Annotated in this window: 53 protein-coding genes (2 of these 53 running past the window's edge); 24 read left to right on the top strand and 29 right to left on the bottom strand. The window is 53.7% G+C overall.

Annotated elements, in window-relative coordinates; translation table 11 throughout:
• Together idnR and HV311_RS22195 are read left to right on the top strand one after the other, a co-directional pair.
• Positions 1-516 carry the 3' portion of a DNA-binding transcriptional regulator IdnR gene (gene idnR, locus HV311_RS22190; RefSeq protein WP_016151508.1) on the top strand. It extends 483 nt beyond the left edge of the window, so only the last 516 of its 999 coding nucleotides appear in the window; its start codon lies beyond the left edge, outside the window; its stop codon occupies positions 514-516.
• Positions 517-595: 79 nt separating this feature from the next.
• Positions 596-2098 carry a helicase HerA-like C-terminal domain-containing protein gene (locus tag HV311_RS22195; protein WP_046275851.1) on the top strand — a complete coding sequence of 501 codons (1503 nt, stop codon included), beginning with the start codon at positions 596-598 and terminating at the stop codon, positions 2096-2098.
• A gap of 39 nt (positions 2099-2137) precedes the next feature.
• Here the strand turns inward: HV311_RS22195 and lptG are convergent, their stop codons facing one another.
• The 3 genes from lptG to HV311_RS27895 form a co-directional block, all read right to left on the bottom strand.
• Positions 2138-3220, bottom strand: coding sequence for an LPS export ABC transporter permease LptG (gene lptG / locus HV311_RS22200; RefSeq protein ID WP_008786067.1), 1083 nt, complete (start codon positions 3218-3220; stop codon positions 2138-2140).
• Positions 3220-4320, bottom strand: coding sequence for an LPS export ABC transporter permease LptF (gene lptF, locus HV311_RS22205; RefSeq protein ID WP_016151506.1), 1101 nt, complete (start codon positions 4318-4320; stop codon positions 3220-3222). Before lptF ends, lptG begins: the two co-directional genes overlap by 1 nt.
• A gap of 62 nt (positions 4321-4382) precedes the next feature.
• Positions 4383-4433, bottom strand: a complete 51-nt coding sequence (locus HV311_RS27895; protein WP_212723231.1) for a hypothetical protein — start codon at positions 4431-4433, stop codon at positions 4383-4385.
• Between the two features lie 153 nt (positions 4434-4586).
• Here HV311_RS27895 and pepA point away from each other — a divergent pair, with 153 nt between their 5' ends.
• From pepA to HV311_RS22225, 4 genes are all read left to right on the top strand, one after another.
• Entirely contained in the window at positions 4587-6098 is a 1512-nt protein-coding gene (gene pepA / locus HV311_RS22210) for a leucyl aminopeptidase (protein WP_003025870.1), read from the top strand.
• A 110-nt stretch (positions 6099-6208) separates the two neighbouring features.
• Positions 6209-6652, top strand: coding sequence for a DNA polymerase III subunit chi (gene holC / locus HV311_RS22215; protein ID WP_016151505.1), 444 nt, complete (start codon positions 6209-6211; stop codon positions 6650-6652).
• On the top strand, positions 6652-9507 hold the full coding sequence (locus tag HV311_RS22220) for a valine--tRNA ligase (protein WP_016151504.1): 2856 nt from the start codon (positions 6652-6654) through the stop codon (positions 9505-9507). Before holC ends, HV311_RS22220 begins: the two co-directional genes overlap by 1 nt.
• Positions 9508-9667: 160 nt before the next feature.
• Complete coding sequence (locus HV311_RS22225) at positions 9668-10171, top strand: GNAT family N-acetyltransferase (RefSeq protein WP_003025856.1); 504 nt, start codon at positions 9668-9670, stop codon at positions 10169-10171.
• A gap of 26 nt (positions 10172-10197) precedes the next feature.
• On the opposite strand, the gene HV311_RS22230 is transcribed toward HV311_RS22225, so the two are convergent.
• From HV311_RS22230 to rraB, 3 genes are all read right to left on the bottom strand, one after another.
• A complete protein-coding gene (locus tag HV311_RS22230) occupies positions 10198-11028 on the bottom strand; it encodes a topoisomerase II (RefSeq protein ID WP_191220480.1) in 831 nt (276 codons plus the stop codon).
• A gap of 165 nt (positions 11029-11193) precedes the next feature.
• Positions 11194-11952, bottom strand: a complete 759-nt coding sequence (miaE, locus tag HV311_RS22235) for a tRNA isopentenyl-2-thiomethyl-A-37 hydroxylase MiaE (RefSeq protein WP_019078254.1) — start codon at positions 11950-11952, stop codon at positions 11194-11196.
• 51 nt (positions 11953-12003) lie between these two features.
• On the bottom strand, positions 12004-12429 hold the full coding sequence (rraB, locus tag HV311_RS22240; RefSeq protein ID WP_016151501.1) for a ribonuclease E inhibitor RraB: 426 nt from the start codon (positions 12427-12429) through the stop codon (positions 12004-12006).
• A 98-nt stretch (positions 12430-12527) separates the two neighbouring features.
• On the opposite strand from rraB, the gene argL reads away from it, so the two are divergent.
• Positions 12528-12623, top strand: a complete 96-nt coding sequence (gene argL / locus HV311_RS28340) for a putative translational regulatory protein ArgL (RefSeq protein WP_370916541.1) — start codon at positions 12528-12530, stop codon at positions 12621-12623.
• On the top strand, positions 12593-13600 hold the full coding sequence (gene argF, locus HV311_RS22245; protein WP_016155574.1) for an ornithine carbamoyltransferase: 1008 nt from the start codon (positions 12593-12595) through the stop codon (positions 13598-13600). The genes argL and argF (HV311_RS22245) overlap by 31 nt, the downstream gene beginning before the upstream one ends.
• A gap of 99 nt (positions 13601-13699) precedes the next feature.
• Here argF (HV311_RS22245) and HV311_RS22250 read toward each other — a convergent pair whose 3' ends face one another.
• Complete coding sequence (locus tag HV311_RS22250; RefSeq protein ID WP_016151499.1) at positions 13700-14152, bottom strand: YhcH/YjgK/YiaL family protein; 453 nt, start codon at positions 14150-14152, stop codon at positions 13700-13702.
• 673 nt (positions 14153-14825) lie between these two features.
• Between HV311_RS22250 and arcA the strand changes: the two genes are divergently transcribed.
• The 5 genes from arcA to HV311_RS22275 all read left to right on the top strand — a co-directional run bounded on the left by arcA (position 14826) and on the right by HV311_RS22275 (position 20131).
• Positions 14826-16046 carry an arginine deiminase gene (arcA, locus tag HV311_RS22255; RefSeq protein ID WP_019078252.1) on the top strand — a complete coding sequence of 407 codons (1221 nt, stop codon included), beginning with the start codon at positions 14826-14828 and terminating at the stop codon, positions 16044-16046.
• 9 nt (positions 16047-16055) lie between these two features.
• A complete protein-coding gene (arcC, locus tag HV311_RS22260; RefSeq protein WP_049268893.1) occupies positions 16056-16988 on the top strand; it encodes a carbamate kinase in 933 nt (310 codons plus the stop codon).
• A gap of 55 nt (positions 16989-17043) precedes the next feature.
• Positions 17044-18048 carry an ornithine carbamoyltransferase gene (argF, locus tag HV311_RS22265; protein WP_016151495.1) on the top strand — a complete coding sequence of 335 codons (1005 nt, stop codon included), beginning with the start codon at positions 17044-17046 and terminating at the stop codon, positions 18046-18048.
• 55 nt (positions 18049-18103) lie between these two features.
• A complete protein-coding gene (locus HV311_RS22270) occupies positions 18104-19507 on the top strand; it encodes a YfcC family protein (protein WP_046275812.1) in 1404 nt (467 codons plus the stop codon).
• A gap of 144 nt (positions 19508-19651) precedes the next feature.
• A complete protein-coding gene (locus HV311_RS22275; protein ID WP_047499901.1) occupies positions 19652-20131 on the top strand; it encodes an arginine repressor in 480 nt (159 codons plus the stop codon).
• Here the strand turns inward: HV311_RS22275 and HV311_RS22280 are convergent.
• Positions 20128-20250 (bottom strand): hypothetical protein, encoded by a 123-nt coding sequence (locus HV311_RS22280; RefSeq protein ID WP_085951096.1) that lies wholly within the window; start codon positions 20248-20250, stop codon positions 20128-20130. The two genes, HV311_RS22275 and HV311_RS22280, sit on opposite strands and share 4 nt — an antisense overlap.
• On the opposite strand from HV311_RS22280, the gene pyrL reads away from it, so the two are divergent.
• The 4 genes from pyrL to ridA all read left to right on the top strand — a co-directional run bounded on the left by pyrL (position 20230) and on the right by ridA (position 22241).
• Positions 20230-20331, top strand: coding sequence for a pyr operon leader peptide (pyrL, locus tag HV311_RS22285; RefSeq protein WP_003025819.1), 102 nt, complete (start codon positions 20230-20232; stop codon positions 20329-20331). The genes HV311_RS22280 and pyrL overlap by 21 nt on opposite strands.
• Before the next feature lie 36 nt (positions 20332-20367).
• Positions 20368-21303, top strand: coding sequence for an aspartate carbamoyltransferase (pyrB, locus tag HV311_RS22295; protein WP_191220481.1), 936 nt, complete (start codon positions 20368-20370; stop codon positions 21301-21303).
• A 13-nt stretch (positions 21304-21316) separates the two neighbouring features.
• A complete protein-coding gene (pyrI, locus tag HV311_RS22300) occupies positions 21317-21778 on the top strand; it encodes an aspartate carbamoyltransferase regulatory subunit (RefSeq protein WP_016151492.1) in 462 nt (153 codons plus the stop codon).
• Between the two features lie 76 nt (positions 21779-21854).
• Positions 21855-22241, top strand: a complete 387-nt coding sequence (gene ridA, locus HV311_RS22305; protein ID WP_016151491.1) for a 2-iminobutanoate/2-iminopropanoate deaminase — start codon at positions 21855-21857, stop codon at positions 22239-22241.
• A 61-nt stretch (positions 22242-22302) separates the two neighbouring features.
• On the opposite strand, the gene HV311_RS22310 is transcribed toward ridA, so the two are convergent.
• From HV311_RS22310 to mgtL, 3 genes are all read right to left on the bottom strand, one after another.
• Positions 22303-27993, bottom strand: a complete 5691-nt coding sequence (locus HV311_RS22310; RefSeq protein WP_191221224.1) for a BigA/YdbA N-terminal beta-barrel domain-containing protein — start codon at positions 27991-27993, stop codon at positions 22303-22305.
• A gap of 558 nt (positions 27994-28551) precedes the next feature.
• Positions 28552-31260, bottom strand: coding sequence for a magnesium-translocating P-type ATPase (gene mgtA, locus HV311_RS22315; RefSeq protein ID WP_191220482.1), 2709 nt, complete (start codon positions 31258-31260; stop codon positions 28552-28554).
• Between the two features lie 144 nt (positions 31261-31404).
• Positions 31405-31458 carry a mgtA regulatory leader peptide MgtL gene (mgtL, locus tag HV311_RS28345; protein WP_219816547.1) on the bottom strand — a complete coding sequence of 18 codons (54 nt, stop codon included), beginning with the start codon at positions 31456-31458 and terminating at the stop codon, positions 31405-31407.
• Positions 31459-31649: 191 nt separating this feature from the next.
• Here mgtL and treR point away from each other — a divergent pair, with 191 nt between their 5' ends.
• From treR to nrdG, 5 genes are all read left to right on the top strand, one after another.
• Entirely contained in the window at positions 31650-32597 is a 948-nt protein-coding gene (gene treR, locus HV311_RS22320; protein ID WP_016155565.1) for a trehalose operon repressor TreR, read from the top strand.
• A 157-nt stretch (positions 32598-32754) separates the two neighbouring features.
• The gene (gene treB / locus HV311_RS22325) at positions 32755-34173 is read left to right on the top strand and encodes a PTS trehalose transporter subunit IIBC (protein WP_016155564.1); all 1419 of its coding nucleotides are present in this window, start codon (positions 32755-32757) and stop codon (positions 34171-34173) included.
• A gap of 49 nt (positions 34174-34222) precedes the next feature.
• On the top strand, positions 34223-35875 hold the full coding sequence (gene treC, locus HV311_RS22330) for an alpha,alpha-phosphotrehalase (RefSeq protein WP_191220483.1): 1653 nt from the start codon (positions 34223-34225) through the stop codon (positions 35873-35875).
• Between the two features lie 409 nt (positions 35876-36284).
• A complete protein-coding gene (gene nrdD, locus HV311_RS22335) occupies positions 36285-38423 on the top strand; it encodes an anaerobic ribonucleoside-triphosphate reductase (RefSeq protein ID WP_016151477.1) in 2139 nt (712 codons plus the stop codon).
• 175 nt (positions 38424-38598) lie between these two features.
• Positions 38599-39063, top strand: coding sequence for an anaerobic ribonucleoside-triphosphate reductase-activating protein (gene nrdG / locus HV311_RS22340; protein ID WP_191220484.1), 465 nt, complete (start codon positions 38599-38601; stop codon positions 39061-39063).
• A gap of 32 nt (positions 39064-39095) precedes the next feature.
• Here the strand turns inward: nrdG and HV311_RS22345 are convergent, their stop codons facing one another.
• From HV311_RS22345 to pmbA, 11 genes are all read right to left on the bottom strand, one after another.
• Positions 39096-41009: a BglG family transcription antiterminator gene (locus HV311_RS22345; RefSeq protein WP_049270643.1), complete on the bottom strand. Its 1914-nt coding sequence runs from the start codon at positions 41007-41009 to the stop codon at positions 39096-39098.
• A gap of 21 nt (positions 41010-41030) precedes the next feature.
• Positions 41031-41771 carry a 2-dehydro-3-deoxy-phosphogluconate aldolase gene (gene dagF / locus HV311_RS22350; RefSeq protein WP_191220485.1) on the bottom strand — a complete coding sequence of 247 codons (741 nt, stop codon included), beginning with the start codon at positions 41769-41771 and terminating at the stop codon, positions 41031-41033.
• Complete coding sequence (locus HV311_RS22355; RefSeq protein WP_053389029.1) at positions 41768-42886, bottom strand: DgaE family pyridoxal phosphate-dependent ammonia lyase; 1119 nt, start codon at positions 42884-42886, stop codon at positions 41768-41770. Before HV311_RS22355 ends, dagF begins: the two co-directional genes overlap by 4 nt.
• Positions 42870-44003: an amidohydrolase/deacetylase family metallohydrolase gene (locus HV311_RS22360; RefSeq protein ID WP_191220486.1), complete on the bottom strand. Its 1134-nt coding sequence runs from the start codon at positions 44001-44003 to the stop codon at positions 42870-42872. The genes HV311_RS22355 and HV311_RS22360 overlap by 17 nt, the downstream gene beginning before the upstream one ends.
• A gap of 58 nt (positions 44004-44061) precedes the next feature.
• Complete coding sequence (locus HV311_RS22365; protein ID WP_003830379.1) at positions 44062-44706, bottom strand: DUF4310 family protein; 645 nt, start codon at positions 44704-44706, stop codon at positions 44062-44064.
• 11 nt (positions 44707-44717) lie between these two features.
• Complete coding sequence (locus HV311_RS22370) at positions 44718-45494, bottom strand: DUF4311 domain-containing protein (RefSeq protein ID WP_005134210.1); 777 nt, start codon at positions 45492-45494, stop codon at positions 44718-44720.
• 22 nt (positions 45495-45516) lie between these two features.
• On the bottom strand, positions 45517-45816 hold the full coding sequence (locus HV311_RS22375; protein ID WP_016151468.1) for a DUF4312 family protein: 300 nt from the start codon (positions 45814-45816) through the stop codon (positions 45517-45519).
• Between the two features lie 2 nt (positions 45817-45818).
• Entirely contained in the window at positions 45819-46181 is a 363-nt protein-coding gene (locus HV311_RS22380; protein WP_003830384.1) for an SFCGS family glycine-rich protein, read from the bottom strand.
• A 10-nt stretch (positions 46182-46191) separates the two neighbouring features.
• Entirely contained in the window at positions 46192-46500 is a 309-nt protein-coding gene (locus HV311_RS22385; protein WP_016151467.1) for a PRD domain-containing protein, read from the bottom strand.
• Between the two features lie 330 nt (positions 46501-46830).
• On the bottom strand, positions 46831-47217 hold the full coding sequence (gene cybC, locus HV311_RS22390; RefSeq protein WP_191220487.1) for a cytochrome b562: 387 nt from the start codon (positions 47215-47217) through the stop codon (positions 46831-46833).
• Positions 47218-47264: 47 nt separating this feature from the next.
• The gene (gene pmbA / locus HV311_RS22395) at positions 47265-48617 is read right to left on the bottom strand and encodes a metalloprotease PmbA (RefSeq protein WP_047358563.1); all 1353 of its coding nucleotides are present in this window, start codon (positions 48615-48617) and stop codon (positions 47265-47267) included.
• A 95-nt stretch (positions 48618-48712) separates the two neighbouring features.
• On the opposite strand from pmbA, the gene yjgA reads away from it, so the two are divergent.
• Positions 48713-49264, top strand: coding sequence for a ribosome biogenesis factor YjgA (gene yjgA, locus HV311_RS22400; RefSeq protein WP_016151465.1), 552 nt, complete (start codon positions 48713-48715; stop codon positions 49262-49264).
• A gap of 63 nt (positions 49265-49327) precedes the next feature.
• On the opposite strand, the gene HV311_RS22405 is transcribed toward yjgA, so the two are convergent.
• The 5 genes from HV311_RS22405 to mpl form a co-directional block, all read right to left on the bottom strand.
• Positions 49328-50644, bottom strand: coding sequence for a PTS sugar transporter subunit IIC (locus tag HV311_RS22405; protein ID WP_191220488.1), 1317 nt, complete (start codon positions 50642-50644; stop codon positions 49328-49330).
• Positions 50645-50650: 6 nt separating this feature from the next.
• A complete protein-coding gene (locus tag HV311_RS22410; protein ID WP_191220489.1) occupies positions 50651-51340 on the bottom strand; it encodes a 6-phosphogluconolactonase in 690 nt (229 codons plus the stop codon).
• Between the two features lie 16 nt (positions 51341-51356).
• Entirely contained in the window at positions 51357-52679 is a 1323-nt protein-coding gene (locus HV311_RS22415; protein ID WP_181598636.1) for a 6-phospho-beta-glucosidase, read from the bottom strand.
• A complete protein-coding gene (locus HV311_RS22420; RefSeq protein ID WP_046275824.1) occupies positions 52679-53431 on the bottom strand; it encodes a MurR/RpiR family transcriptional regulator in 753 nt (250 codons plus the stop codon). Before HV311_RS22420 ends, HV311_RS22415 begins: the two co-directional genes overlap by 1 nt.
• Before the next feature lie 286 nt (positions 53432-53717).
• A complete protein-coding gene (mpl, locus tag HV311_RS22425; RefSeq protein ID WP_191220490.1) occupies positions 53718-55094 on the bottom strand; it encodes a UDP-N-acetylmuramate:L-alanyl-gamma-D-glutamyl-meso-diaminopimelate ligase in 1377 nt (458 codons plus the stop codon).
• 175 nt (positions 55095-55269) lie between these two features.
• Between mpl and fbp the strand changes: the two genes are divergently transcribed.
• On the top strand, positions 55270-56268 hold the full coding sequence (gene fbp / locus HV311_RS22430) for a class 1 fructose-bisphosphatase (protein WP_016151459.1): 999 nt from the start codon (positions 55270-55272) through the stop codon (positions 56266-56268).
• A gap of 52 nt (positions 56269-56320) precedes the next feature.
• Here the strand turns inward: fbp and HV311_RS22435 are convergent, their stop codons facing one another.
• Positions 56321-57433 carry a methyl-accepting chemotaxis protein gene (locus tag HV311_RS22435; RefSeq protein ID WP_191220491.1) on the bottom strand — a complete coding sequence of 371 codons (1113 nt, stop codon included), beginning with the start codon at positions 57431-57433 and terminating at the stop codon, positions 56321-56323.
• Positions 57434-57536: 103 nt separating this feature from the next.
• On the bottom strand, positions 57537-57671 hold the final stretch of the coding sequence (gene yjfF / locus HV311_RS22440; protein ID WP_016151457.1) for a galactofuranose ABC transporter, permease protein YjfF. The gene runs 867 nt beyond the window's last position; 135 of the gene's 1002 nt are visible here — the last part of the coding sequence; its start codon lies off the right edge, out of view — the gene reads right to left on this strand; its stop codon occupies positions 57537-57539.

The following is a 57671-nucleotide window of genomic DNA, read 5'->3' on the forward strand; positions in this document are numbered from 1 at the left end:
TTCGATAACCGTCAGGCGGCGTTTGATATGGTCAGCACCATGCTGGATAAACGCCAGCGGCGCAAAATCCTCTATCTCGGTTCGAAAGACGACGTCCGCGATGAACAGCGCTATCGCGGCTATTGCGATGCCATGACGCGCCGGGATCTGGTGCCGCTGCGCGTCAATCCGCGTTCTATTTCGTCCATCCATCTCGGCACTCAGATGATGCGGGACGCGCTCGCCGCGCATCCGGATTTAGACGGCGTTTTTTGCACCAACGACGATATTGCGATGGGCGCGCTGCTGCTGTGCCGCGAGCGCGATCTGGCCGTTCCGGAACAGATCTCGATTGCCGGTTTCCACGGGCTGGAAATGGGCAGGCAGATGATCCCAAGCCTCGCCAGCGTGATCACCCCGCGTTTTGACATTGGCCGCATGGCAGCGCAGATGTTGCTGAGCAAAATCAAGAACAACGACCATAACCACAACACCGTGGATTTGGGGTACCAGATTTATCACGGCAATACGCTTTAAGTCATTTTCTCTGACCATCGCATACTCTCTTTGATGGACATTGCCTATACTCCAGGCAAGATAAATGGAGGAAATCTCAATGAGCACACCCCTGCTAATTGCCCGCACGCCGGACACCGAACTGTTTTTACTGCCAGGCATGGCCAACCGTCACGGACTGATTACCGGCGCGACCGGGACCGGTAAAACCGTCACGCTACAGAAGCTGGCCGAATCGCTGTCTGAAATTGGCGTACCGGTATTTATGGCCGATGTGAAAGGCGACTTAACCGGCGTGGCCGAGGAAGGGCAGGCCTCTGAAAAGCTGCTCGCCCGCCTGAAAAATATCGGCATTACCGACTGGCAACCGCATGCTAATCCGGTCACGGTGTGGGATATCTTCGGCGAAAAAGGCCACCCCGTGCGGGCCACGGTATCTGACCTCGGCCCGCTGCTGCTGGCCCGTTTGTTGAACCTCAACGACGTGCAGTCCGGCGTGCTGGATATTATCTTCCGCATTGCTGATGACCAGGGTCTGCTGCTGCTCGATTTCAAAGACCTGCGAGCCATTACCCAGTACATCGGCGATAACGCCAAATCCTTCCAGAATCAGTATGGCAATATCAGCAGCGCCTCGGTCGGGGCAATTCAGCGTGGACTGCTGTCGCTGGAGCAACAGGGGGCGGCGCACTTCTTTGGCGAACCGATGCTGGACATCAAAGACTGGATGCGAACTGACGCCAGCGGCAAAGGGATGATCAACATCCTCAGCGCAGAGAAGCTCTACCAGATGCCCAAACTGTACGCCGCCAGCCTGCTGTGGATGCTCTCAGAACTGTACGAACAGCTGCCGGAAGCAGGCGATCTGGAGAAGCCAAAACTGGTGTTCTTCTTCGATGAAGCTCACCTGCTGTTCAACGACGCTCCGCAGGTGCTGCTGGATAAAATCGAACAGGTGATCCGCCTGATTCGCTCGAAAGGGGTCGGCGTGTGGTTCGTCTCGCAAAACCCGTCAGATATTCCGGACAACGTGCTCGGTCAGTTGGGGAACCGCGTGCAGCACGCCCTGCGCGCGTTCACACCGAAGGACCAGAAAGCGGTGAAAACCGCCGCGCAAACCATGCGCGCCAACCCGGCATTTGATACCGAAAAAGCCATTCAGGAACTGGGAACCGGCGAGGCGCTGGTGTCGTTTCTGGACGCCAAAGGCAGCCCGTCGGTGGTTGAACGAGCAATGGTGATTGCGCCGTGCTCGCGGATGGGACCAGTGACGGATGACGAGCGTAACGGGCTGATTAATCACTCCTCGCTGTACGGTAAATATGAAGAACAGATCGACCGCGAGTCCGCCTATGAGCGTTTACAGCAAGGCGTGCAGGCCAGCACCGAGCAGCAAAATACACCTCCCGCCAACGGTAAAGCGATCGATGTGGACGGCGGTATTCTCGGTGGATTGAAGGATATTCTGTTTGGCAGCACCGGACCGCGCGGCGGCAAGCGCGATGGCGTGGTACAGAGCGTGGCGAAGAGCGCGGCGCGACAGGTCACCAATCAGATAATCCGCGGCATGTTGGGGAGTTTGATGGGCGGGAGAAAACGCTAGCAAGAAGGCGCCCCTCCCGCACAGCGGGAGGGGCGAATATCAGGACTTACGCAGCATCAGCCACAGGCTTATCAGGAAGAAGCTGGCGCTTGGCAGCAACGCGCCGATAATCGGCGGAATGCCGTACACCAGCGTCAGCGGGCCAAAGATTTGGTCCAGCACATAGAACACAAAGCCGAAGCTAATCCCTGTCACCACGCGCACGCCCATCGGGACGCTACGCAGCGGACCAAAGATAAACGACAGCGCCATCAGCATCATTACCGCCACAGACAGCGGCTGGAAGACTTTGCTCCACATATTGAGCTGGTAGCGTCCGGCGTCCTGGCCGCTCGACTTCAGGTACTTCACGTAGTTATGCAGACCACTAATCGAGAGCGCATCAGGATCCAACGCCACGACGCCGAGCTTGTCGGGTGTAAGGTTGGTTTTCCAGGTGCCGCTCACCGTCTGCGAGCCGGTGATTTGCTTCGGATCGGTCAGGTTGGATTCATCCACCTGCGACAAACGCCAGACCTTCTGCTCCGGGTCAAACGTCGCGCTTGCGGCATAACGGACGGACTGCAAACGGCGCTTGTCGTTAAAGGAGTAGATGCTAATTCCGCCTAACTCGGCGTCACCTTTCACCCGCTCAATGTAGACAAAGCTGTCGCCATCTTTCGCCCACAAACCTTGCTGGGTAGAGAGCAGCGAGCCGCCGTACATCTGCTGCGCGCGGTAGTTACGCGCCATCTGTTCGCCCTGCGGCGCCACCCATTCGCCGATGGCCATCGTCAGCAACACCAGCGGAATCGCGGTTTTCATCACCGACAACGCCACCTGCATACGGGTAAAGCCAGAAGCCTGCATGACCACCAGTTCACTGCGCTGCGCCAGCATGCCCAGCCCCAGCAAAGCACCCAGCAGCGCCGCCATCGGGAAGAAGATCTGGATATCTTTCGGCGCGCTGAGCAGGGTATACAGCCCGGCGCCCATCGCATCGTAGCTCCCCTGCCCGGCTTTTTTCAGCTGGTCGACAAACTTGATGATCCCGGAGAGCGACACCAGCATGAACAACGTCATCATGATGGTGGTGAAAATGGTTTTACCGATATAGCGGTCAAGTACACCAAAAGGCTGCATTATACCGCTCCTTTACGCATAAAACGGGCACGTAAGCGGCGCATCGGCACCGTATCCCAGAGGTTAAGCACAATCGCCAGCGCCAGATACGCCAGGTTAACCGTCCACATCCAGAACACCGGATCCAGCTTACCTTTGCCGCCGTTCGACTTCAGCGATGTCTGAACCAGGAAGAACAGCAAATAAAGCAGCATTGCTGGCAGCATGGACAGTACGCGACCCTGACGCGGGTTCACCACGCTCAGCGGTACAACCATCAGCGCCATCATAAATACGGTGAATACTAACGTGATACGCCAGGTCAGCTCCGCACGGGCGCGATCGGTGTCGGTCGTCCATAGCGTACGCATGGTCATCTGGTCGGTATCGTTTGGATCCAGCGCCACGGCCTGATGACCGATAATCGCCTGATAATTCTGGAAGTCGGTAATGCGGAAATCGCGCAGCAGCGCGGTCCCTTCAAAACGCGTCCCCTGGTTCAGCGTCACGACCTGAGAGCCATCGCGCAATTGGGTAAGATGACCGGAGTCCGCTACCACCACCGAAGGACGGGCGTTACCTTTCGGGCGGATTTGCGCGAGGAACACATCGTTGAAGTTACTGCCGTCAACGCTTTCGATAAACAGCACCGAGCCGCCGTTAGTCGCCTGCTGGAATTGCCCCTGAGCAAGCGCCGCCATACCGGGGTTCGCTTTCGCCTCCGCCAGGACTTCGTCCTGATGTCTGGAGGACCACGGTCCGGCCCACATCACGTTGACCGCCGCAATAATACTGGTAAACAGCGCCAGCACCATCGCCGCTTTTACTAAGACAGCCTTGCTCAGCCCGCAGGCGTGCATGACCGTAATTTCACTTTCGGTATACAGTTTGCCCAGCGTCATCAGCAGCCCGAGGAACAGGCTTAATGGCAAGATAAGTTGCGCCATTTCTGGCACGCCCAGCCCCAGCAGCGAGAGCACCAGATTCGCCGGGATATCACCGTCAACCGCCGCACCAAGGATCCTGACTAACTTTTGACAAAAGAAGATCAAAAGCAGGATGAATAGGATCGCAAGTTGGCTTTTGAGCGTTTCCCGAACCAGATATCTTATGATTATCACTTTAAATACGCCCGTAAAAACCCGTCTTTTGCCGGAATTTAGCTTGTTTCATGGCTTAAACGTCATTTATTCTCTTGAGTCGTCGAAATCGTCGCTAAGATCATTATACTCAACGGATCCACCTCTCAGAAATTGTTCTGACGTGCCAATGCCGTAATAACGTTAAGATTAACACGAAGTCACCGCAACAGCGGGTATGAGTTACGAAAGCTTGCAATTCTATCCGTAGCCACCGCCGTTGTCTTTAAGATTCAGGAGCGTAGTGCATGGAGTTCAGTGTAAAAAGCGGTAGCCCGGAGAAACAGCGGAGTGCGTGCATCGTCGTGGGTGTCTTTGAACCACGCCGTCTCTCTCCGATTGCAGAGCAGCTCGACAAGATCAGCGACGGGTACATCAGCGCACTGCTGCGTCGTGGCGAACTGGAAGGCAAACCAGGTCAAACCCTGTTGCTGCACCATGTTCCTAACGTTCTGTCTGAGCGAATTCTCCTCATTGGTTGTGGCAAAGAGCGCGAGCTTGATGAGCGCCAGTACAAGCAGGTCATTCAGAAAACCATCAATACGCTGAATGATACTGGCTCAATGGAAGCCGTCTGCTTCCTGACTGAGCTGCACGTCAAAGGGCGCAATAACTACTGGAAAGTGCGTCAGGCCGTTGAGACAGCACAGGAAACGCTGTACAGCTTTGATCAACTGAAGACCAACAAAAGCGAGCCGCGTCGTCCGCTGCGTAAAATGGTCTTCAACGTACCGACCCGCCGGGAACTAACCAGCGGTGAGCGTGCGATCCAGCACGGTCTGGCGATCGCCGCCGGCATTAAAGCGGCAAAAGATCTCGGCAACATGCCGCCGAACATCTGTAACGCCGCTTACCTTGCTTCTCAGGCGCGCCAGCTGGCAGACAGCTACAGCAAAAATGTTGTAACCCGCGTGATCGGCGAGCAGCAGATGAAAGAGCTGGGCATGCACTCTTATCTGGCCGTCGGTCACGGCTCGCAGAATGAGTCGCTGATGTCGGTCATCGAGTACAAAGGCAATCCGTCCGAAGACGCGCGTCCGATCGTGCTGGTCGGTAAAGGGTTAACCTTTGACTCTGGCGGTATCTCCATCAAACCTGCCGAAGGCATGGATGAGATGAAATACGACATGTGCGGCGCGGCAGCGGTATATGGCGTGATGCGCATGGTGGCCGAGCTTCAGCTGCCAATCAACGTCGTCGGCGTGCTGGCAGGCTGCGAAAACATGCCAGGTGGCCGCGCGTATCGCCCAGGCGACGTGCTGACCACCATGTCTGGTCAGACCGTTGAAGTACTCAATACCGATGCCGAAGGCCGTCTGGTCCTGTGCGACGTATTAACCTACGTCGAGCGCTTTGAGCCAGAAGCGGTGATTGACGTCGCAACCCTGACCGGCGCGTGCGTGATTGCGCTGGGCCATCACATCACCGGACTGATGTCGAACCACAACCCGCTGGCGCATGAGCTGATCGGTGCGTCCGAACAGGCTGGCGACCGCGCGTGGCGTTTACCTCTGGGTGATGAGTACCAGGAGCAGCTAGAGTCCAACTTTGCGGATATGGCGAACATCGGCGGACGTCCTGGCGGCGCCATTACCGCGGGCTGCTTCCTGTCACGCTTTACCCGTAAGTACAACTGGGCGCACCTCGATATCGCCGGTACCGCATGGCGTTCAGGGAAAGCCAAAGGCGCAACCGGTCGTCCGGTGGCGCTGCTGTCGCAGTTCCTGCTCAATCGTGCCGGTTTTAACGGCGAAGAGTAAGGCGGTAAGCACAAGCAATAAGACCCGTAGGCCGGATAAGCGCAACGCCATCCGGCCTACGGTTGTGCATCATGGCAACGCATTTAAATTCACCAGAAGAAGCCCCATATATGAGAAACGCAACTTTCTATCTTCTGGACAATGACACGCAACACGATGGCTTAAGCGCCGTCGAGCAGTTGGTGTGTGAAATTGCCGCAGAACGTTGGCGTGCTGGCAAGCGCGTGCTGATCGCCTGCGAAAACGAAAAGCAGGCTCTTCGACTGGATGAAGCCCTGTGGGCAAGACCGGCAGAAAGCTTTGTTCCGCATAATCTGGCAGGTGAAGGCCCCAGAGGCGGCGCACCGGTAGAGATTGCCTGGCCGGAGAAACGCAACAGCAGCCCGCGCGACCTGCTTATCAGTTTGCGCGTTGGCTTTGCAGATTTTGCCACCGCTTTCACAGAAGTGATAGACTTCGTTCCTTACGAAGATTCTTTGAAACAATCGGCACGCGATCGCTACAAAGCTTACCGCGTGGCTGGTTTTAACCTGAATACGGCAACCTGGAAATAATGGAAAAGACATACAACCCACAAGATATCGAACAGCCGCTTTACGAGCACTGGGAAAAGCAGGGCTATTTCAAACCTAACGGCGATGAAAGCAAAGAGTCCTTCTGCATCATGATCCCGCCGCCGAACGTCACCGGCAGTTTGCATATGGGTCATGCTTTCCAGCAAACCATCATGGATACCATGATCCGCTACCAGCGCATGCAGGGTAAAAACACCCTGTGGCAGGCCGGTACCGATCACGCGGGTATCGCAACCCAGATGGTGGTTGAGCGTAAGATTGCCGCTGAAGAAGGTAAAACCCGCCACGACTACGGTCGCGAAGCGTTTATCGACAAAATCTGGCAGTGGAAAGCGGAATCCGGCGGCACCATCACCCGCCAGATGCGCCGTCTCGGCAACTCCGTTGACTGGGAGCGCGAGCGCTTCACTATGGACGAAGGTCTTTCCAATGCCGTGAAAGAAGTCTTCGTTCGCCTGTACAAAGAAGACCTGATTTACCGTGGCAAGCGCCTGGTGAACTGGGACCCGAAACTGCGCACCGCAATTTCCGACCTGGAAGTGGAAAACCGCGAGTCGAAAGGCTCAATGTGGCACATCCGCTATCCGCTGGCTGACGGCGCGAAAACCGCTGATGGTAAAGATTACCTGGTCGTCGCCACCACCCGTCCGGAAACCGTACTGGGCGATACCGGCGTGGCCGTCAACCCGGAAGATCCGCGTTATAAAGATCTGATTGGCAAGTTTGTTGTTCTGCCGCTGGTTAACCGCCGCATTCCCATCGTCGGCGATGAACACGCTGATATGGAAAAAGGCACCGGCTGCGTGAAGATCACCCCGGCGCACGACTTTAACGACTACGAAGTCGGGAAACGTCACGGCCTGCCGATGATCAATATTCTGACCTTTGACGGCGACATCCGTGAAACCGCGGAAGTGTACGACACCAAAGGCGAAGAGTCCGACGTTTATTCCAATGAAATCCCGGCTGAGTTCCAGAAGCTGGAGCGCTTTGCCGCGCGTAAAGCGGTGGTTGCCGCCGTTGATGCGCTGGGCCTGCTGGAAGAAATTAAACCGCACGACCTGACCGTGCCTTACGGCGACCGTGGCGGCGTGGTTATTGAACCGATGCTGACCGACCAGTGGTACGTCCGTGCCGACGTGCTGGCGAAACCGGCGGTTGAAGCGGTTGAGAACGGCGACATTCAGTTCGTACCGAAGCAGTACGAAAACATGTACTTCTCCTGGATGCGCGATATTCAGGACTGGTGTATTTCCCGTCAGCTGTGGTGGGGTCACCGTATCCCGGCATGGTATGACAACGACGGCAACGTCTACGTTGGCCGTACCGAAGACGAAGTACGTCAGGAAAACAACCTCGGTGCCGACGTTCAGCTTCGCCAGGACGAAGACGTTCTCGATACCTGGTTCTCCTCCGCACTGTGGACCTTCTCTACCCTGGGCTGGCCGGAAAACACCGACGCGCTGCGTCAGTTCCACCCAACCAGCGTGATGGTTTCCGGTTTCGACATCATCTTCTTCTGGATTGCCCGCATGATCATGATGACCATGCACTTCATCAAAGATGAAAACGGCAAGCCGCAGGTGCCGTTTAAGACCGTCTACATGACCGGTCTGATCCGCGACGACGAAGGCCAGAAGATGTCCAAATCCAAGGGCAACGTCATTGACCCGCTGGATATGGTCGACGGTATCTCCCTGGCAGAACTGCTGGAGAAACGTACCGGCAACATGATGCAGCCGCAGCTGGCCGAGAAGATTGCCAAGCGTACCGAGAAGCAGTTCCCGGACGGCATCGAGCCGCACGGCACCGACGCACTGCGCTTCACCCTGGCGGCGCTGGCCTCTACCGGTCGCGACATCAACTGGGATATGAAGCGTCTGGAAGGTTATCGTAACTTCTGTAACAAGCTGTGGAACGCCAGCCGCTTCGTGCTGATGAACACCGAAGACCAGGATTGCGGCTTCAACGGCGGCGAAATGACCCTGTCGCTGGCGGATCGCTGGATCCTTGCTGAATTCAACCAGACCATCAAAGCGTACCGCGAAGCGCTGGACAACTTCCGCTTCGACATCGCCGCGGGCATTCTGTACGAATTCACCTGGAACCAGTTCTGCGACTGGTATCTGGAGCTGACCAAGCCGGTAATGAACGGCGGTTCCGAATCTGAACTGCGCGGCACCCGCAATACGCTGGTCACCGTTCTGGAAGGTCTGCTGCGCCTGGCACATCCGATCATCCCGTTCATCACCGAGACCATCTGGCAGCGCGTGAAGGTGATTTCCGGTATTACCGCCGACACCATCATGCTGCAGCCGTTCCCGGAATATAACGCCGCACAGGTTGATGAAGCCGCGCTGGCTGATACCGAATGGCTGAAACAGGCGATCGTTGCCGTACGTAACATCCGTGCGGAAATGAACATCGCCCCAGGTAAACCGCTCGAACTGCTGCTGCGCGGTTGCAGCGCTGATGCGATGCGCCGTGTCAACGATAACCGCAGCTTCCTGCTGAACCTGGCGCGTCTGGAAAGCATCACCGTGCTGCCAGCCGATGACAAAGGTCCGGTCTCCGTGACCAAAATCATCGACGGCGCCGAGTTGCTGATCCCGATGGCTGGCCTCATCAATAAAGAAGATGAGCTGGCGCGTCTGGCGAAAGAAGTGGCGAAAATCGAAGGTGAGATTGCCCGTATCGAAGGCAAACTTTCCAACGAAGGTTTCGTTGCTCGCGCACCGGAAGCTGTTATCGCCAAAGAGCGTGAGAAGCTGGACGGTTATGCGGAAGCGAAAGCGAAGCTGATTGAGCAGCAGGCGGTCATCGCCGCGCTGTAAAGCTGTTTGTCGGATAAGCGTATCGCATCCAACACCGCAGACGATAAAAGCCTCTGACGCATATGCTCAGAGGCTTTTTGTTGAATTATCCTCGCTTGCGCTTCCCCTTACCGCAGTGGTATTAACTGCATATGTCTCACTTTTATGTCATGAGTTCGCTATGAGTGCCATTACCTCCGTCGCGGCGACGCTGCGTCGAATTTCTGCCGATGATAACGCCGCAATTGCCCGCGTGATCCGCAAAGTTTCCGCTGAATACGGGCTTACTGCCGATAAGGGCTATACCGTTGCCGACCCTAATCTGGATGAACTATTCCAGGTTTACAGCCAGCCGGGCGCGGCCTACTGGGTGGTTGAGCAAAACGGTGAAGTCGTGGGCGGCGGCGGCGTTGCGCCGTTAGGATGTAGCGAACCGGACATTTGCGAACTGCAAAAAATGTACTTCCTGTCGAGCGCTCGCGGTCAGGGGCTGGCGAAAAAGCTGGCGCTGATGGCCCTCGAACATGCCCGTGAGCAGGGTTTCAAACAGTGCTATCTGGAGACCACGGCGTTTCTGACCGAGGCAATCCGCCTGTATGAACATTTAGGGTTTGAGCATATCAGCGAAGCGCTGGGCTGTACCGGGCACGTAGATTGCGAAGTGCGGATGTTAAAGCCCCTCTGACTTCAGCCGGAGAGGCAATGGTTGTGTTACTGCATTTCGGCGGAGAGCATCAGCCGAATGACGCCAGCCGCGCGAGCGGTTGGCAGCTTCAGCACCTGTGACCATAAATCCTGCACCATTTCACAGGCGACTTTCTCTTTGCCCACACCTTTACTCGGATCAGCCATAATCTGGATATCCGGTCCAAAGCGCTGTACCAATCCCGGGCCGATGGATTGCAGATCCTGAAGCGCCAGCTGTTTCTCTTGCGCCGTAACCGTATGTTTGTTCGGGCCATAAGCCGCGTGCATCATACTCATGTCGCTGGCCATACGACGATTCATCAGCTCCCGCGGAATAATACGCACCGGGTTAATCCCGCCTTTCACCGCCGGGAACAGAAAGCGAAAACACTCGTCATCGCCCACTTTTGCCACCGCAGCAATCTGCTCGAGGTTAATTTTCATATACTCAATCACATTGGCATCGGGTGCCTGCTGCAAACGCGCCATCTGTACCTGCAGGATTTGCGGCTGAATAGCGTCGATAATCTGTTGTTCGCTTTTCCCAGCTTCTTTCAGTTGCGTTGCCTGGTTGAGGATGTTCTGCCATAACGCGGGTTCCTGCTCTTTAAGTACCTGATAAACAGGCATTGCCAGCATCGCACTTTCAAATTTCTGCGCATCCGTCAGCCCATAATCAGGGCTTTCGCGCGGGATCAGGTAGTGCACATCAAACAGATTCCACGCGACAATCGCTACCACAAAAACCACCGCGCCGGAGATCTTTCCCAGCCAGCCTTTTTTGCGAAACATGCCAACGACGATAGCAATCACCGCCCCGATATAACCCGCCAACAATACGTGTGCCCAGTTCATTAACCATCCTTATGCAAAACAGTCTCTGTTGCGGGGATATATTTCCCCTTCGTGTGTTTTGATTATTACGGCAGCAGCGAGCGATTTCCAGCCACCAGATTTTGCTAATGGAAACAGGAAAGGTAAAACCGCGCGACGATTAGCGCCGCGCGTCAGAGAAGGGAGTCAGGCTGGCACGCCGCTGTGGAAGCGGAATTCATCGTCGGGAGAAGTAATCAATGCGGCTTCTACTTCGCCAAAGAACCGCACCCGACTACTGATATCGTCGGCAGAAACCTGCTGTGCCAGCGCCAGATAGTCCTGATAGTGCCGCGCCTCGGATCGCAGCAGAGAAAGATAAAATGCCTGTAAATCGTCATCCAAATACGGCGCCAGCGCGGCGAACCGTTCACAAGAACGCGCCTCAATGTAAGCCCCGCAAATCAGTTTGTCGATTAGCGTTAATGGCTCGTGGGTTCGCACCTCTTTGAGCATGCCTTTGGCATAACGGCTGGCGGTAATTTTGACGTAGGGAATGTTGCGGCTCATCATCGCCTCACGCACCTGCCAGAAGTGGTGCAGCTCTTCTTTGATCAGCAAAACCATGCTGTCGATCAGCTTGCGCCCCCACGGGTCGTCAGTTTGCGGCATTACGCTTTTGCTTATCTGTTTATTCAGCGCGATAAAATCCGGTTCATCCCCTTCTCTGAAAGCATACGCTTCATAGGGTTTCAGCCAGTCCAGTAGCGCCTGAGATCCCTGTTTATCTGCAACATACTTACGCACCAGCAGCATGGCCGTTTGCGCCGCTTTCAGCTCGCAGACGAGATGATCCGTCAGTAACAGAGGGAGATTCGCCGGGGCTCGCGCTTTATCAAGCCAGGCCTGGGGCGTTTTACAGTGCAGGAAGTTGTGGATCGGGGAGAGTATTTGCAGGTAATCCATACGTTATCCTTGGCCTACGGCAGCAGACGCTACCGTAGGTCAGCAGATGACTTAGTGACGCACGCCGTCATCATCTTCGTCGACGAGGTCTTCATCGTCGCCGTCTTCACCTTCTTCGCCGTTCGGGTCTTCAAAATAGGTGCCCCAACCGTCGTATTCCACATCAAATTTTTCAGCCAGGTTCATCAGTTGCTCAACCTGAGCGTCGATCAACTCGGCATTCAGAGCACATTCGCTCAGGATGTCACAGCAAATAACCGTGTCGCCCTCTTCCACTTCCAGCTCTTCCGGCTCGGTCACTTCATAACCCAGCTTGAAGGCTTCTACTGCCGCTTTTTCCAGGGTTTCAAAGTCGTCCGCGGAAAGGTGATGCTCGATGGTGTACAGCGCGTCTGGATCGCTGCCATCTTCGAGTAACTCTTCAATAATCAAGCGCGTTTCTTCACGCTGTTCTTCCAGTAGTTCCGGGTTTGCCATGGCTCATTCCTCATAATGTCCTGCCGATACTCTTATTGTCACATACCGCTGTCATTGCCTCCACCTTTCCAGGAAAGATTTGTTAAACAAGGTTGCAAATGAATAAACATCCATATAAATTGAATTTTAATTCAATAAATGGCCTAAGCCATGTGAGGGAACTATGTCTGCGTTTTATCAGAAACATTTTTTGAAACTGCTTGATTTCACCTCTGCTGAACTCACGTCACTGCTCCAGCTCGCCGCGCAGCTCAAGACGGATAAGAAAAACGGTACCGAGGTCGCTAAACTCACCGGTAAAAACATCGCGCTCATCTTCGAAAAAGACTCAACCCGCACCCGTTGCTCTTTCGAAGTTGCCGCATACGATCAGGGCGCGCGCGTGACGTATCTCGGGCCGAGCGGCAGCCAGATTGGTCATAAAGAGTCGATCAAAGACACCGCCCGCGTACTCGGTCGTATGTACGACGGTATTCAGTATCGGGGCCACGGTCAGGAAATTGTCGAGACGCTGGCGGAATATGCCGGAGTTCCGGTTTGGAACGGATTAACCAACGAATTTCACCCCACCCAGTTGCTGGCGGATTTACTCACGATGCAGGAACACCTGCCGGGTAAAGCGTTTAATGAGATGGTGCTGGTCTACACCGGCGATGCCCGCAACAATATGGGCAATTCCATGCTGGAAGCCGCTGCGTTAACCGGACTGGATCTGCGTCTGGTCGCGCCCCAGGCCTGCTGGCCGGAGGAAAGCCTCGTTGCGGAGTGTAAAGCGCTGGCACAGAAAAACGGCGGCAATATAACGCTAACCGAAGATGTCGCCACGGGCGTGAAAGGCGCGGACTTCATCTATACCGACGTCTGGGTATCGATGGGCGAAGCGAAAGAGAAATGGGCCGAACGTATTGCGCAGTTGCGTAAGTACCAGGTTAATAGCGCGATGATGGCGTTGACCGGCAATCCGCAGGTGAAATTCCTGCACTGCCTGCCCGCGTTCCATGACGATCAAACCACGCTTGGCAAACAAATGGCGCAGGAATATGGTCTGCACGGCGGCATGGAAGTGACCGACGAGGTGTTTGAGTCACCCGCCAGTATCGTATTTGATCAGGCGGAAAACCGAATGCACACCATCAAAGCGGTGATGGTCGCGACGCTTTCCAAATCATAGCATTGCGTGATTGAATTGCCGGATGGCGATGCTGACGCACCCTATCCGGCCTACCATCGTACTTCCGTAGGCCGGGTAAGTCGCCCCCGGCAAACCGGTTTATGCTACCCGCATTTTCACCACGGCTTTGCGTACCAGCGCCGGAGCGCCGACCGCGCACAGCGGTTTATGCACTTCGCCCGGATAAAAGACGACGAAGTCACCTTCGTTCAGCACCACCGTTTTCTCCTGTTCGCCTTCCGGCAGGAAGGCGATATCTTTATCCGCCAGCCAGTCAGTTTCCGGTGCGCCCGCAGGCTGCGTGCTGAAAGTCATGCCTTCCTGACCTTTGAGCAGGATCTGAATATCCAGATAGCGAGCGTGATATTCGGCGCGGCGCTGCGCAAACGGCTCCGTCATATCTTCAGCAATCAGATAGAACAGACGTTCGCCGTCGATGTCGTGTTTACCCTTTTCCGTCGCATCCGTTACGTGCGCTTTAATGTGCTCAATCGCCTGACGCAGCTCTTCCGGCAGCCAGGCATCCAGGTTGTGAATATTGCCGACAATCATTTCAAACCCCTTAATTAAAACATCGTTTCATTTTAGTTGTTATACGAAAAAACGGTCTGCCATACCACTGCTATTTGCCGATATTTTGCGTCAACGCATGTTTATCGCTGATGATGTTAAATAATTGCTAATAGCCAGCAACAGGTTATGCATAAACTCTGCATAACTTTCGTCTCATACTTTTCAACTCAGTCACTAACTCACTGTTATAGAAAGCTTTGTTAGAAAAACCAGCAATCGATCACAGTTTACGTCTCCTTCGTTATCTTTCTTCATCGTCATATTTATTTTGAAATAAACCTTACAGCACAAATAATAAAATAATAGATTCGCATAAAAATTCATTAAATATAGAAAAACATATAAAAATCAACGCACTATTTAATTTATTAAATATTTAGATATGTACATAAAATTAACACAGTTAAATAACAAGACATATTCCTGCGTAGTAATTCAATTATTCATGTTTTTATTTTTTAAATTCTCAGAGCCATCTCATAAATTAAACAACAAATGCCAAACATCGACCTGACTGTGAAATGAATCACGTTTCTATATCAGATAAGATCTAAATATAGATTCTGAAATCAGCTGAAAAATCATGACTGCAATAAACATTATTTGCAGGCACCTCCTCTTTATTTTTTAAAATCATATTAAAGGAATAATGATGGAAAAGCATTATGTCGGGTCTGAAATCGGTCAATTACGTAGCGTAATGCTACATCGCCCTAACCTCAGCCTAAAAAGGCTGACGCCGTCAAATTGCCAGGAACTGCTTTTTGATGATGTTCTTTCGGTAGAACGTGCAGGAGAAGAGCATGACATTTTCGCCAACACGTTACGTCAACAGGGAATTGAGGTTCTGTTACTCACTGATTTATTGACACAAACTCTGGATATCCCCGATGCCAAAAGCTGGCTACTGGATACACAAATTTCTGATTATCGCCTTGGCCCCGCTTTCGCCACGGATATTCGCGCCTGGCTTGCAGATATGCAGCACCGGGAGCTCGCCCGACATTTAAGCGGTGGGCTGACATACGGAGAAATTCCTGCCTCAATCAAAAATATGGTGGTCGATACTCACGATATTAATGACTTTATTATGAAGCCATTACCAAACCACTTATTTACCCGCGACACCTCATGCTGGATATATAACGGCGTATCCATTAATCCGATGGCAAAAACTGCACGTCAACGAGAAACTAATAACTTGCGGGCGATTTACCGTTGGCATCCACAATTTGCCGATGGTGAGTTTATTAAATATTTCGGCGATGAAAATATTAATTATGACCACGCCACATTAGAAGGTGGAGATGTGCTGGTCATTGGTCGCGGCGCAGTTCTCATCGGTATGTCGGAACGTACCACGCCGCAGGGCATTGAGTTCCTTGCTCAGTCGCTATTTAAGCATCGCCAGGCAGAACGCGTTATCGCAGTCGAACTGCCGAAACATCGCTCCTGTATGCACCTTGATACCGTCATGACCCACATCGATATCGATACCTTCTCCGTCTACCCGGAAGTGGTGCGCCCGGATGTCCAGTGCTGGACCCTGACACCAGACGGGCGCGGCGGCCTGAAACGCACCCAGGAAAGTACGCTGGTACATGCCCTCGAAAAAGCACTTGGCCTCGACCAGATCAATCTGATCACCACCGGTGGAGACGCCTTCGAAGCTGAACGCGAACAGTGGAATGACGCGAACAATGTTCTGACGCTGCGCCCCGGGGTTGTGGTGGGCTACGAACGCAACATCTGGACCAACGAGAAATACGACAAAGCTGGCATCACTGTTTTACCCATTCCTGGCGACGAACTGGGACGTGGGCGCGGCGGTGCGCGCTGCATGAGTTGCCCGCTGGAACGCGACGGTATTTAAGGAGACGTTATGGAAAACAAACCTACCCTGGTTGTGGCGCTGGGCGGCAATGCACTACTCAAACGTGGCGAACCGCTGGAAGCCGACATCCAACGCAAGAATATTGAGCTGGCGGCAAGAACTCTCGCTCAGCTCACGCAGCAGTGGCGCGTAATTCTGGTACACGGCAATGGCCCGCAGGTTGGACTTTTGGCGTTACAAAACAGTGCGTATGCCAACGTCACCCCCTACCCGCTCGATATTCTCGGCGCAGAAAGTCAGGGAATGATTGGCTATATGCTGCAACAGGCCCTGAAAAACCAGCTCCCACAGCGTGAAATTAGTGTCCTGCTGACTCAGGTTGAAGTCGATGCCCACGATCCGGCCTTCAGCAATCCCACCAAATATATCGGGCCGATTTATGACGAACCCCAGGCCCACGCGTTACAGGCGGAAAAAGGCTGGGTTTTCAAAGCCGATGGTAAAGCATTCCGCCGTGTTGTGCCCTCTCCACAACCCAAACGTATCGTGGAAAGTGACGCCATTCGCACACTGATCGCCCGCGATCATCTGGTTATCTGCAACGGCGGTGGCGGCGTACCGGTGGTGGAAAAAGCCGATGGCTACCACGGTATTGAAGCGGTGATCGACAAAGATCTCTCCGCCGCCCTGCTCGCCAAACAAATCCACGCCGATGCGCTGCTGATCCTGACCGATGCCGATGCGGTGTATCTCGACTGGGGCAAACCTACCCAGCGCCCGCTGGCCCAGGTTACGCCGAAACAGCTCGGCGAAATGCAATTCGACGCCGGTTCAATGGGCCCCAAAGTCACCGCCTGCGCGGAATTTGTCTCTCACTGTCACGGGATTGCTGGCATCGGCTCGTTGGCTGACGGTTCGGCCATTCTCGCCGGTGACAAAGGCACGCTAATTCGGCGCGAAGCCACTGATGTTAACGCTTAAGGCTTTTTTTGCTGGGTAAAGCGAAGCCTTATCCAGCCTACATAAGGATATTTTCATGACTGTTAACCTGAAAAATCGCAATTTTCTCAAATTGCTGGACTACACCCCAACGGAAATCCAGTACCTGATCGATCTGTCTATCGAGTTAAAAACGGCAAAAAAAGCCGGACGCGAAAGGCAAACGCTGGTTGGTAAAAATATCGCGCTAATCTTCGAAAAAACGTCAACTCGCACCCGCTGCGCCTTTGAAGTCGGCGCTTTCGATCAGGGCGCACAGGTGACCTACCTTGGCCCAAGCGGCTCGCAGATTGGTCATAAAGAGTCGATGAAAGATACCGCCCGCGTGTTAGGCCGCATGTATGACGGTATTGAATACCGCGGCTACGGCCAGGAGATCGTGGAAGAACTGGGTCAGTTCGCTGGTGTGCCGGTCTGGAACGGGCTGACGAATGAATTCCACCCTACGCAGATCCTCGCGGATCTGATGACCATGCTGGAACACGCCCCGGGTAAAACCTTACCCGAACTGAGCTTCGCTTACCTTGGTGACGCCCGCAATAACATGGGCAATTCGCTGATGGTCGGCGCGGCGAAAATGGGGATGGATATTCGTCTGGTCGCACCGAAATCCTTCTGGCCGGACGAGGCGCTGGTTGCCGAATGCCGTGAAATCGCCAGCGTGACGGGCGCGCGCATTACGCTCACAGAGGATGTTGAGGAAGGCGTTTACGACGTGGACTTTCTCTACACCGATGTCTGGGTTTCGATGGGGGAACCCAAAGAGGCGTGGGCAGAACGCGTCAGCCTGATGACGCCTTATCAAATTAACCAGCAGGTCATCGATGCGACCGGCAATCCCAATGTGAAATTCATGCACTGCCTGCCCGCCTTCCATAACGAGCACACCAAAGTGGGCCGTGAAATCGAAGCGGCTTACGGCCTGAAAGGGCTTGAAGTCACGGAGGAGGTATTTGAGTCAGCGCATTCCATCGTCTTCGACGAAGCAGAAAACCGGATGCATACCATTAAAGCGGTCATGGTAGCGACACTCGGCGACTAACCCCAGCGGGCATGTGTCGCCTGGCGGCATATGCCCAAGCTATCCGGAGAACATCATGGGCAAATTCAAATTTCCCAGCGCGTATACCATCCTGTTTATTCTCATTGCGCTCGTCGCCGTTATGACCTGGATTGTCCCTGCCGGGAAATACCAGATGGCGATGAATGCCACCCTGGGCAAAGAAGTGCCGGTTGCCGGTACCTATACCCCAACAGAGGCGCATCCACAAGGTTTAACGGCTGTACTGCTGGCTCCGATTGACGGGCTTTATAACCACGAAACCTACACCGCAGGCGCGATTGATGTGGCGTTGTTTGTCCTGATTATTGGCGGGTTTCTCGGCGTGGTAAACAAAACGGGCGCCATCGACGCAGGAATCGAACGCGTGACGGTCAGGCTGAACGGCAAAGAAGAGTGGATGATCCCCATCCTGATGGGACTTTTCGCCGCCGGAGGCACGATTTACGGCATGGCGGAAGAATCACTCCCTTTCTACACCTTATTGGTTCCGGTCATGATGGCTGCGCGCTTTGATCCACTGGTTGCTGCTGCAACCGTTTTGCTTGGCGCAGGCATCGGCACCCTCGGTTCAACAATCAACCCTTTCGCAACAGTTATCGCCGCTAACGCCGCCGGGATCCCCTTCACCCAGGGAATGCTGATGCGCATTCTGCTACTGGTCGTCGGCTATGTAATCTGTGTGGTATGGGTCATGCGCTATGCACGGAAAGTTCGCAGCCATCCTGAGCTTTCCATCGTGGCCGATAAAATGGAGGAAAACCGTGCCCATTTTCTCGGTAGTCGCGCCAATACCAATCTTGAATTCACGGCTACGCGTAAGTGGATCCTGCTGATATTCGCCGCCGCCTTTGCTGTGATGATTTATGGCGTCGCGGTGCTCGGCTGGTGGATGGCTGAAATATCTGGGGTTTTTCTGGCATCTGCGATTATCGTCGGCGTGATTGCCCGCATGAGTGAAGAAGCATTCACCAGTACCTTCATTGACGGGGCTCGGGATCTGCTCGGCGTGGCGCTGATTATCGGCATTGCGCGCGGTATCGTCGTGGTGATGGACAACGGCATGATCACCCACACCATTTTGCACAGCGCCGAAAATTTAGTCTCCGGTCTGTCCACCACCATTTTCATCAATGTGACTTACTGGCTGGAAGTCTTGCTCTCCTTCCTGGTCCCTTCCTCGTCTGGCCTGGCGGTGCTCACGATGCCCATTATGGCCCCGCTGGCTGACTTCGCCCATGTGCAAAGGGATCTGGTCGTCACCGCGTATCAATCCGCTTCCGGCATTGTGAATCTGATTACCCCCACCTCAGCGGTTGTGATGGGAGGGTTGGCCATCGCTCGTGTTCCTTATGTGCGCTACCTGAAATGGGTCGCACCACTGCTGCTAATTCTGACGGTACTGAACATGGTTGTTCTGAGTATCGGCGCGATGCTGTAGTCCTGTTGGCCGTCGGATCCCGACGGCTTTTTTGAGCGCGCTCTCGTTTTTCTGCACAACCGCCCGTTTGAGCCGTTATTGATACTGCAAATGTGGTGAATTTCGCCATCGCATTGATACAAATGATAAATTTAGGGTGTTTTTATGAAGGAATTCGATGATTACTCGACCAAAGAGCAGAAACAGTTGGCGATTTGTCAGCGCCTGATTAGCGAAAAAAGCTACCTGTCTCAGGAAGCGCTTCGCCGCGATCTACAACACCATGGTTTCACCGGGATTAGCCAGTCAACGGTATCTCGTCTGCTGAAACTGCTCGGTGCTATAAAAATAAGAAATACAAAAGGGCAAAAAATTTATTCTGTAAATCCGCAATCACGACCCGCGCCTGATGCAGCCCGATCGATTGCTGAAATGGTGGTCAGCGTGGAACACAATAGCGAGTTTATCCTCATCCACACGGCGGCTGGCTATGGTCGCGCCGTAGCCAGAATCCTCGATTATCACGCGTTGCCAGAAATTCTCGGCGTCATTGCCGGTAGCAGTATTGTCTGGGTCGCGCCGCGGGTGGTACAGCGAACGGGCCTGATCCATAAGCAGATTAATTATCTATTCAAAATGAATTAAAATTCATAAGAACCGTTTGCGATGAATAAATAGTGCATTTTTCGCTTGATCCCATAACGGAGCTGAGTATAATCGCGGACAATTTGCCGGGAGGATGTATGGTTCAGTGTGTACGACATTTTGTCTTACCGCGTCTGAAAAAGGACGCTGGCCTGCCGTTTTTCTTTCCGTTGATCACCCATTCCGAGCCCCTCAATTGAGGGGCTTTTTTTTTGCCCAGGCGTCAGGAGATAAACATGGCTAACCCGCTCTATCAAAAACACATCATTTCCATAAACGACCTCAGCCGCGATGACCTTAATCTGGTCCTCGCGACGACGGCGAAATTAAAAGCTAACCCGCAGCCCGAGCTGTTAAAACATAAGGTCATCGCCAGTTGCTTCTTTGAAGCGTCAACCCGCACCCGTTTATCTTTTGAAACCTCCATGCACCGTCTGGGCGCCAGCGTGGTGGGTTTCTCTGACAGCAGCAACACGTCGCTTGGCAAAAAAGGCGAAACTCTGGCCGACACCATTTCCGTCATCAGCACCTATGTCGACGCCATCGTGATGCGTCATCCGCAGGAAGGTGCCGCGCGTTTGGCAACCGAGTTCTCCGGTAACGTGCCGGTACTGAACGCCGGCGACGGTTCCAACCAGCATCCCACCCAAACGCTGCTGGATCTGTTTACCATTCAGGAAACGCAGGGTCGCCTGGACAATCTGCAAATCGCCATGGTGGGTGACCTGAAATATGGCCGCACCGTCCACTCCCTGACCCAGGCGCTGGCAAAGTTCGAAGGTAACCGCTTCTACTTCATCGCCCCGGACGCGCTGGCCATGCCGCAATACATTCTGGATATGCTGAATGAAAAAGGTATCGCCTGGAGCCTGCATGGCACTATCGAAGAGGTAATGGCGGAGGTCGATATCCTCTACATGACCCGCGTACAAAAAGAGCGTCTGGACCCGTCCGAATACGCCAACGTGAAAGCACAGTTTGTTCTGCGTGCCAGCGATCTGAACGGTGCCAGAGCGAACATGAAGGTGCTGCATCCGCTGCCGCGCATCGATGAAATCACCACCGACGTCGACAAGACGCCGCACGCCTGGTATTTCCAGCAGGCTGGCAACGGCATCTTCGCCCGCCAGGCGTTACTGGCACTGGTACTGAATAGCGAACTGGCACTGTAAGGGAGAAAAAGAGATGACACACGATAACAAACTGCAGGTTGAAGCCATCAAACGTGGCACCGTAATTGACCATATTCCCGCACAGGTTGGTTTTAAGCTGCTGACGTTGTTCAAACTGACTGAAACCGACCAGCGTATCACCATCGGCCTGAACCTGCCGTCTGGCGAAATGGGCCGTAAAGACCTGATTAAAATCGAAAATACGTTCCTGACCGACGAGCAGGTAAACCAGCTCTCCCTATACGCTCCGCAGGCAACGGTAAACCGCATTGACGATTATGACGTGGTGGGTAAATCACGTCCGAGCCTGCCTGAACGTATCGATAACGTGCTGGTTTGCCCGAACAGCAACTGCATCAGCCATGCTGAACCAGTATCGTCCAGTTTTTCAGTGAAAAAGCGCGCTGACGACATCGCACTCAAATGCAAATACTGTGAAAAAGAGTTTTCGCATTATGTGGTGCTGGCCAACTAATTGGTGTTGGTAATGATTTCCCGGCTCCCTATAATGGCCGGGAACATTCTATTACCGCTGTAATTCAGGAGAAATCATGAGCAAGACTATCGCGACGGAAAATGCACCAGCAGCAATCGGCCCATACGTTCAGGGCGTTGACCTGGGTAGCATGGTAATCACTTCCGGTCAGATCCCGGTCGATCCGAAAACCGGTGCCGTATCGGAAGACGTGTCCGCTCAGGCGCGTCAGTCGCTGGAAAACGTACAAGCTATCGTTGAAGCAGCAGGCCTGAAAGTGGGCGACATCGTAAAAACTACCGTCTTCGTTAAAGACCTGAACGATTTCGCAACCGTAAACGCGACCTACGAAGCGTTCTTCACCGAGCACAACGCCACCTTCCCGGCGCGTTCTTGCGTGGAAGTTGCCCGTCTGCCGAAAGACGTGAAAATCGAGATTGAAGCGATCGCCGTTCGTCGCTAAGCGTAAAAAAAACCGCCGGAAATCACTCCGGCGGTTCTGTTTTTACTCACTCAGGCTGTTATCAGAAATTGTGTTTAATATTCAGCATAAAGCCCTTGTCGCTGATGTTGTCCTCTTTCCAGTGGAAAGCGTCCAGCCCGGCGCTGGTGTTACCGGCGTTATACTTCACACCCACCTGTGCCATGCTGTTGATGCTGCCACCTTTCTGACCGTCGTCAACGTTGAAGCTCTGACCTGCCGCCCCCTGCAGGGCCGCTTTTTTGCCAGTACTGACGTAGCTCAGGTTCGGGCCGCCTTCCAGCGTCGCCGTTGCTGCCCAACCATCCTTACCGGCATAGCTCAGCTTCATACCCACCACTGAATCAACCGCCGTTTCCGTGCTGCTGTTCATGTTCAGGTTAAAGTCGCCAGCACCGCGCTCCTGATAACCGTCTTCCATGGTGTGACGCAGTTTCAGACCAGCATATGGCACAACATCCAGCCCTTCGCTGACGGCGAAGGTTTTACGACCCTCGGTACGCAGCTCCAGGTACTGCTGACGGCTGTCCGCCAGCGCCTGTTTGTTGACATCACCGTAGTTAATGCCGCGTTTGCTGTCGAGCTGATGTACGTCGTAACGCAGGGCGTTGTTCCAGGAGAGACCTTCCTCACCGAGCGGCATGGCGTGCTCCAGACCCAGGAACTGGCTGTAACCGCCGGTGATACCGTCGCTGCCGGAAGAGACATTGCCTTTACCGTCCAGACGGGCAATACCGTACTCCATGGTCAGCGACTGATTATCGCCAAAGCCCAGTTTCTGACGCAGAGCCATCATGTCGTACTGCGTGTCTTTACCCAGTTCGGCACGCTGGTCGCCTTTCGCCACCAGGTTAAACGACAGACCGTTACCCAGTTCCGGCGCGGCATCCGCCAGCATATCGAAGCGGTTGCTGAGTCTGCGGGCGTCGCGGGAGACGTTCACAGCCTTGTTGCCGCTGATTTGCTTCATCGCCTTCGTCACGTCGGCAGAGGTTTTCAGGTTCAGGCTGCTGAACAGCTCGTTGTTGGTGTACGCGGCATCCAGCGCGCCGGCAACACCGCTGACGCTGCTGTCGGTCACCACATCGGTGTAGGCGTTTTTGGTCATGGTGACGTCCACGTTGCCGTTCGCGTCTTTCTGACCCTGCGCGCTCCACACCACGCTTTCAGAGGTGATGTTTTCCACGCCTTCCACATCAGCCCCGGTAAAGACGTTGTCGAAGGTCTGAGTCGTGGCAGCCGTACCTGCGGTGAAACCGGTATCCACGCTGACAGAATCCAGTGCCAGGGCGTTATTACCCGCATTAAGCGTACCGACAGAGCCGCTGGCGCTGGTACCCAACACATAACCACTCACACGCTGAACAGAAGCGGGGGCAGAATTGCTGTCAGTTGGCGCAGAACCCATATGCGTATCATCTGACGACATTGCGCCGCCGTTCAGATTAATGGTGCCGCTGTTATGGATAGTGCCTGTGCCATCGTTGTAAAACGCCTGACCGTTGTCGGCATTAATATTGATGGTGCCATCGTTGTACGCAACACCGCCCTTATACACCGCCATACCGACCAGCGGTTTAGTCTCATCATAGAACTCGTTTTTTTCGAGATTAATGGTGCCCTGGTTAATAATCGTGTTACTAGCGCCAGATACAGCCATGCCTGCACCCGCATTATAAATAGTGATGGTGGCATCCTTGTAGTTAACTGCCGAACCACCGGAGCCGGTACCCGCTAAACTTCCCGCCCCCATACCAATGGCAAAATCAACTGCCCTTGTAGAGGATACGCCAGCGCCAATCACAGTTGTGTCATTTGCATCTTTCCAGAGTCCATCCGCAGTAATCGTTCCGTAGTTACTCGCTTTTGACGAATGGGCGTGCATTGCTTCACCGCGACCATATAAAGCCAGCGTGCCGTTGTTAATAGATTCGCTTCCGTCAATCCCATCCATAAGGTTTATGGCATAGCTGCTGCTGTTGAACAAATAACTAGCCGACCCAGTACTAGTCTGCACACTGTTCTGAGCGCGCACATATCCAGTGATATCTCCGTTATTCACACCATGTGACTTACCCGTGGACATCATGCCGAATGTCGGTTCTCCGTCCTTACTTGATAAAGCCATTTTTCTGTCAAGAGTCACGGAACCGTCATTCGTAAAGGATGAAGCCCCCTCCATGAAAGTTAAATTCATGTCGCGTAGGTTGATCGTTCCTTTATTGGTCGCCGTACCGCCACTTCCCAGCGTGACCAGATCATTATCGCCAGCACGCCAATAAGTATTCATACTTTCGATGTTGGTAGTGACAGTGGCATCTTCACTAATTTCAAGATAACCCTGATTGGTTACGTTAAATATGCTTTCAAAAGTTGTCGCGTAGTTACCATTGATGGATGAGTCACCATGCAGGTAAAGCGATGATTTACCGTTAACGGTCACTACTGAGCCTTTACTGTTGCCAATAGCACTACGCTCTGTCCCGGGAATTTGATTGACTTCACCGGTAAGCTCAACCCCCCCCAACAGATCGACACGGTTATTGTCACCGCTGACAACTACCCCACGAATGGCTTCTACGGTACCATCGCGTTTCTGGCTAACATGATCAAACGACTCAGTATCTACAATGACCTGAAGATGCCCGTCCAGCACCACCGTGTTACCGCTACCGCTGACGTTAATCCCGGTCGATGGAGTAACGAAATAGTCCATCGCCTGTGGGGATTTCTGGTCTTTATCCACCACCATATCGCCTTTCAGCGTCACCGTATTGGCTTCGCCGGAAACGTTAACCCCGGTAGCCTTATTACCAGTGATGCTCATCTCTTTAGAGGCCAGGTTAATGGTGTTTGATTTACCCGTCACGTCCAGACCGGTGGAGAAATCACCCACCACCATTTTACCGTTCTGGTTAATGGTGTTGTTATTACCGGCAACATCCACCCCGGTACTCGGTTTGGTACTGTCGGTACTGCCTACCGTCATTTCCCCTGCGTTGTTCAGGGTGTTGCCGTCACCGCTGACTTTTTCCCCCGTCGCACCGTCAATGACTTTGCTGGCGCCATCGTTATTAATGGTGTTGTTATTACCCGCGACGTCAGTACCGGTCGAGCCTTCCCCTTCTGCGGTGGTGGTGCCTTTGTTGTCAATGGTGTTGCCGCCACCGTCCACGCTGGTGCCGGTGCCGCCAGCAGTTGCGCTGGTATCACCTTCGTTGTTGATTTTGTTGCCGTCGCCGGTTACGTCAGTACCGGTGGAGCCAGTCCCATCAGCCGTAGTTTGACCTTTGTTGTCGATGGTGTTGTTGTTGCCGTCAACGTCAGTGCCGGTCGCACCGTTGGCGGCACTGGTATCACCTTCGTTGTTAATGGTGTTGCCATCACCAGTGACATCCGTTCCGGTAGAACCAGCGCCATCTGCCGTAGTTTTACCTTTGTTGTCGATGGTGTTGTCGTTGCCGTCCACGCTGGTGCCGGTGCCGCCATTGGCTGCGCTGGTGTCGCCTTCGTTAATGATTTTGTTGCCGTTACCGTCTACATCCGTACCGGTAGAGCCTGCGCCATCGGCAGTGTTGTTACCTTTATTGTCGATGGTGTTGCCGTCGCCGTCAGCTTTAGTGCCGGTACCGCCGCCAGTGGCGCTGTTGTCACCGGTGTTGTTAATGTCGTTGCCGTCGCCGTCAGCTTTGGTGCCAGTGGAGCCTTCACCGTCGGCAGTGTTTTTGCCGTTGTTGTTGATGTCGTTGTTGTCGCCGGTCACGTCAGTGCCCGTACCACCATTGGTGCCGCTGTTGTCGCCACCGTTGTTAATGGTGTTGCCGTTACCGTCTACATCCGTACCGGTAGAGCCTGCGCCATCGGCAGTGTTGTTACCCTTGTTGTCGATGGTGTTGCCGTCGCCGTTCACATCGGTGCCGGTACCGCCGTTGGTGGCGCTGCTCTCGCCGCCGTTATTGATGGAGTTACCGTCGCCGTCAGCTTTGGTGCCGGTGGAGCCTTCACCGTCGGCAGTGTTTTTGCCGTTGTTGTTGATGTCGTTGTTGTCGCCGGTCACGTCAGTGCCAGTACCGCCGCCAGTGGCGCTGTTATCACCGGTGTTGTTAATGTCGTTGCCGTCGCCGGTCACGTCAGTACCGGTGGAGCCTGCACCGTCGGCAGTGTTTTTACCGCCGTTGTTGATGGTGTTGTCGTTGCCGTCCACGCCGGTGCCGGTACCGCCGTTGGTGCCGCTGTTATCACCGGTGTTGTTGATGTCGTTGCCGTCGCCGGTCACGTCTGTACCGGTGGAGCCTGCACCGTCGGCGGTGTTGTTGCCACCGTTATCAACTGTGTTGCCGTTGCCGTCCACGTCTGTGCCGGTGCCGCCGTTGGTGGCGCCGTTGTCACCGGTGTTGTTGATGTCGTTGCCGTTGCCGGTCACGTCAGTACCGGTGGAGCCTTCACCGTCTGCGGTGTTTTTGCCGCCGTTGTTGATGGTGTTGTCGTTGCCGTCCACGCCGGTGCCGGTACCGCCGTTGGTGCCGCTGTTATCACCGGTGTTGTTGATGTCGTTGCCGTCGCCAGTCACGTCAGTACCGGTAGAGCCTGCACCGTCGGCGGTGTTGTTGCCGCCGTTATCAACTGTGTTGCCGTTGCCGTCAACGTCTGTGCCGGTGCCGCCGTTGGTGGCGCCGTTATCGCCGGTGTTGTTGATGTCGTTGCCGTCGCCGGTGACGTCTGTACCGGTGGAGCCTTCACCGTCTGCGGTATTTTTGCCGCCGTTGTTGATGGTGTTGTCGTTGCCGTCCACGTCGGTGCCGGTACCACCGTTGGTGCCGCTGTTATCACCGGTGTTGTTGATGGTGTTGCCGTCGCCGTTAACATCGGTACCATTGGAGCCTTCACCGTCTGCGGTGTTGTTGCCGCCGTTGTTGATGGTGTTGCCGTTGCCGTCCACGTCGGTGCCGGTGCCGCCGCCAGTAGCGCCGGTATCGCCATTCACATTAACATCGTTATCATCACCGTTGATAATCGTCCCGGTATCGCCCGGGCCGCCTGCGGTGGAGCCGCCATCAACCGTTTTCTGCTGCCCGTCGCCGTCAATAACCGTGGTGTCTGCGCTCGCCAGGGTAAGCTCTCCTGCGCGGTTGTACGACCAGAACAGGTTGTTACTGCCGTACGTTCCCTGCATCACCAGCGCATTGCCCATCACGTTTAGGCTGGTCACGGTCAGGGTTTTGCCGTCCGGCGCGGTCAGCAGGTAGCCGTCGCCCTGCTTGGTAATGGCGAAGGTGGTATTGGTATAAGTGACGCCGTTCACCACCAGCGAGGCAAAGGTCAGGGTTTTCGCGCCCCGGTCAAGGGTAACGCCATTGTCATAAACGGAGGGGGGGGTATCAGGTGTAACGGGGTCCACCGGATCGACAGGTGTTACCGGGTCCACAGGCGTTACTGGATCAACAGGCAACCCGGAGGACGAATGGCTGCTGCCGCCGCCGCCGCCGCTCGCCGCGATACCCACCGTGGCGGCCACAGCAGCGATACCGCCCACCGCCCATGCCCAGCCCTGCTCTAAAACGCTTTCCGTGGCTTTCTGGCACTCCGGCGACAGTTTGGCCAGCTCAGCCTGAGAAAGGCTGCTGATATTTTCGGGACACTGCTTTTTTTTGTCTTCGTTGTTGTTAAGATCGGCGGCAAATGTATTACCGCTTAATGCCAGGGCAATACAAAATGAAATAGCTTTCCTTTGCATAATGTGAGTCTCTCTGATGTGAGCGAAATGATATAGATAAAACAACATAGCTACGAAACACGCCGCCGCAGATTCTCCGAATCTGTGCAACAGCGGCACCATATAAATAAATTTATATAGAAGCGAGTATATCCAAAGACATATTTCATAACAACGAATCACCGTCATGAATATATACCTCAACACATTGTTTTTATTAGAATTGATAAAAATAAGAATAAAGGAATCATTAAAAAAAACATAAAATACAACATGTTGCAACCATAGATTTTTATGTAAATTTTTTAATTCTCGATATTTTACGGAATGAATGGAGGGGGAGTGCTAAGGCATATCTTATAAATTATAATTTTTAATGTATGAATATTAAAAAACAATATTCTACGTGAATTTATTCACTTATCATTCACATTTATCGAATTAATTATCTTTTAACAGAAATAATAATACGCATGAATTTTCTGCGGCGCGAATCATCGGGCGATACCGATATTCCTCCTGCGCCAGGTTACAGCTGCGTTGGCTTTTTAAGGGACCAACGCAGCCGATATCTTGTGCTTACTGCCAGCCGTAGCGGCGGCTATAAAAACCTTTCACGAGCTGGGTTAACGTCATGTAGCCCGCCAGAATCGCAATCAGCCACGGGAAGTAGCTCAGCGGCAGCGCCTGCAATTGCAGATAGTTGGCCAGCGGCGAGAACGGTAATGCAATGCCTACCACCATGACCACCAGCGTCATCAGCATCAGCGGCCATGCGGCGCGGCTTTGGATGAACGGCACGCGGCGGGTACGGATCATATGCACAATCAGCGTTTGCGACAGCAGGCCTACCACGAACCAGCCAGACTGGAACAACGTCTGATGTTCTGGCGTATTCGCATGGAAGACGAACCACATCAGGCAAAATGTCAGAATGTCGAAGATCGAGCTGATCGGTCCAAAGAAGATCATAAAGCGCCCCAACTCGCTGGGATTCCAGCGCTGCGGCTTTTTGATCTGCTCTTCGTCGACGTTATCAAACGGAATCGCCACCTGGGATACATCGTACAGCAGGTTCTGAATCAGTAAGTGCAGCGGCAACATCGGCAGGAACGGTAAGAAGGCGCTCGCCACCAGCACGCTAAACACATTACCGAAGTTAGAACTGGCCGTCATTTTGATATACTTCAGCATGTTAGAAAAAGTACGGCGTCCTTCGATCACCCCTTCTTCCAGCACCATCAGACTCTTTTCCAGCAGGATGATATCAGCCGCTTCACGCGCAATATCAACCGCGCCGTCAACGGAGATACCAATGTCCGCCGCGCGCAGCGCCGGGGCATCGTTAATGCCATCCCCCATAAAGCCAACCACATGACCTTCGCGCTTGAGCAGCGTGACAATGCGCTCTTTGTGCATCGGCGTCAGACGAGCAAACAGCGTGGCGCGCTGGGCCAGCGTTGCCAGCTCATCGTCGCTTAACCCTTCAATGTTGCTACCGATAACCACATCGCCCGCATCCAGCCCCACTTCGTGACACACTTTCGCCGCCACCAGCTCGCTATCGCCAGTCAGGATTTTCACCGTAATACCGCTGGCTTTCAGGGCTTTGAGCGCTGGCGCGGTGGTCTCTTTCGGCGGATCGAGGAACGCAATATAGCCTTCGAGGATCAGATCTGATTCATCAATACGCTGGTAATCGCCCTCACGCGCTGGCAGGTATTTCGTCGCCACTGCTACCACGCGCAGCCCCTGGCGATTCAGCGTATCCGTGACGCGCTTCACCCGACGCAGCATGTTGTCATCTAACGGGACAACCTCACCGCTGTAGCGCACCTGGGTGCAGACGCTGAGGATCTCCTGCAGCGCGCCTTTGCACACCAGCTGATGCACATCGGTTTCTTCAGCGACCACCACCGACATGCGGCGGCGTTCGAAGTCAAACGGGATCTCATCAATTTTCTGCCAGCGGGTAGAGAGCTGGCGGGCTGATTCTTCGTCCACACCTTCCAGCACTGCCGTATCCAGCAGATTCTTCAACCCGGTCTGGTAATGGCTGTTCAGCCACGCAGAATGCAGGACGTGCTCGCTGGGTTTACCAGATATATCTGTATGATTCTCAAGTACAATTTTGTCTTGTGTCAGGGTACCCGTTTTATCAGTACACAGGATATCCATCGCGCCAAAGTTCTGAATGGCGTCGAGGTGTTTGACGATGACCTTTTGTTTTGACAGCTTCACCGCCCCGCGCGCCAGCGTCGAGGTGACGATCATCGGCAGCATTTCCGGGGTCAGCCCCACCGCGACAGACAGGGCAAACAGCGCCGCTTCCCACCAGTCGCCTTTGGTATAGCCGTTGATGATGAGCACAATCGGCGCCATCACCAGCATAAAACGGATCAGCAGCATGCTGACGCGACTGATCCCTTTCTGGAAAGCATTCTGCTCGCTTTCCTGCTCGCTGACGCGGCCCGCCAGTTGCCCGAACCAGGTATTGGCTCCGGTCGCAATCACGATGGCCTGCGCCGTGCCGCTCACCACGTTGGTGCCCATAAAGCACAGGGTATCGCATTCGAGCGGGTTGCTTTGCTGCGGGTCGCGGCTGGTTGCGACTTTCTCCACCGGCAGCGATTCACCGGTCAGCGAAGCCTGGGCCACGAACAGGTCACGAGCCTGCACCACACGCAGATCGGCCGGGATCATATCCCCTGCCGCCAGCTTAATAATATCGCCGGGAACTAACTGGTCGATCGGCAGTTCAACCCAGCCGTTCTCTCCTTTCTCGTTGATAACGCGCAGCACCGTAGCGGTGTTACTGACCATCGCTTTCAGCGCATCTGCCGCTTTGGTGGAACGCGCCTCCTGCACAAAATTCAGCAGCGTAGAGATGACGACCATCAGAGCAATGACGCCAGCGGCAAACAGATCTTCGGTGGCATAGGAAATCGCACCGAGGATGGTCAACAAAATATTAAACGGGTTACGGTAGCAGACCCACAGATGCACCCACCACGGCGACGGCTTCTGCGCCGGCAGTTGGTTCTCACCATGTAATTCGCGAGCGTTTTCCACTTCTGCGGCGTTTAATCCTTCCGGGTGCGCGCCAAACGTTTTCCACAGCGCGGCTTCGTCCATCAGCGCCATTTTCAGACAATGTTCGCTCAGCGATGGTGGGATCGGCGTGCTGGCAACGGTCTGGGCATTAGGCAACGGATCGCGATGCACCAAACGATGTGGTAAATGGCGGTTTAGCCGGGCAAATAGCTGGCGAGTAATATTTTTGAACATAGGCAGTCCCTCTGCGCCAGTCTCAACAGGCGCAGTAAATCCTTCAGGCGTGGCAAAGCCTTACCTGATGGCAATATTAAAATCACAACAGGGACGTCAGAACGTCACTGTCTTACTGCTCCGGTAAGACAGTGAAAGACAGGCTTACCGGAAAGGGGTGTTTCTCCATCTCGGGAGAGGGGTGGGATCGGGATCCATATAGCCTCCGGTAAGTGAATGATTTGCGCTGCGGATTATACGCAGAAAACCATAAGGTTTGTGGCAATTATGGCAGTATGATAAACCATGGAAACTAAACCAAACGTATACCAGACTTTGCCCATTGCGCTGCGCTTGAGTAAAGTTATTCTCTATTTGGCATAACTTCACACGCAACTCGGGAAAACAGGATGCAAAACCGGCTGACAATTAAAGACATCGCCCGCTTAAGCGGTGTGGGAAAATCAACCGTTTCCCGTGTGCTTAACAATGAAAGCGGCGTGAGCGAACGCACCCGCGAACGCGTTGAAGCGGTGATGAATCAGCACGGTTTTTCCCCTTCCCGCTCCGCTCGCGCCATGCGTGGACAAAGTGACAAGGTGGTGGCGATCATCGTCACGCGTCTGGACTCGCTTTCTGAAAATCTCGCCGTGCAAACCATGCTGCCCGCCTTTTATGAGCAGGGTTACGACCCGATCATGATGGAAAGCCAGTTCTCGCCCGAGCTGGTTGAAGAGCATCTCGGCATGCTCAGACGCCGCAATATTGACGGTGTGGTGCTGTTTGGTTTTACCGGCATAAGTGAATCCATGCTCGCCTCCTGGCAGGATTCGCTGGTGCTGCTGGCAAGAGATGCCAAAGGCTTTGCCTCCGTCTGCTATGACGATGAAGGCGCCATTCGCACCCTGATGCAGCGTTTATACGATCGCGAGCATCGCCATATCAGCTTTCTTGGCGTTCCCCATAGCGACGTGACCACCGGTAAGCGCCGCCATGAAGCCTACCTGGCGTTCTGTAAGAAACACAAACTGCATCCTGTAGCCGCGCTACCGGGTCTTGCCATGAAGCAGGGTTATGAGCAGGCCGCCAACGTCATCACCCCGGAAACCACTGCCTTAGTCTGCGCGACGGATACCCTCGCCCTTGGTGTCAGCAAATATCTGCAAGAGCAGCGAATTGAGAATCTACAGCTGGCGAGCGTGGGCAGTACGCCGCTGATGAAATTCCTCCATCCGGAAATTATCACCGTCGATCCAGGATATGCCGAAGCCGGACGACAAGCGGCCTCGCAGCTGATCGAGCAGATCAACGGCCGTAGCGAACTACGACAAATCGTTATTCCTTCCACCCTCTCCTGATCGCTTTCTGAGCGTTAATTTGTGATCTTCGCTGCGTTTCGGGAACGTTCCCATTTTTAAAAAATCATCGACGATATACTCTGGCCACAGCAACGAGAGAGTTGCCAGATGGCGATGCTAAAACGTCTTATCCGGCCTACGGGGAACACACATCATCATGAGCAAAATAAAACAAGCAGACATCGACCGGCTGATTGAGCTGGTAGGCGGGCGCGACAATATCGCCACGGTAAGTCACTGCATTACTCGCCTGCGTTTTGTGCTGAATCAGCCTGCGAATGCCAGGCCAAAAGAGATTGAACAGTTGCCGATGGTCAAAGGCTGCTTCACCAACGCCGGGCAGTTTCAGGTGGTGATTGGTACCGAAGTGGGCGATTACTACAAAGCGCTGCTGGCGACAACCGGTCAGGCCAGCGCCGACAAAGAGCAGGCGAAAAAAGCCGCGCGGCAGAATATGAAATGGCACGAACAGCTGATTTCTCATTTTGCGGAGATCTTCTTCCCGCTGCTGCCAGCGCTGATTAGCGGCGGCTTGATCTTGGGGTTCCGTAATGTGATTGGCGATCTGCCCATGAGCAACGGGCAGACGCTGGCGCAGATGCATCCTTCGCTGAAAACCCTTTACGACTTCCTGTGGCTAATTGGCGAAGCGATCTTCTTCTATCTGCCGGTCGGGATCTGCTGGTCAGCAGTGAAGAAAATGGGCGGAACGCCGATCCTCGGTATTGTGCTGGGCGTGACCCTGGTTTCACCGCAGCTAATGAACGCCTATCTACTCGGTCAACAGGTACCGGAAGTGTGGAACTTCGGCCTGTTCAGCATTGAGAAAGTGGGCTATCAGGCACAGGTTATTCCGGCACTGCTGGCCGGTCTGGCGCTCGGGTTTATTGAAACACGCATGAAACGCATCGTCCCGGATTATCTGTATCTGGTGATCGTCCCGGTGTGCTCGTTGATCCTCGCGGTATTCCTCGCGCACGCCTTTATTGGTCCGTTTGGCCGCATGATCGGCGACGGTGTCGCGTTTGCGGTCCGTCACCTGCTGACCGGCAGCTTTGCCCCGATTGGCGCGGCGCTGTTCGGCTTCCTGTATGCCCCGCTGGTGATAACCGGCGTGCATCAGACCACGCTGGCTATCGACATGCAGATGATTCAGAGCATGGGCGGTACGCCGGTATGGCCGCTGATCGCACTGTCGAATATCGCTCAGGCCTCTGCGGTAGTCGGGATCATCATCTCCAGTCGCAAACACAATGAACGTGAAATCTCCGTTCCTGCCGCGATCTCCGCCTATCTCGGGGTCACTGAACCGGCCATGTACGGGATCAACCTGAAATACCGCTTCCCGATGCTGTGCGCGATGATCGGTTCCGGTCTCGCCGGACTGCTGTGCGGCCTGAACGGTGTGCTGGCGAACGGAATTGGCGTCGGCGGTTTGCCGGGCATCCTCTCCATCCAGCCGACTTACTGGCAGGTATTTGGCATGGCAATGGTCATTGCGATTGTTATCCCCATGGTACTGACCTCATTCGTTTATCAGCGTAAACACCGTATGGGCACACTACAAATTGTCTAACTTTTCTTCGGGGCGCAGTTGCGCCCCATCGTATTTCCAGGAAACAACCATGAATATTCCCCACTGGTGGCAAAACGGCGTCATCTATCAGGTTTACCCCAAGAGTTTTCAGGACACCACCGGCAACGGCACCGGCGATTTACGCGGCGTGACGCAGCGTCTCGGCTATCTGCAAACGCTGGGGGTTGATGCCATCTGGCTAACGCCGTTCTATATTTCGCCGCAGGTTGATAACGGCTACGACGTCGCGGATTACATGTCTGTCGATCCGGCCTACGGAACGCTTGCAGACTTTGACGAACTGGTGGCGCAGGCGAAAGCGCGCGGCATCCGTATTATTCTCGATATGGTGTTTAACCACACTTCAACCCAGCACCCCTGGTTTCGTGAGGCGCTGGATAAAGACAGCCCGTATCGTCAGTTTTACCTCTGGCGCGACGGTACGCCAGACAGTCTCCCGAATAACTGGCACTCCAAATTTGGCGGCAGCGCCTGGGGCTGGCACGCCGAAAGCGAGCAGTACTATCTGCACCTCTTTGCTCCGGAGCAGGCAGACCTGAACTGGGAGAACCCGGCGGTCCGCGCCGAGCTAAAAAAAGTGTGCGAGTTCTGGGCCGATCGCGGCGTGGACGGACTGCGTCTCGACGTGGTGAATCTTATCTCTAAAGATCAGGACTTCCCGAGCGATCCCGACGGCGATGGGCGGCGTTTTTATACCGACGGCCCGCGCGCGCATGCGTTTTTACGTGAAATGAATCGCGACGTCTTCACGCCCCGCGGCCTGATGACGGTCGGCGAAATGTCCTCCACCACGCTGGAAAACTGCCAGCAGTACGCCGCACTCGATGGCAGCGAACTGTCGATGACCTTCAACTTCCACCACCTGAAGGTGGATTACCCCAACGGTGAGAAGTGGACGTTAGCCAAACCCGACTATGTGGCGCTCAAAACCCTGTTTCGCCACTGGCAACAAGGCATGCACAATCAGGCCTGGAACGCGCTGTTCTGGTGTAACCACGACCAGCCACGCATCGTGTCGCGTTTTGGCGATGAAGGTAAATACCGCGTTCCGGCCGCAAAAATGCTGGCGATGGTGCTGCACGGTATGCAGGGCACGCCCTACATCTACCAGGGTGAAGAGATCGGCATGACCAATCCGCACTTCCGCCAGATTACCGATTACCGCGATGTGGAAAGCCATAACATGTTTGCCGCCCTGAACGGCCAGGGGCGCGATGCGCAAGAGCTGCTGGCGATCCTCGCCAGTAAATCGCGCGATAACAGCCGCACGCCGATGCAGTGGGATGCCAGCAAACACGCGGGCTTTACCCAGGGTGAGCCGTGGATCAATCTGTGCGACAACGCAGCGGATATCAACGTGGCGGCAGCGCTGCGCGATACCGACTCGGTGTTCTATACCTATCAGAAGCTGATCGCATTGCGTAAAGCAGAGCCGGTTATCACCTGGGGCGACTATCAGGATCTGCTACCGGACAGCCCGCATCTGTGGTGCTATCAACGTGAATGGCAAGGACAGCGGTTGCTGGTCATTGCTAATCTGAGCGATACCTTCCAGAGCTGGCAGCCGACCCAGACCGACGGCAACTGGCAGGTGCGGATGCACAACTATGCCGAGGTCGCCAGCCAACCCGCAGACATGACGCTGCGTCCTTTTGAAGCCGTCTGGTGGTTGCAAAAATAGCTTGCAATTATGTTCAGGCCCGGTACGCATAACGCTGCCGGGCTTTGATGCCTACGCTCAGCTTACCTTTCTGTTTTTGTTGAATAATTAATCAGAATTTTCTGCCCACAATTTACAATCGGCTGTAGTGCCCGTCATCTGTACGCTCCGATTTTTACTTTGCGCTACATCAAATAAATCGTAAACATCCTTGATGCAAATCACTACATATAGAACTTAAAATGCACGCCGACCCAATATGTTGTATTAATCGACTACAATTGCTACAACTACAGTGCACCGCTTCACGGTGGAATTGTGGATAAAGTGGGTCAGGATTGCGGGAAGTCATTGGCAATAGAGATGAATAAAGCCCTGATGGCCTCCCCAACCTCTGTGGATAACCTGTTCTTATAAATATGGAGTGATCATGACACCGCATGTGATGAAACGAGATGGCTGTAAAGTGCCGTTTAAATCAGAGCGCATCAAAGAAGCCATTCTGCGTGCAGCTAAAGCAGCGGGAGTCGATGACGCAGATTACTGTGCCACCGTCGCAGAAGTCGTTAGTAGCCAGATGAATGAGCGCAGCAAGGTCGATATCAACGAGATCCAGACAGCGGTAGAAAACCAGCTAATGTCTGGCCCGTACAAACAACTCGCCCGTGCGTACATCGAATATCGCCACGACCGTGATATCCAGCGTGAAAAACGTGGCCGTCTGAACCAGGAAATTCGTGGTCTGGTTGAGCAAACCAACTCTGCTCTGCTGAATGAAAATGCCAACAAAGACAGCAAAGTGATCCCAACCCAGCGCGACCTGCTGGCCGGTATCGTTGCCAAACACTATGCGCGTCAGCACCTGCTGCCGCGTGATGTCGTCCAGGCGCACGAGCGTGGTGATATTCACTATCACGATCTCGACTACTCTCCGTTCTTCCCAATGTTTAACTGCATGCTGATCGACCTGAAAGGCATGCTGACGCAGGGCTTTAAGATGGGTAACGCGGAGATTGAACCGCCAAAATCCATCTCTACCGCGACCGCCGTCACCGCGCAAATTATCGCGCAGGTCGCCAGCCATATTTATGGCGGCACCACCATTAACCGTATTGATGAAGTTCTCGCGCCGTTCGTTACCGAGAGCTTTAATAAACATCGTAAAACCGCTGAAGAGTGGCAGATCCCGGACGCCGACGGTTATGCCCATTCCCGTACCGAGAAAGAGTGCTACGACGCATTCCAGTCTCTCGAGTATGAAGTGAACACCCTGCATACCGCCAACGGTCAGACGCCGTTCGTGACCTTTGGTTTTGGCCTGGGAACCAGCTGGGAATCGCGTTTGATCCAGCAGTCCATTCTGCGTAACCGTATTGCCGGCTTGGGTAAAAATCGTAAAACCGCAGTGTTCCCGAAACTGGTGTTCGCGATTCGTGACGGTCTGAACCACAAGTTTGGCGATCCGAACTACGACATCAAGCAGCTGGCACTGGAGTGCGCGAGCAAGCGTATGTATCCGGACATCCTGAACTACGATCAGGTGGTCAAAGTGACCGGCTCGTTCAAAACGCCAATGGGCTGTCGCAGCTTCCTCGGCGTGTGGGAAAACGAGAACGGCGAACAGATTCACGACGGACGTAACAACCTCGGCGTTATCAGCCTCAACCTGCCGCGTATCGCCCTGGAAGCGCATGGCGATGAAGCCACCTTCTGGAAACTGCTCGACGATCGTCTGGTACTGGCGCGTAAAGCGCTGATGACCCGCATTGCGCGCCTGGAAGGCGTGAAGGCCCGTGTGGCGCCAATTCTGTATATGGAAGGGGCCTGCGGCGTGCGTCTGAAAGCGGACGATGATGTGTCAGAAATCTTTAAAAATGGTCGTGCATCTATCTCTCTGGGCTACATCGGTATTCACGAAACCATCAATGCGCTGTTTGGCGACAAGCATGTGTATGACAGCGAGCAGCTGCGCGCCAAAGGTATCGCCATTGTGGAACGCCTGCGTCAGGCGGTCGATCAGTGGAAAGACGAGACTGGCTACGGCTTTAGCCTGTACAGCACGCCAAGTGAAAACCTGTGCGACCGTTTCTGCCGTCTGGATACCGCCGAATTTGGCGTGGTCCCGGGCGTGACCGACAAAGGCTACTACACCAACAGCTTCCACCTCGACGTGGAGAAGAAGGTTAACCCGTACGACAAGATCGATTTCGAAGCGCCGTACCCGCCGCTGGCAAGCGGGGGCTTCATTTGCTACGGCGAATACCCGAATATTCAGCACAACCTGAAAGCGCTGGAAGACGTCTGGGATTACAGCTATCAGCACGTGCCCTATTACGGGACCAACACGCCAATCGATGAATGCTACGAGTGCGGCTTTACCGGTGAATTTGAGTGCACCAGCAAAGGCTTTACCTGCCCGAAATGTGGTAACCACGACGCCGCCCGCGTATCGGTCACCCGCCGCGTCTGCGGTTATTTAGGCAGCCCGGACGCACGTCCGTTTAACGCCGGTAAGCAGGAAGAAGTGAAGCGCCGCGTTAAGCATTTAGGGAACGGGCAGATCGGTTAATTTAGACGATTTTATTGCCCGGCGATGCGACGCTTTTCGGGCCATTATTTCCGCAACGCAATTCACGTCATAGCAAGGCAGCAAATGAGTAAGTCCCGGGGAGCTTACATAAGTAAGTGACTCGGGCGCCCGAACGCAGCTATGGCGCGAATTGATAAACGGATGAGAAGCGAAAATGAATTACCATCAGTATTACCCTGTCGACATCGTTAATGGTCCCGGTACTCGCTGTACCCTGTTTGTTTCAGGATGCGTGCATGAATGCCCCGGTTGCTATAACAAAAGCACCTGGCGGCTCAATTCCGGCCAGCCGTTTAGCAAAGAGATGGAAGACAAGATCATTGCCGATCTGAACGACTCGCGTATTCACCGTCAGGGGATCTCGCTCTCCGGCGGCGATCCGCTGCATCCACAAAACGTGCCGGATATTCTGCAACTGGTGCAGCGCATTCGCGCTGAGTGTCCGGGAAAAGACATCTGGGTGTGGACCGGCTACAAGCTCGATGAACTCGATGCCGCGCAAATGCAGGTTGTCAATCTCATCAACGTGCTGGTCGATGGCAAATACGTGCAGGATCTCAAAGACCCGGCGCTAATCTGGCGCGGCAGCAGTAATCAGGTTGTACATCACTTGCGGTAATTTCCAGCAGTAGAGGTTCTGTTTTCCGCCCCTCAAAAACGGCTCACACACTCCATTGCAACCGTTTTGAACTCGCTGAAATTCCGGCATGCGCAGAGTCGCGTCATCGCGCGCTCGCGCAGGAAGGTGACGAAAATATCGTAGATCGCCATCGCTTCTTCGTATTCGCTTTTGCTGATGGCGAGCAGGAAGATCACATGCGCCGTTTCATCCCCCCAGGCGATACCCTGCGGGGCGAGGATGGTGTAGACCACCGTTTTCTTTGCCAGCAGACCGAGGGCGTGCGGCAAGGCAATGCTGTCACCCAGCATGGTGCTGACGATGGCCTCACGTTCAACCACCGAATCAAGAAACTCCGCATCGACAAAGCCTTCATCCTGCAACTGGCGACATAAAACGTTGAACAACGTTTGTTGATCCATTGGCTCGTCGATCACACGAAAATGGGCGGCATCGAAGAATTTGTTCAACATCCACGGACGGGTTCTGTCGACCAGCACCAGTTTGCCAATTTGCTCCAGTTGATAATCGGTAGGGAACGGTGCAATCATCACCACAGGCTTATCTTTTTCACCAACCCGCGCGGTAGAGATGACGAAATCTTCGCTGATACTTTCCCGCTGTTCGTAGTCGCGTAGCGTCACGGTATCGACGATTTCTATCTGTGGATACTTACGCGCCAGCACCGCTTCAATCATCCGCGCCATCGCATTTCCAGCATCGCATACCAGCAGAACTTTCGGCTGCCTCTGGTAACCGATGTTGTAACTACGCTCCAGCCCGACGCCAATATGCAGCACAAGGAAGCCAATCTCATTTTCACTGATGGTGTACGGCGTATATTTTCCCCATCCCGAGACGGCGGCCAGCGTCATGTCCCACGCCATCGGGTAGTGCTGTTTAATATTTTCCAGTAGCGGATTGGGGATCATTATCTGGTAACGCACCCGGGTGATCATCGTCTTAATATGCGTCAGCAGATCAGCATGTAACTGTTTGTCATTCAACAGGTTGTAGTTGTACTGGCTGTTGATAAACCGCAGGATGTAATTGACCAGCGCTTCGTCATCATCCGCATTGATGGCGCTGGGGGCGATCTCTTGTACCTGGCGGGCGGCGATATGCACCTGCAGCCAGTTCTCTTCGGAAACGGTAAGCGGTTTATCCGCCAGTCGGTGCAATACCGCTGCGATTTCCCGCGTGGCCAGGCACACCGATTGCTCGGCTTCTTCTGCGGCAAATTCCGGGAGGGGATAGCCTTCGCTAATCCGCCGTACCGCCACCGCGCAGTACAACCGCAAAAACAGCTCACCCTCATCGGTCAGGCGAATGTGAAAACGGGCAAAAATATCCTGCAAAACAGGTTGTAGCTGTTCAGGGATCCCGGCATTTAGTGCCTCTTGCGTTACTAGCGGGTGCTGTGGATCCTGCTGTGCCAGCGTCCATAGCAGATCGGTCAAACAGGCGCGGATCGCCATCTCGCTGCCAAACAGTTTCATACCGTGACGGGGGCGCGTTTCCAGCGTCAGATGATAACGTTGCAGATGCTCGCGCACCTCAGCCATATCGTTTTGCAGCGTCGCGCGGCTGATAAACCATTCATCAGCCAAATCCTCCAGCTTCAGCGAAAAGGCCGACGTCAGAAAACGAACCACCAGCCAGTGCACCCGCTCCTGGCTGGTGCGAGGGATGCGCAGCAACGCGTCTGGCCGCTGCGTTTGCAGGGCATGATAACGTGCCGGGTCGTCAATTTTGAGTTGATAACCGTTACCCCGGCTGAGGACAAACTGCGCGCCGTACTGGGTGAGCAGCGCGTTTAGCGCAGTGATATCCGCCCGTACGGTGCGTGTGGAAACCGACAACCGCTGCGCCAGCTCGTCCTGTGGAAGCGCTTCGTTTTGCAGCATGCCAAACAGCTGCGCTAAACGTTGGTTGGGGAATCGCACGTCAGTTTCCTCATCAGTCAGTTAGCCTACGCAGGCCCGGGTCATCGCCATCAGCTGGCGCACGTCGTCCGGGCGGGTGTTACCACTCACCTTATCAATAATCGAACTATAGATGTGAGGAATGATTTTGCTCACTCCGGCATCCAGGGCGATCTGCAAAATTTCAGTGAAATTATCCAGATCGATACCGCCGGTGGGCTCCAGCCAGAAGTCATGACGGGCGCAAGCCTGGGCGACTGCAATGTATTCCTCACGGCACTTCAGGCCACCCATTGGGAAGTATTTAATCGAGCTCCCCCCCATGTCTTTGAGCAACGCAATCGCGGTTTCTACCGGCACAATGCCGTCCGGCGTCTGGCTGCTCAGCGGACCGGTGGAGATTTTCACCCTGCCCGGTGTGCCAGTTGGCGAGACCAGACCGTTGACCACCGTCTCCTTCTGACCCAGCAGCGCGCGGCTGGTCGCCACGCCGGTAAAGACCTGATTAACATGCTGTGGCTGCACCTGACGGGAGATTTCACTGACCATCGCCGACTGGTTGGGATCGCCCGCCCCCAGCCCCACGGAGAGGGCATTGTCGATAAGCGCTGCGTATTCACGCATATCCGCGACCGCGCTTGCGACATCCGGGTAATTTTTTGACAACACACCGACCAGCACGTGTCCTTCCGCCGCCGCGTAAATATCCCGGGCATTTTCTTTGGAGCCCGCCAGCACGTTCAGGCAGACGCGGTCGCGATAAAAGTTAGGGGTCAGTTTCATGCTTTTTTCTCCTGCGAAATCACTTCACCAATTCGACGGGCCACAATCTCCAGTTGCGCGCGATCCACGCTGCGCACATCGGCTTCGATAATGCCTTCGTTAGCTTTGTAACCACGGAAGTAAATCGCGTACTCTCCCTGCTTGAGCGCGTCGACCAGTTCACCTGTGGCGATGCCGGTTGCCGCTTCGTCAAACTTAATTTCCGTGCGCGCGATGTCGCGCCCTGCGCTGTCCCACACCACGCGGGCGCTTACGCCGTGAAGCTGGTTTAACGCATTAATGAACGGCGTCATTTTCTCGACCATCTCCGCGCCGCTCTCTTTCTGCGCGTTCAGATACAGTTCGATGGCGCAGGTCAGGCCAAGAATCCCCTCTTTACCCACCTTCATCGCCCGGCCAATCCCCGCGGTCTGGCGCTTCACCCACTCAACGTATTGGGTTTTGCCAATCACCAGGCCGCTGGTTGGCCCTTCAATCGCTTTCGCACCGCTATAAATCACCAGATCCGCACCAACCCGGTAGTAGCACTGCAAATCCTCTTCCGCCGCCGCATCCACGATTAGCGGCAGATTATGCGTACGCGCCACCACCGCAGCCTGTTCCACGCTGAGCATACTTTTCTGGACGCAGTGGTGAGATTTGATATACAGAATGGCCGCCGTGCGTGGCGTAATGGCCGCCGCCAGCTGAGCGGCGGAACATTCGTTGGCATAACCCGCTTCCACTAGCTTGCCGCCGCCGAGCGCCACCATGGTGCCAACCGGAGCGCCAAAGTTGACGTTGTGGCCTCTGGGCAGCACGATTTCGTTGTTCTCGATCGGCGCGACGTGCAGGTTCTCCAGCAGCCAGTCGCTGTCCTTAACCAGCACTCCAGCCACTGACAGGGCGATTCCGGCCGAAGCGCAGGAGACGACGGTTGCCCCTTCCACCTCCAGCAATTTCGCAATGTAGTCACCGGTCTTATTGACCAGGTCTTTCATCTCAAAATATTGATTCATCCCCGCCATTGCGGCCTCAACCACTTCTGGTCGTGGCGTAGAAACGCCGAGCGCCGTCATGCGGCCTGAGGTGTTAATCACCTGTTTTAAATTGTATTTCTCAAAAATCGAAGGCATGTTCCGCGCTCCCTTGTTCGGTCATATAGCCCTTGCCCGCACGTATTGCGGCAAGCGGCACCAGCAGTTGTTCAGCCTGCAGGCTGTCGTTTTCTGCATCTACCAGCACGGTTGGCTGGCGCTTAAGCGTAAAGAGGGTTAAATCGGCATCCAGACCAACCTGCAGTCGCCCTTTCTGTTTCAGGCGCAGACCATCGGCGGCATTGGCAGTAACGCACTCAATGACCTGCGGTAGCGACATCCCAATGGCGAGAAATTTCGACATCACATTCGCCAGGGAATACACCGGGCCGCTGATACGGTTGCGACAATAAATATCGGAGCTGATGGTGTGCGGCAAAATCCCCAGACCGATAGCGCGTTTTGCCACCGCAAAGCTCAGGCTGGCGGTGCCATGCCCAACGTCCAGACGCACACCGCGTGAAATCGCCCGCGTCACTGACGCCCGCAACTCGCCTTGCGGCGTCAGAATGCGATTCGGCTTACCGTTGTAGCAGTGGGTAATGATGTCGCCCGCGGTCAGGCGTTCGACGATCTCATCCAGATCCGGCGGATTGTTGCCGATGTGCACCATCAGCGGCAGGTCACCGTTCTGCGCTTGCATCGCTTTGGCGCGCTCCAGCGGCGTAATGCCGTTTTCACCGACCACGCTGCTGCTCATGCGCGCCTTCAGGCCGACGATAAAATCAGGATGGCGCTTCACCGCCTGTCGCACCGCATCGGCGTCAATGTTGGCCATATTAGCCAGCTCGTTCTGGGCGATAAGCCCAACGCGGGAGATATTCAGCAGCGCATACACTTCGGTGGTCGCTTCCCGGGTCAGGGTATAAAAATCATCGATATCATCCGCCCCGGTACTGCCCGCATCCACCACCGTGGTAACGCCGGCAGCTATACCGACGCTGTCCGGTTGGTCGTGATAAATCGGGGATTTCGGATAGCAGTGAACGTGGGAATCAATCCAACCTGCGCTGACGTAGTACTCGCCGCCCAGTTCGATGGTTTTCAGCGCCGGGCCATCAACGTCGCCCAACGCCGCAATTTTGCCGTCTTTGAGCGCAATATCGCTCACCGTATCGTCAACGAGGCGCGCACGGCGCAGGAGTAAATCAAACATCGCTCTCTCCTTTGCCGGATGGCGGCGCAACCGCCTCATCCGGCCTACAAATCAACAGTTAGCTAATGGCAATCGGGAAGATGGACCCGAGGATCATCGCCCCAAGGATCGCCCCGCCGGTGATCGGTTTCTGCCACAGGTAAAACAGCAGCGCGCCCGCCAGTGAACCGATGCCGATAGGGATAGACGCCGTCATCGCGCTGAGGATAATCAATGGTCCGAGGAAGCGGCCGGAGGCGTTACCGGCCCCCATCATGACATCCGCACCGTAGGTCGAGTCGCTCTGATTGATGGTGAACTTACGCGCCAGAATAATGATGTAGCCAATCGCCAGACCAATCACCAGACCGGTGACCAGCGACGCTGCGAAGTTGGCAACCGGGAAGATAATACCTGCGCCCAACAGCAGCGCCGGAACACCTAACCCGACCCCGGTCTGAATCGCCCCGCCAATATCCAGAATCCCCACCAGCGAACCTTCAATGATGCGGGCAAACAGGAAGCTTGCACCAAATGCCGCCACCGCCCCGTAGGAGCCGGTGTCCATTCCCGCCTTCAGCATCGCCACAAAAGCGACTTCGTTAAATGCGCCAATACCGTACAGGTAGTACATGTGCGTTCCGGCAAATACGCCAGAGGAGAGCAGGCCAACGAAGATCGGGAACGACCAGTCAGCGAACCAAAAACCTTTATTCTGTTCCATGATGGCCTCCGTTATTTGCCGCTGAGCGAGTTGTGGATCAGTTCGAGCCAGTTAGGCACAGTCAGATGGAAGGATTCGATCATCTTCATGTCGAAGCCGCGGAAGAAGCCGCTCAGGACAAACAGCGCGACGATAGCCACCATCATCACTTTAGTGACGTGGTTCCAGCCGCTCTCTTCCACGCCTTTACCGATCAGAATGCCAAGGACCAGACCCGGAACGGCGTTGCCCATAATCAGCTGCGCCGCGCCGCCAAAGACGGTGGCCCAGAAGCCTGATTTTTTACCGGCATCGATCGCCGCCAGCCAGAAGATCACTGGCATCACGGTGTTAACCAGCAGGTTAGCCGCAGGCACCAGCACCTTGACGGCGGTCACCTGCAACGCTTCCGGTACGGATGACGCCGTGAGGTTCAGGAAGGTCACGACGATCATCCCGATAACGCCGCAGGCAATCGCCATGCGCTTGGGATCGTGCAGCGTTTCACCGACGTTGCGGTTTTTAACCATCAGCGCAGCAGCGCCCCAGTTGGGGATGATGCGATGGTCGACGTCTTGAGTGAACGCCCCCGCCGCAACAGAGGAAGCCCAGGCGTTAAAGAAGAAGCCCAGGCCGAACGAGAAGTGAGAAGCCGGATCCCCTTCGCAGGAATTCAGTTCTCCCAGAGTACGAAACGCGCCCATCCCTTGAGTGGTAGGCGCATGAAACATGCGTGCAGCCCCAGCGCCGACACCGACGCCAACCAGGCCGCCGATGATGAGCGATTTTATTAATATTATCAGGAACATAATTATGCCTTTTAATAAAGAATCAGCGTTGCGTAACGAAATCCACCTTGTCGAGATTGATGGCAGTCACGTTGACGGTCACGTCCAGCTCCACGCTGAAGGTGCGTCTTTCCCGGCGCAAAAAGAGGAATAAAAATGCCTCTTTGCGCACCGATTCACGCGCTTGAACAACCTGCACATCCTGTGGCTCAATACGCAGTAAGATATGCGGCGACGCTTTCATCACCGCTGCCTGAACGTGGTTCAGGGCATCGGCAAAGGCGCGCGCTTTGGCCTCGCCCTTGCCAGTGACTCTCACCGTGGTGGTGAATTGTTCTTTCATGCTTAAGCGCCGTGTTTCTTTTGCCACGCCTGTACCAGGCGCTCACCGAGTTCTTCTTTGTCCATAAAACCGAACCCCAGCACGTTGCAACCTTCGTTGATGGCCGTGACCCCTTCATCAACCGAGCGCATGCCGTATTTCGCCTTGTAGCCGTATTTGGTCTGCGCGGTAATCGCACCCGCGCCGCCACTGCCGCAAAACGAGATGCCAAAGGTGGCGTTTTCCGCTTTCATCACGTCACCCAGCTTCATATCTGCCGCAACGCCCGGCACCACAACCGCACGGCCGCCCGCTTTCTCAACGCCTGCCGCCACTTTCTGGCCTTTACCCAGACGATCGCCAATCACTACGGTAATCTGTTCCATCTTTTGCTCCTTAAAGGTTGTCTTTCGCGACTTCGAAGTGCACCGACAGCAGCCAGGCCTCTTCCTCAGGAAGATTGCCAAACTCAGCGACCACGTCACGGGCAAGCGCCATTGATTCGGCAGAAATTTCATCAAACAAGCTGGCATCGACTTCTGGTAAGGGTTCACCCGTTACCGAGCGGTGCGCCATGGCGCGAACATGCGACGTCAGCATCTGTTCCTGTACAGCGTTGGGAATAATGTGGCGTTCACGCAGCAAGGCATACACCTGCGCCAGCATGCGGTCGGCCAGTTCCACCGATTCCCCCATGTCATTCATTACAGCTCCGTTATTCACTCGTCTTACCCCACTAGTGGCTCTGAGGTTAACTTAGCGGCGGGGGTTAAAAGTTTGTAGCGAGTTGTTTTCCACTTCGAAGTGGAAAGGGGCGCAGCGATAGTGATCTGTGCCGCAAAAAGGGCCGGGACCACGATTAATCACTGGAAGAATGTGATTGAGATCGCAAGAGTGAGCAGCAAAATGGAAGGAAATGCGAACAATGAATGGACGATAAAAATGAAAAAATGTGATGGGGATAGCGTTTACTTATGGGATGCAGTGGCGCAACGTCTTATCCGGCCTACGGTTATGCAGGCCGGATAGAGTAGATTAGCGGAACTTCTTGTGGTTTTCGTTGCGCGTTTTTTTCAGGTCTTCCGCAACGGCTTTCGCCTCTTTGACTTTACCTTCGTTCGCCAGTTTAAGCGCGCCGTCAATCTGACCGATCAGCGTGTCAAAGCCGTGGCGGAAATCTTTCATCTCCGCACTGTCCGGGGATTTGCTCTCCAGCTTCGGTGGCGTTCCCTTTTGAGCATCCAGCGCGGCTGCACGCATGTTGGTCAACGCGTCTTTCAGTTCAGTCGCATTGTCCGTTTTTTCGACGATCTTCAGGTTGTCGTTGAGGATCCCCATGTCATCTTCGAGATCGGCTGCAAACGCAGAAGAACCAAGAACCAGCGTTGAAGCCGCGACGATCGCTAACAGGTGTTTACGCATTGCTCACTTCCTTTTTTATTATTAAAAAATTAACGCCTTAACGAGTATCATTGCCCGGCGATTTTCATCTCCGGTAACAATACCGAACCACACTGAATATTACTGCGCGTTTCAATATCGTTGCCTACGGTCACAATATTGCGCCACATCTCTTTTAAGTTCCCGGCGATGGTAATTTCACTCACCGGATACTGAATTTCGCCGTTTTCGACCCAAAAACCCGCCGCGCCGCGCGAGTAATCGCCGGTAATGCCGCTTACGCCCTGCCCCATCAGCTCGGTAACCACAAGACCCGTGCCCATCTCTTTGAGCAACTGCTCGAAGCTTAGACCCTGTCCTGGAATTCGCCAGTTGTGGATCCCGCCCGCATGACCGGTGCTCTTCAGTCCCAGCTTACGTGCGGAATAGTTGGTCAGCAGCCATTGGGTCAGCACGCCGTCTTTAACAATGTCACGCCGTTCGGTCCGTACGCCTTCGCTGTCGAACGGCGACGACGCCAGCCCTTTCAGCAGGTGCGGATGTTCTTCAATAGTCAGCCATTCCGGCAGAATTTGTTTGCCCAGCGAGTCGAGCAGGAAGGTGGATTTACGGTACACCGAACCACCGGCAATCGCGCCGACCAGATGTCCGAACAGCCCAGTCGCCACTTCGTTGGCAAAAATCACCGGCGCTTTCATGGTGGAAAGTTTACGCGGAGAGAGGCGAGATAAGGTGCGGCGAGCACAGTCTGCCCCCACCCATTCCGGCGTTTGCAGATCGCCCATCGCCCGGCCAATGGTGTAGGCGTAATCACGCTCCATATCGCCATTTTCTTCCGCGATGACGCAGCTGGAAAGAGAATGACGCGTAGAGCAGTAGCCCTGCAGCATCCCGTGGCTGTTACCAAACACTTTGATGCCATAGTGGCTGTTAAAACTGCCGCCTTCGGTATTGGTGATACGCTTGTCGGCCTGTAGCGCCGCCTGTTCAGCGCGGGCTGCCAGTTCGATAGCTTCGTCAGGGGAAACTTCCGCCGGGTGGAACAGATCCAAATCGGGCGCATCAAAGGCCAGCAGTTCTTTATCTGCCACGCCCGCGCACGGGTCCGGTGAGGTGTAACGTGCAATATCCAGCGCAGCCTGCACGGTACGTGCAATCGCCTGCGGGCTTAAATCGGTGGACGATGCGCTGCCCTTACGGTTTTGGTGATAAACCGTAATCCCCAGCGCGCCATCGCTATTGAATTCTACGTTCTCCACTTCACCATAACGGGTGCTGACGCTAATACCCGTGGTCTTGCTCACAGCGACTTCCGCGCCATCCGACTTACCTGACGCTAATTCCAGTGCCGTCGAGACCGCTTCTTCCAGAATCTTACGCTGCGCTTCAACTTGTGAGATTACTTTCATCGCAAATGCCATAATGTAGAGAGAGTTTCTCTGAAGTCTAACAGAGAACCGTTTTTCAGTGCGCATCTTAACTGGTAACATTAGCCTCTTTTTTTAAGGAGCCTGACATGACTAAGCAGCCCGAAGACTGGCTCGACGACGTTCCCGGTGATGACATCGAAGACGAAGACGATGAAATTATCTGGGTTAGTAAAAGTGAAATAAAACGTGACGCCGAGGAGTTAAAACACCTGGGTGTGGAACTGGTAAAACTGGGGAAAAACGCGCTGGATAAAATCCCGCTCGACGCGGATTTACGTGCCGCGATTGAGTTGGCCCAGCGTATTAAGATGGAAGGTCGCCGCCGCCAGCTGCAGCTGATTGGCAAAATGTTGCGCCAGCGCGATGTTGATCCTATCCGTCAGGCGCTGGACAAGCTGAAAAACCGTCACAACCAACAGGTTGTACTGTTTCATAAGCTTGAGCAACTGCGCGATCGCCTGATCGCCGAAGGTGATGATGCGGTAGCGGAAGTGCTGAACCTGTGGCCAAACGCCGATCGCCAGCAGCTTCGTTCTCTGGTTCGCAATGCGAAGAAAGAGCAAGAAGGCAACAAGCCGCCGAAATCAGCACGTCAGATTTTCCAGTATCTGCGTGAACTGGCGGAAAACGAAATCTAACCTCTTCGTCTGCAGAAAGTGCCGGATGATGTAAATACTTCATCCGGCCTGGATTCTGTGCTCTTACTGCTGGGGCTGCATTTCGCCCATAGCGTTCTCTGACTGACTCTCTTCATGCAGATACTGCTTATCTAAAATCTTCACGAACGGTGTATAAATCGCGGTGGCGATAACCAGATTCACGGCCTGTAAAACAATGCCTGAAATCCCGGTGGTGAGGAAACCAGAAATAAAGATCGGCGTTGTCCAGGGAATGGAGATACCAGAGGTGGGGGGAACCCAGCCGAATGCGATAACCACATAAGTAACCGTACACAGCACCATTGGGGTAATGATAAACGGGATAAGCATCAGCGGATTAAGCACGATTGGCAAACCAAAAATAACCGGCTCATTAATGTTAAAAATTGCCGCCGGTGCCGCCAGCCGTGAGAGCTGCTTTAATCGCGTACTTTTGGCAACCATAAAGATGCTAATCAACAGTGCCCCGGTAAAACCCGTACCGCCGGCAATCAAATAGACATCCCTGAACTGCTGAGTAATGATGTTGGTCGCTACCAGCCCGGCCTGAGTTTGCGCCAGGTTCTGCGCACTGAGCGTTTGCCAGATAGGCCCCATTACGGATGTCATGATAGAGTCGCCATGGATCCCAAAGAACCAGAAGAAACTGATCATCATCTCAGCAATCAGTTGCGATAAGAGGGAATTCCCCAGATACAGCAACGGCTGTTGCAGCATGACGCTGATAAATTTCCCCGGCGTACCAAAAGGCGTGTTCTCAAACAGCACCTTGACGATAATCCAGAACAGTAGCACTAAGAAGATAGGTACCAGCGATTTAAACGACCTGGCAATCTCTGGCGGGACACTCGCAGGCATCTTGATGGTGAAAGCCCTGTTTTCCAGAAACTGAACCACCTCGATGGTGACCACAGTAACGATAATCCCTAAGAACATCGATTCAGAGCTAAAGTCGAGCAACGCGTAAGCATCGGCGACGATTTCTCCCGATCCTGTCGTAATATGACCAGGCGACATTAAGAAGAAGAGCGCCACCGGTAAAATAGCGGAACTTTGGCTGAGATTAAGCTTTTCAACTAACTCCTTTGAGAAGGTGATAATCACCAGCAGCGTCATTAATCCGTAGCTGGCGTTAATCCCGTAATTGAGCTTATCCAGCACGCCGTCCCCTAACAGCGAAATCATAAACTCGTGATAGCCGTTAACAGGAAAGTTGGTTAACAATACGAAAAATGAACCGACAATCAAAAAGGGAATCAGGGCAATAAACGCATTTTTTAGTGCGGTCAGGTAGATGTTTGACGAGATTTTCTCGGCCAGTGGCAACATCTTTTGTTCGAGTAGAGAGGTTATGCTCATGCCCGCTTACCCTATAAGGTTTTTTGTCACGTAATAATTAACCTGCGGGAACTGCTTGATATAGATGGCAGGAACCTGAGTGTGGTGCGCATCGCCGTTAACAATCTCCTGATAAATATCTTTTTTCGCATCGTGGTTGATGATGACAATCACTTTTCCAGCCTTGATGATTTTATTCAGCCCGACGGTAATACCCTCGGTGAGGGTGACATCTCCGGAGAAGTATTTATGGCTGGCGACGTTAATTGTTACGTCATCCAGTTGAGTTTGTAGATAATCCTCATCAAACGGCACGCCCGGCTCGTTTAAGCCGATATGGCCGTTCATTCCCACGCCCAGAATTACATAGTCAAACTCTTCACCGTTGAGCACGGTTTGGTAATGGGCAATATTTTGTGCCGTAGAGGCAAACGGATTGAAATGGACTAACCGCACCGGATAGGCACATTTGTGCACAAAGTCCTGATTAATCATGTTCAGGCAGCTACCATCTGATTCGCTGGGCACGTTGACCCACTCATCCAGCGCAAAGAAGGTAAGGCGTTCGGCAAACGGTGTCGCTGCCAGTGCTTCGTAAATCCAGTGAGGCGTGCTACCGGAGGGGATCAGCACGCGAGAATGTGGTTTGAGCGCGGATAGCTCACTAACGACCTGTTCAGCCAGCGCGGCATTGGTATCAAACGTTGTACATTTCATCCGTTTCTTCTCGCTATTAAAGTGATTCAATCTTTTTGGCGAATAAAGGAAGATACTTTTTATTGGCCAGCAGCATCTCTTTGACTAACGCCACGCCCGAAGTGTCGCTTGAGCATAATGGGTTGAAAATAAAGCCAGAAATAAGCGCTTGATAATCGCCGGTGGCGGCGGCTTTAACGATCTGCGCTTCATAGTCTTTCATCATGGAAACAATCCCTTTCGCAGGAGATGGGATCTCACCAGTACAAATTGGAATCGGACCATTACGGGTAATCACACAGTTCACTTCAACTACCGCCTCTTCCGGTAAATTAGTGATAGCACCGCCGTTACGAACGTTGACGGTTTGAATGCTCTTATCGTCGAGGTAAATAGCGCGAATAACGTTCAGCGCGGCGGTGGAATAAAGCGCACCGCCGCGGGCTTCCAGCTCTTTAGGCTTATCCTGAAGCGTAACGTCGCTGTATTTTTTAAACAGTTCGGCTTCGATATTTTTGACGATCTCACCCCGTGATTGCTCGGCTGCTTCCTGCTCGGCCAGCATTTCAGTCGTCTTGAGGTAGTATTTTAAATAGGAAGAGGGGATCAGATTGGTGGCGGCCAGCAGCTCTTTATTAAACTGCTCATTGCTGATGTTTTTAAAGCTCAATGCATCGACGTCAGCGGCGTTGATTATCTCGATGGTTTCACGGGTACGGTCGACGCCGTTATGCAAAATTTTGGTAATAAAGTTCATATGGTTGGAGCCTTTGAACTCGACGTATAAATCCTCTACGTTGGCATTCAGCAGCCCGGCCACCTGATGGGTCATATTGACAGGACCATTGCACAGGCCGATGACCCGATTGTTGTGGCTGTATTTGAGTACCGCTTCTGTCACCATGGAAGCTGGATTGGTGAAGTTAATCAGCCAGGCGTTTGGACAAATCGCCTTCATTTCATTCGCTATTTCAATGATGACCGGAATGGTGCGCAGAGCTTTGAACATCCCGCCCGCGCCATTGGTTTCCTGGCCAATAAAACCGTATGACTTCGGCAGTTTTTCATCAACGATTCGGGCATCGATACCACCGACGCGCAGTTGAGTCACCACGAAGTCGGCACCCAGCAGCGCTGTTTTGCGGTCAAAAGTTTGGATGACATCAATTGGTAAATTTGCTTTGGCAAGCATTCTTTTGGTGAGATCGAAAATGATGTTCATTTTCTCTTTACCCATTTCAACGTCGACAAAAGCGATGTGAGAGATGGGAAGCTGGTGGTAGTTTTTAATTACCCCCTCAATCAGTTCTGGCGTATAGCTGCTACCCGCACCAATCACCACGAGTTTTAGTTTTTTCATTAGTCTTCTACTTTTGAATTAAATTTCAACGACACTTTTCTGACATTGGATAAATGGAAAAGCATAATATCTACGATGGCTATCTGTATCGGATAGCTTATATTTTCGAAAGCAGTATCTTTAATAATGGCGTTTTTGTAGATCAAGACTGCATCGGCCTTAAGCGCCAGCGTAGAGTTTTCCCGGCTGGTAATCGCGGCCACCTTGATGCCGTTTTTTCTGGCATTAAAAATTATCTCTTCCAGCATTTCTGACTCACCGCTGTTGGAAACAATCAGCATACAATCGTTAGCGGTCAGAAAGCGGCTGCGGACATTACAGTTGGTGTAGTCTGTTTCATTGAGGATATTAAAGCCCAGCACCATCAGATTATAGCTAACATAGTTCGCCACGCTATCTGATGTACCGTATCCCCAGGTGATAATCGTATTGCAGTCGGACAAAAAATCACAAAAGACTTTGACTTTATTCTCAGACACTCTGGCTAAAGCATCCTGCATTTCTTGTATATATTCGCTAACAAACGCGTTATGGTGCTGCGAGTTTTGCGATCTGGAGAATACGTCCCGAATGTTGACCTTAAACTCCTGGAAATTATTAAAGCCTAATTTCTTTACCAGCTTAGAAATAGATGGCGCGGTAGTATAAACGCGATCTGCCAGTTCATGAATTTTCATTTTATAAACATCAGCAGGGTTCTCCTGACAGAATTTATAAACTCGCAGTTCATTATTGGTTAAATTTTTTCGCATGGAGCGCACCTTTTATTATGTGGCACTTACGCCACATTGGCTCTCGAGGGGATATTAGCAAGGGAAAAGCGGAAATAGATTTTATGATTTAGAAATTAATTTCTGCGATCTGAGTTATAAATTTCCATATGGAGGCTTCCCATTCCGTTGAGAAGTATGGCGTAACCAGAAGGCCGGATGGCAACGGAGATCGTGCTCCTGAGAAAGTGCCGGATAACGGTGTAAACACCTTATCCGGCCCACAACGGATCGTAGGCCCGGTAAGCATAGCGCCACCGGGCATTTTTTACTCTTCTTCTGTCTGGGCTTTCTTCGCCAGGCCATCCAGCAGTTTTTGATGGATGCCACCAAACCCGCCGTTACTCATCACCAGGATGTGATCGCCAGGCTGTGCAGTTTTCACCACCATATCTGCCAGCGCATCCACATCGCCGCTCCAGTGCGCAGGCTGAACGCAGGCTTCAGCGACTTCTGCTACCTGCCACGGAATATGCGGGGGTTGCAGCAGGAACACTTCGTCCGCACGCCCTAACGACGGCGCCAGGTCATCTTTGCACAGGCCCATTTTCATGGTGTTCGAGCGTGGTTCCAGCACCGCGATGATGCGCGCCGTGCCACCCACTTTACCGCGCAGCGCCGCAAGCGTTGCCAGAATGGCCGTTGGGTGATGGGCGAAATCGTCATACACCGTCACGCCATTGGCTTCGCCGCGCAGCTCAAGACGACGACGAGCGTTGATGAACGAGCCCAGCGCATTGGCTGCATCCGCAGGCACGACGCCAACATGGCGCGCGGCAGCAATCGCCATCAGACCGTTGTGCATGTTGTGCTCACCTACCAGGCCCCACTTCACCACGCCAACATTTTCACCGTCCAGCCACACTTCCCATTCGGATGCATCAGTGGTCAGCTTTTTCGCCTGCCAGTGACCTTGTTCACCAACCAGCTCTTGTTCGCTCCAGCAGCCCATCGCCATCGTCTGTTTCAGATTGATGTCGTTTTCCGGATAGATAATGCGTCCCTGGCCCGGCACGATACGCACCAGGTGGTGGAACTGTTTCTGGATCGCTTTCAGATCGTCAAAGATATCAGCGTGATCGAACTCAAGGTTGTTGAGGATCAGCGTACGCGGGCAGTAATGTACGAATTTAGAACGCTTATCGAAGAAGGCGCAATCGTACTCATCCGCTTCAATAACGAAGAAGTCGCTCTCACCCAGGCGCGCGGAAACCTCAAAGTTACCCGGTACTCCGCCGATCACAAAGCCAGGCTTATAGCCGCAGGCTTCGAGGATCCAGGTCGCCATTCCGGCGGTGGTGGTTTTGCCGTGCGTCCCCGCAACCGCCAGTACCCAACGATCGCGCAGTACAAAGTCATGCAGCCACTGCGGGCCGGACATGTACGGAATGTTCTTTTCCAGCACCGCTTCCACACACGGATTACCCCGGGTCATGGCATTGCCAATGATCACCAGGTCCGGCTGCGGATCGAGCTGGCTGGCATCGTAACCCTGAATCAGATCAATGCCTTGCTTCTCAAGTAAGGTACTCATCGGCGGATACACATTGGCGTCCGAACCGGTTACTTCATGACCGAGTGAGCGCGCCAGCATCGCCAGACCGCCCATAAAAGTGCCACAAATTCCCAAAATATGAATGCGCATACGTCACTATCCTTTTTTAATCTGGGGGCCATTTTACGCACATGTCCGGCAAGTGAGAAACGCATTTCAGGATATTCCGTAGTTTGCTGGCGCGATTCACCTAAGCGCGGCAATGGAAATATTTGTTAATATTGTTGCGGTCGCTTTACTCCACATAAATTGCAGGGAAAGTGTTATGAAAACGTTAGGTGAATTTATTGTCGAAAAGCAGCACGAGTTTTCTCATGCTACCGGTGAACTCACTGCTTTGTTGTCGGCAATAAAGCTGGGCGCCAAGATCATCCACCGCGATATCAACAAGGCCGGTCTGGTCGATATCCTGGGTGCCAGCGGTGCTGAGAACGTGCAGGGAGAGGTTCAGCAAAAACTCGATCTGTTCGCGAACGAAAAACTGAAAGCTGCACTGAAGGCGCGCGACATTGTGGCGGGCATTGCCTCGGAAGAAGAAGATGAAATCGTCGTCTTTGAAGGCTGTGAACACGCAAAATATGTTGTGCTGATGGATCCTCTGGATGGCTCATCCAACATCGATGTTAACGTCTCTGTCGGTACTATTTTCTCTATTTATCGCCGCGTAACCCCAGTCGGCACGCCGGTCACGGAAGAGGATTTCCTGCAACCAGGCAACAAGCAGGTTGCTGCGGGCTACGTTGTTTATGGTTCTTCCACCATGCTGGTGTATACCACCGGCTGTGGCGTACACGCCTTCACCTACGATCCATCTCTGGGCGTATTCTGCCTCAGCCAGGAACGTATGCGCTTCCCGGCGAAAGGCAGCACGTACTCCATTAACGAAGGCAACTACATTAAATTCCCGAACGGCGTGAAGAAGTACATTAAATTCTGCCAGGAAGAAGATAAGTCAACTCAGCGCCCGTACACCTCGCGCTACATTGGCTCTCTGGTTGCGGATTTCCATCGTAATCTGCTCAAAGGCGGGATCTACCTGTACCCAAGCACCGCCAGCCACCCGCAAGGGAAGCTGCGTCTGCTGTACGAATGCAATCCGATGGCCTTCCTGGCCGAGCAGGCGGGCGGCAAAGCGAGCGATGGTAAAGATCGCATTCTGGATATCACCCCGGAAAGCCTGCACCAGCGTCGCTCCTTCTTCGTAGGTAACGACCATATGGTTGAAGATGTAGAACGCTTTATCCGCGAATTCCCGGACGCGTAATACGCTTTGCCGGATGAGACGTGTTAACGCCATCATCCGGCAAATTTATCCCCTACGCCGTTTGTACTTTAAACGCCGCCATTGCTTCGAGCAGCGCATGTGACTGCTCTTCCAGCGAGCGGGTAGCCGCTGAAGATTGCTGTACCAGCGCCGCATTTTGCTGCGCCGTTTCATCCATCTGAATCACCGCGATATTCACCTGCTCAATGCCGCGACTCTGTTCCTGCGACGCGCTGGCAATTTCACGCATCAGTTTGGTCATGCGCATCACTTCATTGGCAATCTCATCCATGGTTTCGCCCGCCTGCTGCGCCAGCTCGCTGCCTTCTCCCACGTGGGTGTGTGAATCGCTGATTAACGTGCGGATCTCTTTTGCCGCCTCGGCGCTGCGGCTGGCCAGATTACGCACTTCACCTGCAACGACCGCAAAGCCCCGCCCTTGCTCACCGGCACGCGCCGCTTCAACAGAAGCATTGAGCGCCAGGATATTGGTCTGGAAAGCAATACCGTCGATTACGCTGAGGATGTCGGCGATTCGGCTGGAACTGCCGGAAATATCGCGCATTTTCTCAATCACATAGCACACCATCTCACTGCCGCGATCGGCGGTATCCGACACCGATTTTGCCAACTGGTGTGCCTGTTCCGCGTTCTGCGCATTCTGTTTCACGGTCGCCGTGAGTTCTTCCATACTGGCGGCGGTCTGCTCCAGCGAAGTGGCTGTCGATTCAGTACGTTGCGCCAGATGCTGGTTCCCGGCCGTCAGCTCACGGCTACCAATATCAATTTGTAAACTGGCATCACGGACACGCTGTACCGAGTCGCCCAGCGCATGGCGCATTTCATCCATTGCCGCGTTCAGACGGTTGAATTCGGCGCTGGCCGACAGCGAGGTAACCGGCGACAAATCCCCCGTCGCCAGGCGTTCCAGTTGCTCAACCATATTATCCAGCGGCTTGAGAAACTTATTTCGCAGCATGAACCAAATCATCGCCAGCAATGCGAGGGCAGCCAACATCGAGGCACTCATAATACCGTGGTAAATCAAAGAAGTAATGATACGGGTAGAGGCATACAGCCCCATACCGCCGGTCAGCAACAGAAGGAACGTCAGCAGAGACAATAACACCAACAAACTTGATCGAATTGAAAGGGATTTTGGCATCGTTATATTTCCGGTTGTAGGGTTAAAACAGACCTGTACAGAACCTATCGACTACAACCGGAAAAAGTTTAGGTATTTAAATGTTTATTGAAAAATCAGGATGTTACTTTGGTGTTGCCGCCGTCCCCACTCTGGTTACTGGCGAGCTTTGACGATTTTCCCAAAGTACCGTCAGACCGCGCTGTAAGGCAATAAAAATAAACAATAAAATGCCAATCGCGATCTTCGTCCACCAGGA

Origin of the sequence: Citrobacter sp. RHBSTW-00881, assembly GCF_013728515.1 — a bacterium.
In the GTDB taxonomy this organism is placed as follows: domain Bacteria; phylum Pseudomonadota; class Gammaproteobacteria; order Enterobacterales; family Enterobacteriaceae; genus Citrobacter; species Citrobacter braakii.

Bases quoted from the DNA above. Each gene is read 5' to 3' on its own strand.
- HV311_RS22360 (WP_191220486.1), bottom strand. From the start codon at position 44,003: ATGTTTGATTTACTCCTGCGCCGTGCGCGCCTCGTTGACGATACGGTG.
- mpl (WP_191220490.1), bottom strand. From the start codon at position 55,094: ATGCGCATTCATATTTTGGGAATTTGTGGCACTTTTATGGGCGGTCTG.
- HV311_RS22415 (WP_181598636.1), bottom strand. From the start codon at position 52,679: ATGAAAAAACTAAAACTCGTGGTGATTGGTGCGGGTAGCAGCTATACG.
- HV311_RS22280 (WP_085951096.1), bottom strand. From the start codon at position 20,250: ATGTCGTACACACTGAACCATACATCCTCCCGGCAAATTGTCCGCGAT.
- miaE (WP_019078254.1), bottom strand. From the start codon at position 11,952: ATGGATTACCTGCAAATACTCTCCCCGATCCACAACTTCCTGCACTGT.
- lptG (WP_008786067.1), bottom strand. From the start codon at position 3,220: ATGCAGCCTTTTGGTGTACTTGACCGCTATATCGGTAAAACCATTTTC.
- HV311_RS22270 (WP_046275812.1), top strand. From the start codon at position 18,104: ATGGGCAAATTCAAATTTCCCAGCGCGTATACCATCCTGTTTATTCTC.
- pepA (WP_003025870.1), top strand. From the start codon at position 4,587: ATGGAGTTCAGTGTAAAAAGCGGTAGCCCGGAGAAACAGCGGAGTGCG.
- cybC (WP_191220487.1), bottom strand. From the start codon at position 47,217: ATGCGTAAACACCTGTTAGCGATCGTCGCGGCTTCAACGCTGGTTCTT.
- nrdD (WP_016151477.1), top strand. From the start codon at position 36,285: ATGACACCGCATGTGATGAAACGAGATGGCTGTAAAGTGCCGTTTAAA.
- HV311_RS22310 (WP_191221224.1), bottom strand. From the start codon at position 27,993: ATGCAAAGGAAAGCTATTTCATTTTGTATTGCCCTGGCATTAAGCGGT.
- HV311_RS22355 (WP_053389029.1), bottom strand. From the start codon at position 42,886: ATGCCTTCGATTTTTGAGAAATACAATTTAAAACAGGTGATTAACACC.
- rraB (WP_016151501.1), bottom strand. From the start codon at position 12,429: ATGGCAAACCCGGAACTACTGGAAGAACAGCGTGAAGAAACGCGCTTG.
- treB (WP_016155564.1), top strand. From the start codon at position 32,755: ATGAGCAAAATAAAACAAGCAGACATCGACCGGCTGATTGAGCTGGTA.
- mgtA (WP_191220482.1), bottom strand. From the start codon at position 31,260: ATGTTCAAAAATATTACTCGCCAGCTATTTGCCCGGCTAAACCGCCAT.
- pyrL (WP_003025819.1), top strand. From the start codon at position 20,230: ATGGTTCAGTGTGTACGACATTTTGTCTTACCGCGTCTGAAAAAGGAC.
- HV311_RS22375 (WP_016151468.1), bottom strand. From the start codon at position 45,816: ATGAAAGAACAATTCACCACCACGGTGAGAGTCACTGGCAAGGGCGAG.
- pyrI (WP_016151492.1), top strand. From the start codon at position 21,317: ATGACACACGATAACAAACTGCAGGTTGAAGCCATCAAACGTGGCACC.
- HV311_RS22365 (WP_003830379.1), bottom strand. From the start codon at position 44,706: ATGGAACAGAATAAAGGTTTTTGGTTCGCTGACTGGTCGTTCCCGATC.
- HV311_RS22380 (WP_003830384.1), bottom strand. From the start codon at position 46,181: ATGGAACAGATTACCGTAGTGATTGGCGATCGTCTGGGTAAAGGCCAG.
- HV311_RS22220 (WP_016151504.1), top strand. From the start codon at position 6,652: ATGGAAAAGACATACAACCCACAAGATATCGAACAGCCGCTTTACGAG.
- HV311_RS22230 (WP_191220480.1), bottom strand. From the start codon at position 11,028: ATGAACTGGGCACACGTATTGTTGGCGGGTTATATCGGGGCGGTGATT.
- HV311_RS22405 (WP_191220488.1), bottom strand. From the start codon at position 50,644: ATGAGCATAACCTCTCTACTCGAACAAAAGATGTTGCCACTGGCCGAG.
- argL (WP_370916541.1), top strand. From the start codon at position 12,528: ATGAATAAACATCCATATAAATTGAATTTTAATTCAATAAATGGCCTA.
- pmbA (WP_047358563.1), bottom strand. From the start codon at position 48,617: ATGGCATTTGCGATGAAAGTAATCTCACAAGTTGAAGCGCAGCGTAAG.
- HV311_RS22195 (WP_046275851.1), top strand. From the start codon at position 596: ATGAGCACACCCCTGCTAATTGCCCGCACGCCGGACACCGAACTGTTT.
- HV311_RS22410 (WP_191220489.1), bottom strand. From the start codon at position 51,340: ATGAAATGTACAACGTTTGATACCAATGCCGCGCTGGCTGAACAGGTC.
- HV311_RS22420 (WP_046275824.1), bottom strand. From the start codon at position 53,431: ATGCGAAAAAATTTAACCAATAATGAACTGCGAGTTTATAAATTCTGT.
- treC (WP_191220483.1), top strand. From the start codon at position 34,223: ATGAATATTCCCCACTGGTGGCAAAACGGCGTCATCTATCAGGTTTAC.
- yjgA (WP_016151465.1), top strand. From the start codon at position 48,713: ATGACTAAGCAGCCCGAAGACTGGCTCGACGACGTTCCCGGTGATGAC.
- HV311_RS22435 (WP_191220491.1), bottom strand. From the start codon at position 57,433: ATGCCAAAATCCCTTTCAATTCGATCAAGTTTGTTGGTGTTATTGTCT.
- ridA (WP_016151491.1), top strand. From the start codon at position 21,855: ATGAGCAAGACTATCGCGACGGAAAATGCACCAGCAGCAATCGGCCCA.
- pyrB (WP_191220481.1), top strand. From the start codon at position 20,368: ATGGCTAACCCGCTCTATCAAAAACACATCATTTCCATAAACGACCTC.
- fbp (WP_016151459.1), top strand. From the start codon at position 55,270: ATGAAAACGTTAGGTGAATTTATTGTCGAAAAGCAGCACGAGTTTTCT.
- HV311_RS22250 (WP_016151499.1), bottom strand. From the start codon at position 14,152: ATGATTGTCGGCAATATTCACAACCTGGATGCCTGGCTGCCGGAAGAG.
- holC (WP_016151505.1), top strand. From the start codon at position 6,209: ATGAGAAACGCAACTTTCTATCTTCTGGACAATGACACGCAACACGAT.
- arcA (WP_019078252.1), top strand. From the start codon at position 14,826: ATGGAAAAGCATTATGTCGGGTCTGAAATCGGTCAATTACGTAGCGTA.
- arcC (WP_049268893.1), top strand. From the start codon at position 16,056: ATGGAAAACAAACCTACCCTGGTTGTGGCGCTGGGCGGCAATGCACTA.
- HV311_RS22370 (WP_005134210.1), bottom strand. From the start codon at position 45,494: ATGTTCCTGATAATATTAATAAAATCGCTCATCATCGGCGGCCTGGTT.
- nrdG (WP_191220484.1), top strand. From the start codon at position 38,599: ATGAATTACCATCAGTATTACCCTGTCGACATCGTTAATGGTCCCGGT.
- argF (WP_016155574.1), top strand. From the start codon at position 12,593: ATGTCTGCGTTTTATCAGAAACATTTTTTGAAACTGCTTGATTTCACC.
- argF (WP_016151495.1), top strand. From the start codon at position 17,044: ATGACTGTTAACCTGAAAAATCGCAATTTTCTCAAATTGCTGGACTAC.
- dagF (WP_191220485.1), bottom strand. From the start codon at position 41,771: ATGAAACTGACCCCTAACTTTTATCGCGACCGCGTCTGCCTGAACGTG.
- HV311_RS22225 (WP_003025856.1), top strand. From the start codon at position 9,668: ATGAGTGCCATTACCTCCGTCGCGGCGACGCTGCGTCGAATTTCTGCC.
- treR (WP_016155565.1), top strand. From the start codon at position 31,650: ATGCAAAACCGGCTGACAATTAAAGACATCGCCCGCTTAAGCGGTGTG.
- HV311_RS22385 (WP_016151467.1), bottom strand. From the start codon at position 46,500: ATGAATGACATGGGGGAATCGGTGGAACTGGCCGACCGCATGCTGGCG.
- HV311_RS22275 (WP_047499901.1), top strand. From the start codon at position 19,652: ATGAAGGAATTCGATGATTACTCGACCAAAGAGCAGAAACAGTTGGCG.